This is a genomic window from Mycoplasmopsis agalactiae 14628 (assembly GCF_000266865.1).
Classification (GTDB): domain Bacteria; phylum Bacillota_I; class Bacilli_A; order Mycoplasmatales; family Metamycoplasmataceae; genus Mycoplasmopsis; species Mycoplasmopsis agalactiae_A.
On the sequence record NZ_AJPR01000004.1, the window covers coordinates 1 to 57,671 of the forward strand.

Annotated in this window: 57 protein-coding genes, 1 tRNA gene, 2 rRNA genes and 2 pseudogenes (1 of these 62 running past the window's edge); 13 read left to right on the forward strand and 49 right to left on the reverse strand. The window is 31.4% G+C overall.

The genetic code is table 4. The features are described from left to right. Window positions 1-2,765 (reverse strand): 23S ribosomal RNA (locus tag MAGB_RS00830); the annotation flags it as partial. 310 nt (window positions 2,766-3,075) lie between these two features. Next, window positions 3,076-4,589: ribosomal RNA gene (locus MAGB_RS00835) — 16S ribosomal RNA — on the reverse strand. Window positions 4,590-4,922: 333 nt separating this feature from the next. Between MAGB_RS00835 and MAGB_RS00840 the strand changes: the two genes are divergently transcribed. Beyond that, entirely contained in the window at window positions 4,923-5,915 is a 993-nt protein-coding gene (locus MAGB_RS00840; protein ID WP_004023940.1) for a histidine-type phosphatase, read from the forward strand. A gap of 26 nt (window positions 5,916-5,941) precedes the next feature. Here MAGB_RS00840 and MAGB_RS00845 read toward each other — a convergent pair whose 3' ends face one another. The 21 genes from MAGB_RS00845 to rpsJ form a co-directional block, all read right to left on the reverse strand. Then, on the reverse strand, window positions 5,942-6,994 hold the full coding sequence (locus MAGB_RS00845; RefSeq protein WP_004023941.1) for a Cof-type HAD-IIB family hydrolase: 1,053 nt from the start codon (window positions 6,992-6,994) through the stop codon (window positions 5,942-5,944). A gap of 128 nt (window positions 6,995-7,122) precedes the next feature. Continuing rightward, window positions 7,123-7,557 carry a 50S ribosomal protein L15 gene (gene rplO, locus MAGB_RS00850; RefSeq protein ID WP_004023942.1) on the reverse strand — a complete coding sequence of 145 codons (435 nt, stop codon included), beginning with the start codon at window positions 7,555-7,557 and terminating at the stop codon, window positions 7,123-7,125. A gap of 20 nt (window positions 7,558-7,577) precedes the next feature. Continuing rightward, window positions 7,578-8,273, reverse strand: a complete 696-nt coding sequence (rpsE, locus tag MAGB_RS00855; protein ID WP_004023943.1) for a 30S ribosomal protein S5 — start codon at window positions 8,271-8,273, stop codon at window positions 7,578-7,580. A gap of 2 nt (window positions 8,274-8,275) precedes the next feature. After that, window positions 8,276-8,626 carry a 50S ribosomal protein L18 gene (gene rplR / locus MAGB_RS00860; RefSeq protein WP_004023944.1) on the reverse strand — a complete coding sequence of 117 codons (351 nt, stop codon included), beginning with the start codon at window positions 8,624-8,626 and terminating at the stop codon, window positions 8,276-8,278. Window positions 8,627-8,650: 24 nt separating this feature from the next. Then, entirely contained in the window at window positions 8,651-9,190 is a 540-nt protein-coding gene (gene rplF, locus MAGB_RS00865; RefSeq protein WP_004023945.1) for a 50S ribosomal protein L6, read from the reverse strand. A gap of 9 nt (window positions 9,191-9,199) precedes the next feature. Further along, window positions 9,200-9,595 carry a 30S ribosomal protein S8 gene (gene rpsH / locus MAGB_RS00870; RefSeq protein ID WP_004023946.1) on the reverse strand — a complete coding sequence of 132 codons (396 nt, stop codon included), beginning with the start codon at window positions 9,593-9,595 and terminating at the stop codon, window positions 9,200-9,202. 1 nt (window position 9,596) lies between these two features. After that, complete coding sequence (locus MAGB_RS00875; protein ID WP_004023947.1) at window positions 9,597-9,782, reverse strand: type Z 30S ribosomal protein S14; 186 nt, start codon at window positions 9,780-9,782, stop codon at window positions 9,597-9,599. Window positions 9,783-9,784: 2 nt separating this feature from the next. Then, window positions 9,785-10,330: a 50S ribosomal protein L5 gene (rplE, locus tag MAGB_RS00880; RefSeq protein WP_004023948.1), complete on the reverse strand. Its 546-nt coding sequence runs from the start codon at window positions 10,328-10,330 to the stop codon at window positions 9,785-9,787. A 2-nt stretch (window positions 10,331-10,332) separates the two neighbouring features. After that, window positions 10,333-10,659 (reverse strand): 50S ribosomal protein L24, encoded by a 327-nt coding sequence (gene rplX, locus MAGB_RS00885; protein ID WP_004023949.1) that lies wholly within the window; start codon window positions 10,657-10,659, stop codon window positions 10,333-10,335. A gap of 12 nt (window positions 10,660-10,671) precedes the next feature. Next, entirely contained in the window at window positions 10,672-11,040 is a 369-nt protein-coding gene (gene rplN, locus MAGB_RS00890; RefSeq protein WP_004023950.1) for a 50S ribosomal protein L14, read from the reverse strand. A 3-nt stretch (window positions 11,041-11,043) separates the two neighbouring features. Next, window positions 11,044-11,310, reverse strand: a complete 267-nt coding sequence (gene rpsQ, locus MAGB_RS00895; protein ID WP_004023951.1) for a 30S ribosomal protein S17 — start codon at window positions 11,308-11,310, stop codon at window positions 11,044-11,046. After that, window positions 11,310-11,507, reverse strand: coding sequence for a 50S ribosomal protein L29 (rpmC, locus tag MAGB_RS00900; protein ID WP_004023952.1), 198 nt, complete (start codon window positions 11,505-11,507; stop codon window positions 11,310-11,312). Before rpmC ends, rpsQ begins: the two co-directional genes overlap by 1 nt. After that, entirely contained in the window at window positions 11,507-11,932 is a 426-nt protein-coding gene (gene rplP / locus MAGB_RS00905; protein ID WP_004023953.1) for a 50S ribosomal protein L16, read from the reverse strand. Before rplP ends, rpmC begins: the two co-directional genes overlap by 1 nt. Continuing rightward, entirely contained in the window at window positions 11,932-12,582 is a 651-nt protein-coding gene (gene rpsC / locus MAGB_RS00910) for a 30S ribosomal protein S3 (RefSeq protein ID WP_004023954.1), read from the reverse strand. The genes rplP and rpsC overlap by 1 nt, the downstream gene beginning before the upstream one ends. A 2-nt stretch (window positions 12,583-12,584) precedes the next feature. Continuing rightward, window positions 12,585-12,929, reverse strand: a complete 345-nt coding sequence (gene rplV, locus MAGB_RS00915; RefSeq protein WP_004023955.1) for a 50S ribosomal protein L22 — start codon at window positions 12,927-12,929, stop codon at window positions 12,585-12,587. A 2-nt stretch (window positions 12,930-12,931) separates the two neighbouring features. Further along, the gene (gene rpsS, locus MAGB_RS00920; protein WP_004023956.1) at window positions 12,932-13,210 is read right to left on the reverse strand and encodes a 30S ribosomal protein S19; all 279 of its coding nucleotides are present in this window, start codon (window positions 13,208-13,210) and stop codon (window positions 12,932-12,934) included. Beyond that, entirely contained in the window at window positions 13,210-14,055 is an 846-nt protein-coding gene (gene rplB, locus MAGB_RS00925) for a 50S ribosomal protein L2 (RefSeq protein ID WP_004023957.1), read from the reverse strand. Before rplB ends, rpsS begins: the two co-directional genes overlap by 1 nt. Before the next feature lie 71 nt (window positions 14,056-14,126). After that, entirely contained in the window at window positions 14,127-14,567 is a 441-nt protein-coding gene (rplW, locus tag MAGB_RS00930; protein WP_004023958.1) for a 50S ribosomal protein L23, read from the reverse strand. Continuing rightward, entirely contained in the window at window positions 14,567-15,496 is a 930-nt protein-coding gene (gene rplD, locus MAGB_RS04530; RefSeq protein WP_004023959.1) for a 50S ribosomal protein L4, read from the reverse strand. The genes rplW and rplD overlap by 1 nt, the downstream gene beginning before the upstream one ends. Before the next feature lie 20 nt (window positions 15,497-15,516). Further along, window positions 15,517-16,347 (reverse strand): 50S ribosomal protein L3, encoded by an 831-nt coding sequence (gene rplC, locus MAGB_RS00940; protein WP_004023960.1) that lies wholly within the window; start codon window positions 16,345-16,347, stop codon window positions 15,517-15,519. 55 nt (window positions 16,348-16,402) lie between these two features. Beyond that, window positions 16,403-16,708 carry a 30S ribosomal protein S10 gene (rpsJ, locus tag MAGB_RS00945; RefSeq protein ID WP_036433119.1) on the reverse strand — a complete coding sequence of 102 codons (306 nt, stop codon included), beginning with the start codon at window positions 16,706-16,708 and terminating at the stop codon, window positions 16,403-16,405. Window positions 16,709-17,322: 614 nt separating this feature from the next. On the opposite strand from rpsJ, the gene MAGB_RS00950 reads away from it, so the two are divergent. Continuing rightward, entirely contained in the window at window positions 17,323-17,598 is a 276-nt protein-coding gene (locus MAGB_RS00950) for an HU family DNA-binding protein (protein WP_004023962.1), read from the forward strand. 24 nt (window positions 17,599-17,622) lie between these two features. Here the strand turns inward: MAGB_RS00950 and recU are convergent, their stop codons facing one another. Then, window positions 17,623-18,114, reverse strand: a complete 492-nt coding sequence (gene recU / locus MAGB_RS00955) for a Holliday junction resolvase RecU (protein ID WP_004023963.1) — start codon at window positions 18,112-18,114, stop codon at window positions 17,623-17,625. 145 nt (window positions 18,115-18,259) lie between these two features. Here recU and recA point away from each other — a divergent pair, with 145 nt between their 5' ends. Together recA and MAGB_RS00965 are read left to right on the forward strand one after the other, a co-directional pair. Continuing rightward, on the forward strand, window positions 18,260-19,252 hold the full coding sequence (recA, locus tag MAGB_RS00960; protein WP_004023964.1) for a recombinase RecA: 993 nt from the start codon (window positions 18,260-18,262) through the stop codon (window positions 19,250-19,252). 88 nt (window positions 19,253-19,340) lie between these two features. Then, on the forward strand, window positions 19,341-20,150 hold the full coding sequence (locus tag MAGB_RS00965) for a TIGR00282 family metallophosphoesterase (protein WP_004023965.1): 810 nt from the start codon (window positions 19,341-19,343) through the stop codon (window positions 20,148-20,150). A gap of 65 nt (window positions 20,151-20,215) precedes the next feature. Here MAGB_RS00965 and MAGB_RS00970 read toward each other — a convergent pair whose 3' ends face one another. Continuing rightward, on the reverse strand, window positions 20,216-21,301 hold the full coding sequence (locus MAGB_RS00970) for a M42 family metallopeptidase (RefSeq protein WP_004023966.1): 1,086 nt from the start codon (window positions 21,299-21,301) through the stop codon (window positions 20,216-20,218). Between the two features lie 160 nt (window positions 21,302-21,461). Between MAGB_RS00970 and MAGB_RS00975 the strand changes: the two genes are divergently transcribed. Beyond that, complete coding sequence (locus tag MAGB_RS00975) at window positions 21,462-22,160, forward strand: pseudouridine synthase (protein WP_004023967.1); 699 nt, start codon at window positions 21,462-21,464, stop codon at window positions 22,158-22,160. A gap of 51 nt (window positions 22,161-22,211) precedes the next feature. Here the strand turns inward: MAGB_RS00975 and rpmA are convergent, their stop codons facing one another. The 12 genes from rpmA to MAGB_RS01040 all read right to left on the reverse strand — a co-directional run bounded on the left by rpmA (window position 22,212) and on the right by MAGB_RS01040 (window position 36,154). Further along, complete coding sequence (gene rpmA / locus MAGB_RS00980) at window positions 22,212-22,490, reverse strand: 50S ribosomal protein L27 (protein WP_004023968.1); 279 nt, start codon at window positions 22,488-22,490, stop codon at window positions 22,212-22,214. Between the two features lie 6 nt (window positions 22,491-22,496). Then, window positions 22,497-22,796, reverse strand: coding sequence for a 50S ribosomal protein L21 (gene rplU / locus MAGB_RS00985; protein ID WP_004023969.1), 300 nt, complete (start codon window positions 22,794-22,796; stop codon window positions 22,497-22,499). A 183-nt stretch (window positions 22,797-22,979) separates the two neighbouring features. Further along, window positions 22,980-23,246 carry a hypothetical protein gene (locus MAGB_RS00990; protein WP_004023970.1) on the reverse strand — a complete coding sequence of 89 codons (267 nt, stop codon included), beginning with the start codon at window positions 23,244-23,246 and terminating at the stop codon, window positions 22,980-22,982. Between the two features lie 95 nt (window positions 23,247-23,341). Further along, entirely contained in the window at window positions 23,342-23,764 is a 423-nt protein-coding gene (locus tag MAGB_RS00995) for an MscL family protein (RefSeq protein WP_004023971.1), read from the reverse strand. 169 nt (window positions 23,765-23,933) lie between these two features. Beyond that, entirely contained in the window at window positions 23,934-24,941 is a 1,008-nt protein-coding gene (gene grpE / locus MAGB_RS01000; RefSeq protein WP_235750720.1) for a nucleotide exchange factor GrpE, read from the reverse strand. Next, a complete protein-coding gene (gene hrcA / locus MAGB_RS01005) occupies window positions 24,931-25,938 on the reverse strand; it encodes a heat-inducible transcriptional repressor HrcA (RefSeq protein ID WP_004023973.1) in 1,008 nt (335 codons plus the stop codon). The genes grpE and hrcA overlap by 11 nt, the downstream gene beginning before the upstream one ends. A 166-nt stretch (window positions 25,939-26,104) precedes the next feature. Further along, complete coding sequence (gene rpmE, locus MAGB_RS01010; RefSeq protein WP_004023974.1) at window positions 26,105-26,320, reverse strand: 50S ribosomal protein L31; 216 nt, start codon at window positions 26,318-26,320, stop codon at window positions 26,105-26,107. 21 nt (window positions 26,321-26,341) lie between these two features. Next, window positions 26,342-26,938, reverse strand: a complete 597-nt coding sequence (gene rpsD / locus MAGB_RS01015) for a 30S ribosomal protein S4 (protein WP_004023975.1) — start codon at window positions 26,936-26,938, stop codon at window positions 26,342-26,344. A gap of 296 nt (window positions 26,939-27,234) precedes the next feature. Further along, the gene (locus MAGB_RS01020) at window positions 27,235-28,710 is read right to left on the reverse strand and encodes an MAG5620 family putative phospho-sugar mutase (protein ID WP_235750721.1); all 1,476 of its coding nucleotides are present in this window, start codon (window positions 28,708-28,710) and stop codon (window positions 27,235-27,237) included. 47 nt (window positions 28,711-28,757) lie between these two features. Further along, window positions 28,758-31,517, reverse strand: coding sequence for a DNA gyrase subunit A (gene gyrA / locus MAGB_RS01025; protein WP_004023977.1), 2,760 nt, complete (start codon window positions 31,515-31,517; stop codon window positions 28,758-28,760). 791 nt (window positions 31,518-32,308) lie between these two features. Then, window positions 32,309-33,472, reverse strand: coding sequence for a restriction endonuclease subunit S (locus tag MAGB_RS04305; RefSeq protein WP_004023978.1), 1,164 nt, complete (start codon window positions 33,470-33,472; stop codon window positions 32,309-32,311). Window positions 33,473-33,475: 3 nt separating this feature from the next. Further along, a complete protein-coding gene (locus MAGB_RS01040; protein WP_004023979.1) occupies window positions 33,476-36,154 on the reverse strand; it encodes a type I restriction-modification system subunit M in 2,679 nt (892 codons plus the stop codon). A gap of 318 nt (window positions 36,155-36,472) precedes the next feature. Between MAGB_RS01040 and MAGB_RS04625 the strand changes: the two are divergent. Both MAGB_RS04625 and MAGB_RS01050 read left to right on the forward strand, forming a co-directional pair. Then, window positions 36,473-36,607: pseudogene (locus tag MAGB_RS04625) on the forward strand (variable surface lipoprotein); the annotation flags it as partial. 667 nt (window positions 36,608-37,274) lie between these two features. Continuing rightward, window positions 37,275-37,750 (forward strand): annotated as a pseudogene (locus tag MAGB_RS01050) (variable surface lipoprotein); the annotation flags it as partial. A 205-nt stretch (window positions 37,751-37,955) separates the two neighbouring features. On the opposite strand, the gene MAGB_RS01055 reads toward MAGB_RS01050, so the two are convergent. From MAGB_RS01055 to MAGB_RS01065, 3 genes are read right to left on the reverse strand one after another with little or no spacing between them, the layout of a single operon-like run. Further along, the gene (locus MAGB_RS01055) at window positions 37,956-38,519 is read right to left on the reverse strand and encodes a 5-formyltetrahydrofolate cyclo-ligase (RefSeq protein WP_004023982.1); all 564 of its coding nucleotides are present in this window, start codon (window positions 38,517-38,519) and stop codon (window positions 37,956-37,958) included. Between the two features lies 1 nt (window position 38,520). Beyond that, entirely contained in the window at window positions 38,521-40,461 is a 1,941-nt protein-coding gene (locus MAGB_RS01060) for a S41 family peptidase (RefSeq protein ID WP_004023983.1), read from the reverse strand. Window positions 40,462-40,484: 23 nt separating this feature from the next. Continuing rightward, window positions 40,485-42,545: a S41 family peptidase gene (locus MAGB_RS01065; RefSeq protein WP_004023984.1), complete on the reverse strand. Its 2,061-nt coding sequence runs from the start codon at window positions 42,543-42,545 to the stop codon at window positions 40,485-40,487. Between the two features lie 293 nt (window positions 42,546-42,838). Here MAGB_RS01065 and gltX point away from each other — a divergent pair, with 293 nt between their 5' ends. Beyond that, a complete protein-coding gene (gltX, locus tag MAGB_RS01070; protein WP_004023985.1) occupies window positions 42,839-44,230 on the forward strand; it encodes a glutamate--tRNA ligase in 1,392 nt (463 codons plus the stop codon). Beyond that, complete coding sequence (locus tag MAGB_RS01075; protein WP_004023986.1) at window positions 44,221-44,628, forward strand: hypothetical protein; 408 nt, start codon at window positions 44,221-44,223, stop codon at window positions 44,626-44,628. Before gltX ends, MAGB_RS01075 begins: the two co-directional genes overlap by 10 nt. 55 nt (window positions 44,629-44,683) lie before the next feature. Here the strand turns inward: MAGB_RS01075 and MAGB_RS04535 are convergent, their stop codons facing one another. The 7 genes from MAGB_RS04535 to MAGB_RS01110 all read right to left on the reverse strand — a co-directional run bounded on the left by MAGB_RS04535 (window position 44,684) and on the right by MAGB_RS01110 (window position 50,901). Further along, entirely contained in the window at window positions 44,684-44,806 is a 123-nt protein-coding gene (locus MAGB_RS04535) for a hypothetical protein (RefSeq protein ID WP_013456350.1), read from the reverse strand. A 72-nt stretch (window positions 44,807-44,878) separates the two neighbouring features. Next, window positions 44,879-46,027 carry a methionine adenosyltransferase gene (gene metK / locus MAGB_RS01085; RefSeq protein ID WP_004023987.1) on the reverse strand — a complete coding sequence of 383 codons (1,149 nt, stop codon included), beginning with the start codon at window positions 46,025-46,027 and terminating at the stop codon, window positions 44,879-44,881. A gap of 209 nt (window positions 46,028-46,236) precedes the next feature. Beyond that, complete coding sequence (locus MAGB_RS01090) at window positions 46,237-47,202, reverse strand: YwaF family protein (protein ID WP_004023988.1); 966 nt, start codon at window positions 47,200-47,202, stop codon at window positions 46,237-46,239. Window positions 47,203-47,219: 17 nt separating this feature from the next. Continuing rightward, window positions 47,220-48,578, reverse strand: coding sequence for a signal recognition particle protein (ffh, locus tag MAGB_RS01095; RefSeq protein WP_004023989.1), 1,359 nt, complete (start codon window positions 48,576-48,578; stop codon window positions 47,220-47,222). Window positions 48,579-48,605: 27 nt separating this feature from the next. Further along, window positions 48,606-49,421 carry a GNAT family N-acetyltransferase gene (locus MAGB_RS01100; RefSeq protein ID WP_004023990.1) on the reverse strand — a complete coding sequence of 272 codons (816 nt, stop codon included), beginning with the start codon at window positions 49,419-49,421 and terminating at the stop codon, window positions 48,606-48,608. Window positions 49,422-49,492: 71 nt separating this feature from the next. Beyond that, window positions 49,493-49,732: a YdbC family protein gene (locus tag MAGB_RS01105; protein WP_004023991.1), complete on the reverse strand. Its 240-nt coding sequence runs from the start codon at window positions 49,730-49,732 to the stop codon at window positions 49,493-49,495. Window positions 49,733-49,899: 167 nt separating this feature from the next. Continuing rightward, on the reverse strand, window positions 49,900-50,901 hold the full coding sequence (locus MAGB_RS01110; RefSeq protein WP_004023992.1) for a nicotinate phosphoribosyltransferase: 1,002 nt from the start codon (window positions 50,899-50,901) through the stop codon (window positions 49,900-49,902). A gap of 220 nt (window positions 50,902-51,121) precedes the next feature. Between MAGB_RS01110 and MAGB_RS01115 the strand changes: the two genes are divergently transcribed. After that, the gene (locus tag MAGB_RS01115) at window positions 51,122-52,306 is read left to right on the forward strand and encodes a phosphoglycerate kinase (protein ID WP_004023993.1); all 1,185 of its coding nucleotides are present in this window, start codon (window positions 51,122-51,124) and stop codon (window positions 52,304-52,306) included. Between the two features lie 88 nt (window positions 52,307-52,394). Here MAGB_RS01115 and MAGB_RS01120 read toward each other — a convergent pair. After that, a tRNA-Gly gene (locus tag MAGB_RS01120) sits at window positions 52,395-52,468 on the reverse strand. Between the two features lie 216 nt (window positions 52,469-52,684). Between MAGB_RS01120 and MAGB_RS01125 the strand changes: the two genes are divergently transcribed. Together MAGB_RS01125 and MAGB_RS01130 are read left to right on the forward strand one after the other, a co-directional pair. Further along, entirely contained in the window at window positions 52,685-54,007 is a 1,323-nt protein-coding gene (locus tag MAGB_RS01125; protein ID WP_004023994.1) for a putative cysteine peptidase, read from the forward strand. Continuing rightward, window positions 54,007-54,903: a hypothetical protein gene (locus MAGB_RS01130; protein WP_004023995.1), complete on the forward strand. Its 897-nt coding sequence runs from the start codon at window positions 54,007-54,009 to the stop codon at window positions 54,901-54,903. Before MAGB_RS01125 ends, MAGB_RS01130 begins: the two co-directional genes overlap by 1 nt. A gap of 100 nt (window positions 54,904-55,003) precedes the next feature. Here MAGB_RS01130 and MAGB_RS01135 read toward each other — a convergent pair whose 3' ends face one another. Next, entirely contained in the window at window positions 55,004-56,365 is a 1,362-nt protein-coding gene (locus MAGB_RS01135; protein WP_004023996.1) for a M17 family metallopeptidase, read from the reverse strand. A 112-nt stretch (window positions 56,366-56,477) separates the two neighbouring features. Here MAGB_RS01135 and mnuA point away from each other — a divergent pair, with 112 nt between their 5' ends. Beyond that, window positions 56,478-57,671: the 5' portion of a membrane nuclease MnuA gene (gene mnuA / locus MAGB_RS01140; RefSeq protein ID WP_004023997.1), read on the forward strand. It continues 21 nt past the right edge of the window; 1,194 of the gene's 1,215 nt are visible here — the first part of the coding sequence; the start codon lies at window positions 56,478-56,480; the stop codon falls past the right edge of the window.

Here is a 57,671-nt window from a genome sequence, read left to right on the forward strand (position 1 = left end):
CTTCCCACTTAGATGCTTTCAGCGGTTATCCTTTCCGTACTTAGCTACCCAGCTATGCTCCTGGCGGAACAACTGGAACACCAGCGGTACGTCCACTCCGGTCCTCTCGTACTAAGAGCGGCTCTCATCAATATTCCAACGCCCACATCAGATAGGGACCAAACTGTCTCACGACGTTTTGAACCCAGCTCGCGTACCGCTTTAATGGGCGAACAGCCCAACCCTTGGAACCGACTCCAGCTCCAGGATGCGATGAGCCGACATCGAGGTGCCAAACCTTGCCGTCGATGTGATCTCTTGGGCAAGATTAGCCTGTTATCCCCAGGGTAACTTTTATCCGTTGAGCGACTGCCATTCCACAATGTACAGCCGGATCACTAAGTCCTGCTTTCGCACCTGCTCGACTTGTAAGTCTCGCAGTCAAGCACACTTCTGCCTTTGCGCTCTACATACGGTTTCTGACCGTACTGAGTGTACCTTTGAACGCCTCCGTTACTCTTTAGGAGGCGACCGCCCCAGTCAAACTACCCACCACGCACTGTCCTCCCACCTGATTATGATGGTAAGTTAGAAATTCAACATAACAAGGGTGGTATTTCAAGGTTGACTCCACTGCTACTAGCGTCTCAGCTTCAAAGTCTCCCACCTATCCTACACATGTTAGGCCAAATTCCAATACGAAGTTATAGTAAAGCTCCATGGGGTCTTTTCGTCTTGATGCGGGAACCCAGCGTTTTCACTGGGACCATAATTTCACCGAGTCTAGTGTTGAGACAGTTGAGAGATCATTATGCCTTTCGTGCAGGTCAGTATTTAGCCGACAAGGAATTTCGCTACCTTAGGACCGTTATAGTTACGGCCGCCGTTCACCCGGGCTTCATTTCAACGCTTCGCATAAGCTAACGCATCCACTTAACCTTCGGGCACTGGGCAGGCTTCACCCCCTATACATCACCTTGCGGTTTAGCAGAGAGTTGTGTTTTTGATAAACAGTTGCCCCTCATAATTTACTGTGGCCTATGTGTTACCATAGGCGCCCCTTCTTGCGAACTTACGGGGTCATTTTGCAGAGTTCCTTAACACTAGTTTTCTCGCTCGCCTTAGAATACTCATCTTGGGGACGTGTGTCCGTTCTTGGTACAGGTTTCAATAACATTAAGTTTAGAAGCTTTTCTAGGAAGCATGGAATTGGCAAATTCAGACAATTGTCCTATGCATCATAGCTCCCGGTTATAGATTGCGGATTTGCCTACAATCACCAGTAACTACTTACCCCTAAATCCAATAATAGGTATGCTTATCCTTCTCCGTCACTCCATCACAATTAAAGAAAGTACAGGAATATTAACCTGTTGTCCATCGACTACGCTTTTCAGCCTCGCCTTAGGCCCTGACTAACCCTGGGTGGACGAACCTTGCCCAGGAAACCTTCCCCAATAGGCGTCGTAGATTCTCACTACGAATCGTTACTCATACCGGCATTCTCACTTCTTAGCGCTCCACTAGTCTTTACAGTCTAGCTTCGTTGCCCTAAGAACGCTCCTCTAACGTACAAGAATGTACCCGTAGCTTCGGTATCGTGTTTTACTCCCGTTACATTGTCGGCGCAAGGTCTCTTGACTAGTGAGCTATTACGCACTCTTTAAAAGATGGCTGCTTCTAAGCCAACTTCCTAGTTGTTTATGAAACCTCACAACCTTTCTGACTTAACACGATTTTGGGACCTTAGCTGACGATCTGGGTTGTTTCCCTCGCGAGCCGGGACGTTAGCACCCCGGTTCCGACTGCATAGCAATTCATAATGGTATTCAGAGTTTGATTATAGTCAGTACCTCTAGGCGAGGCCATTCCATATTCAGTGCTTTACCACCATTATTTAACACTACACGCTAGCCCTAAAGCTATTTCGAGGAGAACCAGCTATCTCCAAGTTCGATTGGAATTTCTCCGCTATTCACAAGTCATCCGGGCACGTTTCAGTGTACTACGGTTCGACCCTCCACTTAGGGTTAGCTAAGTTTCAGTCTGCTCATGAATAGGTCACCTGGTTTCGGGTGTACTCAAGCATACTAATCGCCCTATTAAGACTCGATTTCTCTACGGCTCCGCTTTTATCCGCTTAACCTCGCATGCTAAAGTAACTCGCCGGTCCATACTGCAAGATGTACGCCATCACCCATTAACGGGCTCTGACTAATTGTAAGTAAGTGGTTTCAGAGTCTATTTCACTCCCCTCTCGGGGTTCTTTTCACCTTTCCCTCACGGTACTAGTTCGCTATCGGTGTCTGGTTAGTATTTAGCCTTACCGGGTGGTCCCGGCAAATTCAGACAGGGTTTCACGTGCCCCGCCCTACTCAGGATACAGTCAAGAGATTTAATAATTTCGCATACAGGGGTATCACCTTCTGTGCCACTTCTTCCCAAAAGCTTCTGCTATTATTAAATTTTGTAACTCTATGTAGTCTGTCCTATAACCCCATTTAAAATGGTTTGGGCTTTTTCTCGTTCGCTCGCCGCTACTGAAGAAATCATTATTTATTTTCTTTTCCTCTTGCTACTAAGATGTTTCAGTTCACAAGGTGTCTCGCATTATGTCCTATGTATTCAGACATAAGCAACTATGCATTACCATAGTTAGGTTTCCCCATTCGGAAATCCCCGTTTCATAGCACATTTCCAGCTCTACGAGGCTTATCGCAGGTAATCACGTCCTTCATCGACTTCCAGACCCAAGGCATCCACCACAAACTCTTCCTTATTTAAAAGTAGTATTTTCCTATTGTTGTTAGTTTTAGATGTGTATTTTAAGACATTTCAATGAATCATATTTATATATGACTTACTCGATGAATCAAAACAAATTAACCATTAATTTGATTTTTGATGTCGTTGTAAATATCGAAAAATATTTTACTATTCAGTTTTCAAAGAACATATGAGAGAAATGTTCTCTCAAAACTAGATATATAGCTTTTGACCTATTAATAAAAGCCATGACAATATTAAATAAAACAGGTCTATTGATTTTGGTTATAAGTCTTTTTTATAGTATTAAAAGACAAGTGTACTCCGTAGAAAGGAGGTAATCCATCCCCACGTTCTCGTAGGGATACCTTGTTACGACTTAACCCCAGTCACCAGTCCTGCCTTAGGCAGTTTCTTAATAAACCGACTTCGGGCATTACCAGCTCCCATGGTTTGACGGGCGGTGTGTACAAGACCCGAGAACGTATTCACCGTAGCGTAGCTGATCTACGATTACTAGCGATTCCGACTTCATGAAGTCGAGTTTCAGACTTCAATCCGAACTGAGAACGGTTTTTTGAGATTTGCTCCATGTCACCACTTCGCTTCTCTTTGTACCGTCCATTGTAGCACGTGTGTAGCCCCACTCGTAAGAGGCATGATGATTTGACGTCGTCCCCACCTTCCTCCCGATTACTCGGGCAGTCTCCTTAGAGTGCTCAACTAAATGGTAGTAACTAAGGATAAGGGTTGCGCTCGTTGCAGGACTTAACCGAACATCTCACGACACGAGCTGACGACAACCATGCACCATCTGTCATTCTGTTAACCTCCACTATGTCTCCATAGCTTTGCAGAAGATGTCAAGAGTGGGTAAGGTTCTACGCGTATCTTCAAATTAAACCACATGCTCCACCGCTTGTGCGGATCCCCGTCAATTCCTTTAAGTTTTATTCTTGCGAACGTACTACTCAGGCGGATCATTTAATGCGTTAGCTGCGTCGATGAGTTCCCCATCAACTAATGATCATCGTTTAGGGCGTGGACTACCAGGGTATCTAATCCTGTTTGCTCCCCACGCTTTCGTCTCTCAGTGTCAGTGTATGCCCAGTTAGCTGCCTTCGCCATATTGATGTTCTTCCTTATATCTACGCATTTCACCGCTTCACAAGGAATTCCGCTAACCTCTACATAACTCTAGTCTGCCAGTATCCAACGCGTTTTGGGGTTGAGCCCCAAAATTTAACGCCAGACTTAACAAACAACCTACAGACGCTTTACGCCCAATAATTTCGGATAACGCTTGCAACCTATGTATTACCGCGGCTGCTGGCACATAGTTAGCCGTTGCTTTCTAATCAGGTACCGTCAAGGTAGCGTCATTTCCTACGCTACTTTTTCTTCCCTAACCACAGCAGTTTACAACCCATAGGGCCTTCATCCTGCACGCTGTGTCGCTCCATCAGACTTTCGTCCATTGTGGAATATTCCCTACTGCTGCCTCCCGTAGGAGTCTGGGCCGTATCTCAGTCCCAGTGTGGCGGATCAATCTCTCAACCCCGCTAAACATCATCGCCTTGGTGGGCCGTTACCTCACCAACTAGCTAATGTTGCGCACTCCGATCTTCTAGCGAAGCAAACGCTTCCTTTTATATTACTTTCATGCAAAAATAATAAGTATTCGGTATTATCGGATGTTTCCATCCGCTATCCCAATCTAAAAGGTACGTTGAGTACGTGTTACTCACCCATTCGCCGCTATGATATTGCTATCATCGCTCGACATGCATGTATTAGGCACACAGCCAGCGTTCATCCTGAGCCAGGATCAAACTCTCGAAAAAATTGACTGTCATGTTTATATATATCTAGTTTTCAAAGAACATTTTTAACCTTCAAAAAGGTTGCCTATTTATTATACACTTAATTAAATTTTTTGAAATATTTTTTTATAAAATATTTTAAACATCATGTAAGTGTAGTTAATTAATAACGCGCTCAAAAACGCGTTAAAAATAATATACACTAATTGAAGCAAAAGCCAAATAAAAAAGCTAATAATTTTGCAACTTTTAAATAAATAAACTTAATTGGTGCTAAAGCAATTAATTTACTCTAAAATTTTTATATATTATTTAATTGATTGATAGATAAAAATGTCTACCGAAGAGGCTAAAATGAAAAAAATCATAGTTTCAAGACATGGCGTAAGATATCCTTTTGAATTTGAAAGTAAATTTAAAAGTATTTTTAATAAAGATATTGTTAAATGACAATTTGAAAATGAACTAAGTGCTCATTTAACTAATAAAGGTGCTTTATTAGAATTATTGTTTGCTAAGTTCTTAAAAAAATACTTAAATGTTGAATCCAGTATGAATATAAATATAATAGCTAATTCAACTCATAGAACATATGAAACAGCAAGACTTTTATCTTTAGGTCTTATGCCTGATAAAAATATTAAAATTGAGTGCTCTGATTCATCTTTTTCAAAAAGAAATTCTTGATTTGAGCTTAATTATCCATCTAAATCTTATATAGATAATAAGCTCGTTAATGATTTTGACCAAAAAGCAAGTAATCTAGGCATATATGATAAATTTAAAGAGCTTTTTAACTTAGACAATAATTGTTTATATGTGCAAAGTGAGAGCCAGATTAATTTTGTTGAAAATGAATGGCTTAAACCTACAGGGAAATTATTTTTCTCATCCAGCGCTTCTGATGTTATGCAGTCTATGTATTATCATGGTTTTAAAGAAAGTGAGATTTTTAAGTCAACTAACTTTTTAAAAGACTTAAAGCTTCTTTTGAAGGCTAAAGATTTTGTTATTGATTTAATTTGAAATAATCCTACTCTGGCTTTAGAAAGCCAAAAAAACATTTATAAGTTGCTTAAAAGTCAGTTTTATACAAATTATGACTTAAGCATTTTAGTTGGTCATGATACAAACTTAGCAACTATTTTAGGTGTTTTGGATATAAATGTGCCTGATCATGGACAGCTTGAAAAATATCCTATTGGTTCAAAATTAATTTTTACCGTGTATGATGATAAATCTTTTGATTTAGAGTTAGCTTATTTTGATTATAAGGATATAGTAAATTTTAGTGAAAATGCTATCCCTAAAGTTGTTTTGTTAGGAACTGATTTAAAATTAAAATAAAGTGGTCATATCCACTTTTTTTATTTTTAAACAAATAAATTATCAATTAGCCAACTAATTCAGCTTTCATTGTTATTTTTAGATGAAACATAATGTGCATTTTTTAAAACACTTAATCTTGCATTTGTGTGAGTGAGGCTAATTTTTGCAACATCGAATAAAGGCAAATCGTTATCAGAATCACCAAAAACAACTGCTTTTGATAAATTAATATTGTATTCCTTAGCAATTTTATCTAGAGCACTTGCTTTAGAACAAGCTATTCCAATGTCTAAAAAATTACTGTGAGTTTGCATTGTATGAAGTTTTTTAAACTTTTGACAAAATGAAATTAGCTCTTTTACTTTTCCAGCTTGCTCGCTTTCAAAAGTTACAAAAACTTTATAAATTTTTTTATTATCAAAGAAGCCATTTTTTGGATTGAGACTTCAGCTCTCTTTTTTCATTCCTGTAGCATCTTTATTTTGTTTATACGCTGAAGAATTTTCTACATTTATGCCAGCCATCCCGGAATCGTGAAAAATGTAGTATGCTAGTCCAAGTTCAGTGCATTTTTTCATGATTTCACTTGCTTCTTTTTTATCCATTTCTAAACTTGAAGTTAGTTTTAAACTTTTATTATCATAAATCATTGCACCATTAGCACAAATTAGTGGCATATTAAAATTTATTTTCTTAAAGTAGTTTTCAAAATTAAAATATGAGCCGCTAGTAGCTATAATAATTTTTTTGCCTATTTTTGCTAATTCATTCACTTTTTTAATATTTTCATTTTGCAGCATTTTTTTACTATCTAAAAGTGTGCCGCCCATGTCAAAAATAAAGCATTCAAAATCATTTAAAAGTAAGTTAAATTTTTCAAAATAAACACATGGGTCACTTAAATAGGCTATTTTGGTAAAAATTTGCTCATTATCTTCAAAATTTTTGATGCAAAATATTAATTCTTTTTCTGCGATAGCTTTTTTAATTTTTGAAACTAAAAACTCGCTTAAACTATTAATTGAAAGTTTAAATGTGTTTAAAAATTGCTTATACTGAGCTTTATTTAAAATAATATCGTGACTAAAATTGTTCATTTAAATGTCTTTCAGGTTTTTAACATTTTAATTTTATACAAGAAAAATAAAAAAATGTGTTTATGTTGCACAAAAATGCAAGAAACACATTTAATTTATAAGTTAATTGAATTATTAAATTGAATTAATTAAAGAATTGTAAATTTTCCGCCAGCTTGTTCAACTGCATCAATTGCGCTTTTTGAAGCTGCATGTAATGTTACATTAAGTTTTTTAGTTAACTTACCATTACCTAATAATTTAACAGGTAGTGATCTTTTAATTAAGTTAGCTTTGAATAATGACTCTAAGTCTACTGTTGCATTAGCTTTAAAGTTTTGTTCTAAATCTTTAAGGTTTACTACTTGATATTCAATGTGATTTACGTTTGTAAATCCTCTTTTACCAATACGACGGAATCATGGGGTTTGACCACCTTCAAATCCTAATCTATGACCATGACGTTTGTTTTGACCTGATTGACCTTTACCAGCTTGCTTACCTTTACCAGCAGCATGGCCTCTGCCAACACGATGTTTTTCAACACGTGCACCAGGAGTTGATTTTAATGTATGTAATTTCATTTTATTCTCCTATTACAAGATTAACCTAAAAGGTCTTTAACGTCTTTGTCTCTAATTTCAGCGATTTGTTCAGGTGTTCTTAATTGTTGTAAGGCTTTAAGAGTTGCTCTAACAATGTTAGCTTTTGAACGAGAACCATATGTTTTTGTGTAAATGTCAGTATAGCCTGCTAATTCAACAACTGCACGAACAGTTCCTGAAGCAACTATACCTTTACCTTTAGGAGCTGGCTTAAGCATAACTTTAGAAGCTAAGAATTTAGCATGAATTTCGTGAGGCACTGTGATTTTGTTTTGAATAGGAACGCTGATAAGGTGATTTCTAGCATCTTTAACAGCTTTTTTAATTGCATCAGGAACTTCATTTGCTTTCCCGTGACCAAAACCAACTTTACCTTTTTTATCACCAACTACTACAAAAGCTGAGAATGAGAATCTACGTCCACCTTTAACAACTTTTGTAACACGGCTAATGTTAACTACTTTTTCACTAAATTCATTGTTTGCTTCGCCAAAACGTGTACGGTTTTTAACTTTGTTTGCTCTGTCAGCGCTCTTTTTAGGCATATCTTTAGAATCATGTGCACTTCTTTTTTCTCAAATTTGTTTCTTAGCACCTGATTCAGTTCTCTTTGGTGCACTAACACTTTGGGTCTTAGCTGCAGCAGGCTTGTTTTCTACATTAGCCTTAACTGTTTTGTTTTCTAAATCTGCCATAATTAGAATTTAACTCCTTTTGATCTTACTGCATCAGCAAATGCTTTAACTCTTCCGTGGTAAATGTAACCTGAACGGTCGAAAACAATGCTTTCAATTTTTAAGCCTTTAATAATTTCGCCCATTTTCTCGCCAGCAGCAGTTGCAGCTTGAATATTTCCGTTATATTTGCCTTTTTCTAGTGTTGAAACACTAGCTAATGTAATTCCTTTAGTATCGTCAATTAGTTGTGCATAAAAGTTTTGAAGTGATTTAAATACGCATAATCTAGGTTTTTCTGCTGTACCACTAATGTGTTGACGTTCACGTCTGTGTTTAATTTGACGTGCTTGATTTCTTGATAATGTTGCCATTTTTTAAAATCCTTTCTTATCCAACTACTTAGAAGCAGTTTTTCCTTCTTTACGACGAATAACTTCATCTTTGTATGCAATACCTTTACCTGAGTATGGTATAGGTTTTCTTACGGCTCTAACTACAGCTGCAAATTGACCTACAATTTCCTTATCGATACCTGAAATTACTAATTCAACTGGTTTAGGCACTTCAACTTTTAATCCAGCAGGAATATCTAAGTTTACTAAGTGTGAATAACCAGCAGAAACTTCTAAAATATCACCTTTAAGTGTGAATTTAAAACCAACACCTTTGATAACTAATTCTTTTTTATAGCCTTTTGAAACACCAATTAACATATTTGAAATAAGTGCATTAGTGGTTCCATGTAATTGCTTTGTAGTCTTTTCTTCATTTGCTCTAATTGTGCTAATTGTGTTATTTTCAACTTTAAGCGCAATTAGTGGGCTGATGTTTCTTTGTAATTTGCCAAGTGGACCTTCAATTGTTAATAATGTACCATCTTGAGTAAGCGAAACATTTGCAGGAATGCTTAATATTCTATTTCCGACACGAGACATCAAAACCTCCTATCAAATGTAGGCAAGTACTTCACCACCTACATTTTCCTTACGAGCTTGTTTTTCAGTCATTACACCTTTAGAAGTTGAGATAATAGCTGTACCATAACCAGATAATACTGATGGTAAATTGTTTGCAGCAGCATATACTCTTAGCCCTGGTTTAGAAATACGTTTGAAGTCAATAATTGCTGATTGATTGCCTTTGTATTTTAAAGCTACTTCTAAAACTTTGTCTTTGCCTTCACCTTTTGTAACAAAACTTGAAATGTAACCTTCATTTAAAAGAATTTCTAGAATTTTTGCCTTTTTGTTTGAATAAGGAATTAGTACAGTTTTAAATTTTCTTTGATTTGCATTTTTGATTCTAACAATCATATCTGAAATAGGATCTGTTATAAACATATTATCAACTCGCTTTCTTCATGCCAGGTATTTTGCCTTGGTGAGCTAATTCACGGAAGCAAATACGGCAGATTTTGTATTTTCTTAAAACTGCATGTACACGACCACATAATTCACAACGTGTATAAGCACGTGTTGAGAATTTAGCGTGTTTCTTTTGTTTAGCTTTTAATGAACTTTTAGCCATAACTATTTTTCTCCCTTACTAAAAGGCATTCCAATTAATTCTAATAAACTTCTAGCTTCTTTGTCACTGTTAACTGATGTAATAATTTGCACATCAAGTCCTTTAATTCTTCTAATTTTGTCAAATTCAATTTCTGGGAAGATGATTTCTTCTTTTACTCCAAATGAGTAATTTCCTCTGCCGTCGAATGCTTTAGGATTAGCACCACGGAAGTCACGAATACGAGGCATAGCAACATTAATGAATTTTTCCAAAAAGTCTCACATTCTGTCTCTTCTTAATGTTACTTTACCACCCATTGCCATACCTTCACGAAGTTTTCATGAAGCGTTTGATTTTTTAGCACGAGTTTGGAATGGTTTTTGTCCTGAAATTTGAGTTAATTCGTTAAGTACTTCTTCAATTGCTTTTGAGTTTGTAACTTCTTTACCAGCTGTCATGTTTAGCACGATTTTTTCTAATCTTGGAACTTGCATAATTGATTTATAGCCATATTGCTTCATTAAAACAGGAACTACATCAGTTAAATATTTTTGCTTTAAGTTCATAACTAAATTTCCTTCTTAGTTTTACGTAAGATACGTACTTTTTTATTATCTTTGTCAAATTTGTATCCAATTTTAGAAAATTGTGCTGGAGATGTTTTAGTTGCTTTTTTAACTAATATTGAAAGATTTGAAACATGAATTGGAGCTTCCATTTTCTTAATTGAGCCATCATTGCCTTGACCAGGTTTTACGTGTTTTGTTACTATATTAATGTCTTTAACTATAGCTGTATTGTTGTTAATATCAACTCTAACAATACGGCCAGTTTTGCCCTTATGTGAACCAGCAATAACTATTACTTCATCATTTTTCTTAAACTTGATTTTCATAATAATCCTTTTTTATAGCACTTCTGGTGCAAGTGAGACAATTTTTAAGTAACCTTTATCACGTAATTCACGTGCCACAGGACCGAATACACGAGTTCCTCTAGGAGTCTTGTCATCTTTAATAATTACAACTGCATTGTCATCAAAACGAATATGTTGACCGTTTTCACGGTGAATACCATAAACTGATCTAACAATAACAGCTTTAACTACTTGACCTTCTTTAACAATACCTGTAGGAATAGCTTTTTTAACTGAGCAAATAATTACGTCGCCAATGTTTGCTGTTTTTTTACGTGAACCACCAAGAACTCTAATAACACCAACTTCTTTTGCTCCTGAGTTATCAGCAACATTTAATTTAGATAGTTCTAAAACCATAGATTATTTTTCTCCTTGCATAGCAGCTTGTTTAACTGCAACTAAACGGAAGTGTTTTGTCTTTGAAAGTGGTCTTGTTTCCATAATTGTCACGATGTCATTAACTTTGGCAATGTTATTTTCATCATGTACAGCAAATTTTTTGGCTACTCTATAACGTTTTGAATACAAAGCATGCGATCTGTGGCTTTCAACTTCAACAATGATAGTTTTATCACCACGAGCAGATGTAACCTTGCCTTGTAATGTTTTACGGGTATTTCTTTCCATTATTTAGCTCCCTTTTCTCTTGCATTTAACTCAGTCTTTATTCTAGCAATGTCTCTTCTAATTGCCTTAATTTTGTGGCTTTGGTCTAAGCTTCCAACTGACTTTTTGAAATTTAATGTTCATAATTCAGCTTCAAAGTCTTTAACTAGTTTTTGGAGTTCATCAAGCGATTTAACTTTAATATCTTTATAAAGCATTATTGATTATCTCCTTCACTTTTAGCAATGATTTTTCATGACACTGGTAATTTGTGACCACCTAGTCTAAGTGCATCACGTGCAATTTCTTCAGAAACACCTGAAACTTCAAACATAACAGTGTTTACCTTAACAGCTGTATATCATTTTTCAGGAGAACCTTTACCTGAACCCATACGTACACCGATAGGTTTAGATGTTTTTGAGAAGTGAGGGAAAATTCTAATAATAACATTACCTTCACGACCCATTCTACGTGTAATAGCAATACGAGCTGCTTCAATTTGACGAGCATCTACTCAAGCTGAAGTAACTGCTTGTAGGCCAAATTCGCCAAATTCTACTGTATTGCCTTTGTGAGCTTTTCTTTTATCATGACGTACCAAAAAAGGCTTACGATATTTAGTTCTTTTGGGTTGAAGCATTATTTATCTCCTTCCAAAAGTTCACCTTTAGAAATTCATACTTTCACACCGATAGCACCATAAATGGTTCTTGCAGTTGCTTTAGCAAAGTCAACATCTTGTCTTAAAGTGTGAAGTCTCATTTCACCACGGCTGTAGCCTTCTGCTCTAGCCATATCTACACCATTTAAACGTCCTGAAACTTGGGTTTTAATTCCTTTTGCACCAGCTCTAAGTGCATCATTAATAACTAACTTTTGAGCAACACGAAAACTCTCACGGTTTTCTAATTTTTGTGCTATAGCTTCAGCAGCTAGTCTAGCATTTAATTCAGGTTGTTTCAATAATGAAACTTGTAAATTAATATCAAGTGATTTGTTTTTTAAATATTTGTGTAAATCTTGGGTAATTTTTTCAATGTTTGCACCATTTTCGCCAAGTAATTTAGCTGGTTGGCTAGTTTGTAGTACAACAGTAACTTTTTGTGCTTTAGTTCTTTTAATTGAAGTGTTGCCAATTTGGTATTTTCTAACTAATTTATCGAAGAATTTGTAAATTTTAGCATCTTGAACTAATAAGTCTCCATAGTTTTGCTTTTCAGCAAATCAAACAGAGTTAATAGGCTTTGTAATTCCGTAACGGAAGCCATTTGGATTAACCTTTTGTCCCATGACTATACCCTTTCTTCCAATGTTATTGATAAATTAGATGTTCTTTTGAAAATAGAATAAGCTCTACCTTGTGAACGTGGTTGATATCTTTTAAGTGTTGGGCCTTCATTAACTAATACTTCTTTAACAAATAATTTAGATGCATCCATACCATGGTTGTTTGTTGCGTTAGCAATAGCTGAATTTAATAATTTAATAAATAATTGTGATGCTTTTTTGTTTGTGTTGTTAAGAATACCAAGTGCAACTTTAACGTCTTTGCCTCTGAATAAATCAGCAACTAAACGTGCTTTTCTTGGAGAAATTCTTTGAATTTTAACAACTGCTTTAGCACTTTGATTGTTCATAATTATTTCTTCTTACCTTTTTCAGCACCATGACCTGAGTATGTTCTAGTTGGAACAAATTCACCTAACTTGTGACCAACCATATCATCAGTTACATAAACATCGATATGTTGGTGGCCATTGTGAACTTGGAATGTTAAACCTATAAAACTTGGGAAGATAGTTGATCTTCTTGATCAAGTTTTAATTGGCTTCTTTGGCATTTTTCCTTCTAAAATAGCATCTACTTTTTTAAGTAAGTGTTCATCTGCAAAAGGGCCTTTTTTAAGACTACGAGCCATTATTTAGAGTCCTTTCTTCTTCTTAAAATCAATTTTGTTGAAGATTTCTTAGTTTTTCTTGTTTTAACACCAAGAGCTTTTTTACCTCAAGGAGTTAAAGGAGCCTTACGTCCAATAGGTTGCTTACCTTCACCACCACCATGTGGGTGATCGATTGGGTTCATAACAGAACCACGAACTGTTGGACGAACACCTAAATGTCTACTTCTACCAGCTTTACCTAAAAGAACTAATGAATGTTCACCGTTACCAACAGTACCGATTGTTGCACGGCAACGTGCCAAAATTCTACGCATTTCGCCTGATTTAAGACGTAATACTACATACTTACCATCATCGTCTTTACCTAAGATTTGTGCAGATGTTCCTGCACTTCTAGCGATAATTCCGCCACCGCCAGGCTGCATTTCAACGTTGTGAACAAATGTACCTTCAGGAATGTTTGAAAGTGGTAATGAGTTACCTACTAAAATATCAACATTGTTTCCTGAAACAACTTTTTGACCAACTTTAATGCCTTCAGGTGCCAAAATGTATCTTTTTTCACCATCAGCATATGCTAATAAACAAATATTCGCTGATCTGTTTGGATCATATTCGATTGATTTAACAGTTGCTGGAATATTGTCTTTGTTACGTTTAAAGTCAATAATACGATAGTATCTCTTTACACGGCCACCTTGGTGTCTAACTGTAATTTTACCTTGGTTGTTACGACCTGAGTTTTTCTTTAAAATCACTAATAATGATTTTTCAGGTGCGTGACCGCTTAGATTTTTTGAATAATCTAGAGATGACATATTACGGCGACCATTTGTAACTGGCTTGTAATGTTTAACTGCCATTTCTAATATTGCTCCTTGCTTAAAAATAGTTGAGGAATTCATCTTTTAAGCAAAATTAATCCTCAGTAAATTTATTTTTCTTCTTTTTCTTTGGTTGCAGATGATTTTTTAGCTTTTTTAGCTGCAATTTTTTCTGCTAATTTAGCTTCTTTTTCTGCATTCTTTTCTTTTTCAGCTTTAATAGCTTCAGCTTTTTCTTTTTCAACCTTAGCTTTATCTTGCTTTTCTTCTTCTTGTGGGTAGAATGAAATTGAATAGCCTTCGGCTAACTTAACAAAAGCTTTTTTAAATTTATTTGTAAATCCGTGGAAACGACCTAGATTTTTAGGTTGCTTGTCAACTTTAAGTGTGTTAACTGATAACACTTTAACTTTAAATATGAACTCAACAGCTTTTTTAATTTGAAACTTATTAGCTGCTCAATCAACTTCAAATGTATACACATTTTTACCTAAAGCTTCGTTTGACTTTTCAGTAAGAACTGGACTTTTAATAACACGAGTTATTTCCATTATTTAATTCTCCCTTCAAAGTTTTCATAGCCTTCAGTTGAAAGTACTAAAACATCAGCTCAAATTAAGTTTTCAACAGATACAGATGTTGGTTTTACACAAATTACATTTTGTAAGTTTGCGACTGATTTATAGGTAACTTCGTCATTTGTAGCAATCAAAATGTGTTTTTGATTCTTAATGCCTAGTTCGCTTAATTTGTTAATAGCAGCTTTTGTTGAAATTGATTCTAATCTGAAGTCATCAACAACAACAGCCTTTCTTTGTGCTAATAAGGTTAAGGCTGAAACAAAAGCGTTGAAACGAACTTTTTTGTTAACCTTAAGTTTGTAGTTTCTAACTGGTGTTGGGCCAAATGCTCTACCACCACCTACTCATATTGGTGATCTAGTTGAACCAGCACGTGCTCTACCTGTACCTTTTTGTCTTCAAGGTTTTTTACCACCACCACGCACTTCAGCACGGCTTTTTACATCATGAGTACCTTGACGTCTTGAAGCTCTGTCTGAAATAATAGTGTCAAAAATTGCTTGTGAGTAAATTTTGTCTGATGCAAATAATTTAGGGTTAAGTTTAGATGTGTCAAACTCTAATTTTGCGCTCTTTTCAAATTTTTCAGCACTAACAGCAGGTTTTTTAACTGTTTCTTTAACTTCTGAAGCTGCTTTAGCGCTTGTAGTCTTTTTAGTTGTAGCACTTGTTGACTTAGCTTTTTCAGCTGCTACAGTTTTAGTTGTGCTTTTTGCACTTGTAGTTGATTTTTTAGCTGCTGGTTTTTTAGCAGTTGTTGTAGATGTTGTTGTAGATGTTTTCTTTGTACTTGAAGTTTCTTTAGCAGCAGTTTCTTTTTTAGCTGTTGCGCTTGTAGTTGATTTTTTTGCTGCAGGCTTTTTAGCAGTTGAAGTAGATTTCTTGGTTGTTGTTTTCATTTCTTTTTCTAAATCAGCCATTATTTATCTCCTTCAGCAGCTTCTTTTTCTTTAGCAGCTTGTGCAGCTTGCTCTTCTTCAGCTTTTTGAATTAGTGGTTCTAATTCAGCTGAAGTCATACCAACTGTAACTTCAATATTGAATTTCTTAGCTTTTTCAATAAGCTCATTCATCTTAACAACTTCTTTAACGTCAACTAATTTAATTGCTTCCTTAGTTGGAAGTCCTTTAACAGCTTGCTTAATAATCACAAATGATTTCTTAGCACCTGGAATTGAACCTTTAACTAAAAGTATGTTGTTTACTGTATCAACTTTAACAATTTCCAAGTTTTGCACTGTTGTTTTTTCTGAACCTAAGTGACCTGGCATTGTCATGCCTTTAACAACACGGTTACCTGATATATCACCAAGAGAACCAGTTTGTCTAACAGGCTGACTTCCACCACCACCACCGTGTGATTTAGGTCCAATGTGTTGGTTTCATCTTTTAATTGTGCCGGCAAATCCTTTACCTTTAGAAATACCGGTAATGTCAACTAGTTCGCCAGCTGAAAAAATGCTTGCACTAACTTCTTGACCTAATTCATAGCCTTCCATGCCACGAATTTCTTTAATGTATTGCTTAGGTGTTGTTTTAGCTTGAACAAATTGACCAGCTAATGGTCTGTTTACTCTCTTAGCTTTTTTCTCAACAGTAGCTAATTGTGTTGCAACATAACCATTTTTTTCTACTGTTAGAACTTTTGAAACAACATTTGGTTTAACTTCAACAACAGTAACTGGTATTCTTTGACCAAGTTCTGTGTAGATTTGAGTCATTCCAACCTTACGTCCTAAGATTCCTTTCATATTCATCTCCTAATCTATTTTTGATGACCATAGCTTGCATTAAAACAAGTTGGATTTATTTTTGTGAAACTTGAATTTCAACACCTGAAGGTAATTCAAGTCTTTTAAGTTTGTCAATTGTTTGTTCACTAGGGTCAATGAAAACAATCAATCTTTGGAAAGTTCTACTTTCAAACTGTTCACGTGACTTTTTGTTAATGTGAACTGATCTTAAGATAGTAACCACTTCTCTTTTTGTAGGAAGTGGAACTGGACCACTAAATTTAGTATTGCTTTTGGTTGCTAATTCGATTATTTTTTTAGCACCAAAATCAGCTAATGAGTGATCAAAACTTTTCACTTTGATATTAACTTTACTCATGTTGCCTCCTTTGTTCATAAATGAACCTTACTCCACAAAAATTTCTTAGCTATCCATAGACAACAAAACGGCTTAACTAACAACCTTTTGCTTCTTAGTAAATGTTGCATTTACAATTATAGTCAAAAAGTAATTTTTTGTTAGTTTTTATTTAATAATTTTTTGAATTTAAATTTTTAAGCCTAAAATAGGCCAAAAATGCACTAAAATTGCTTGTTTTGCTCACTAAAATTAGCTATTTTTAACAGTCTTCTAAACTCTCATTAGCATCGGAAACACCAAAAGGAGTTGTAAGTTTTCTAAAAACTAATTATTATTTATTTTACACCTTAAAAATTAATTGTGCAGAAACATATAAATAAATATAAAATAAAATACTTAACCATTAATAATATAAATATATAAATTGTAAGAAAAATTAAAAATAATGCTTTTGTTTCAAAAATACTTTGATATATTAATGTGTTTATAATACAAATAAACCAGTGGAATTTTATTTTATCCTTTATTTATAGGGCAATAGGTATGAAAATATAAAATTTGGCTATAAATTTAGTAATATATAAATAGGATAAATAAATATCTTGCTGTGATTATTCAGAAGGGAAAATCAAATGACTAAAAAAGAATTTATCAAGGCAATTGCTAATAAAATGGAAGTTTCAGTAAAAAAGGCAGATCAATTTTTCGACGCTTTTGTGTTCGTGCTTAAAGAAGAATTAATTGCCGAAAGCAAAGTGCAACTTTCATCTTTAGGTATTTTTGAAACAAAAATTAGAAGGGGTCGCGATACTATAAATCCTTTTACAATGAGTGAGTTATCAGTGCCTGAAAAACGTGTTATTAAATTTACTCCTTCTAAATATCTAAGAGAGCTAGTTAACTTCTAATTTTAATAGCTATTTAAATTAATATTAAGAATAAATATAGGGCAAAAAGTCTATTATTCCCGGATAAGTAAGTGGAATTCTTTTGCCTATTTTTTTTATTCATTCATACCTATATTGGTTTTTGCTTTCAATTGTCATAAAGCTTTCATAAGAGAGCAAATAAAACTCATCATATAAGCCGAAAAACACTATCAAAAAGGCAAGCCCGCCATTTTTATGTATTTCTTTAAGATACTTTGTCTGATGCTCTTTTATATTACTTTTTGCTAAAAATGATTCATTTGTGCTTTTGGCTTCAAACGCCAAAAACCTGCCTTTATAGCAGCCTATGTAGTCAACAGTTGATTTTTTATAAACAAAAGCATTCGAGAGCAGTAATTTATTTTCAGAATTAGTTATGTTGCTAAATTTAATTGGCAAGCCTTTTTTCTCAATAAAAGCTATATGATTATAAGTATAGTAATCAATTGTTTGATTAATAATAGTTTCTAATAACATTCCTCTGTTTTTGTACATACTTTTATATTTAATTTTTGATAGTTTCTGTATAAAAGTGAACAAAAACGGGAAAAAAGTACTCTTTTTCCCATTTTTTTCCTATTTTGCTTTAGTAAGTCATTTTTGCAAATTGTTATTATGAAAGGAATTAATAAATTAATAAATGAAAAACGAAAATAATGAAAACAATAAGCAAATGGATTTAATTAAAAGTACATTAAATGAAATTACTCGAAAATTTGGGCAAGAAGCTATTATGATGTTTAATCAAGATACAATTGATGAACAAGTAGAAACCTTTTCATCTGGTAGCTATTTATTAAATAATGCATTAGGTATTGGTGGCTATCCTAAAGGCAGAATAGTCGAAATTTATGGGCCTGAGAGCAGTGGAAAAACTACTCTTTGCCTTCATGCAATTGCTGAAGTACAAAAGCAAGGTGGAATAGCAGCTTTTATTGATGCTGAGCATGCAATTGATCCGCTTTATGCACGCAACTTGGGCATTGACTTAAACACACTTATTTTAAGCCAGCCTGATAGTGGTGAGCAGGCCATGGAAATAGTTGATATTTTAGCTAAGTCAGGCGCTGTTGATTTAATTGTAGTTGATAGTGTAGCAGCGCTTGTGCCTATAGCTGAATTAGAAGGTGAAATGAGAGATATGCAAGTTGGCGTACAGGCTAGATTAATGTCTAAAGCTTTAAGAAAAATTACTGGCAACTTGCATAAAAATAAAACAACGGTTATTTTTGTTAACCAAATAAGAGAAAAAATTGGTGTGATGTTTGGCAACCCTGAAACAACAACTGGGGGAAGAGCACTTAAGTTTTATGCTTCAGTAAGGCTAGAAGTTAGAAAAACTACTTCAATTACTGAAGGAAAAGATATTACAGGTAATGAAATCAAAATTAAAGTAGTTAAAAATAAATTAAGTGCTCCATATAAGAGTTTTACTACCGAAATTTTATTTTCTAAAGGTATTGATTCTACAGGCGAATTAATCGAATTAGCCTGTGAAAAAGGTATATTTGACAAAAAGGGTGCTTGGTATGCATATCAAGGCAAGAACATAACTCAAGGCAAAAGAGCACTTAAGGAGTTTTTAGAAAACAACTTAGAATTTAAACAAGAAATAGAAAAATTAGTGCTATAAATAAACAATAAACAAAAGCATAATCATACTAAGTGTTAAAATAATGTAAGCATATTTAGTAAAAATCTTGCTATTGGAGAAGTGTTTAATGGAAAATAAAGAGCTTAAGATCTTATTTATTGGTGATATTTTTGGCACACCTGGCATTGAAATGGTTGAAAAACATTTATCAAAGTTAAAGTCAGATTATGATGCAGATGTTGTTATAGCCCAAGGCGAAAATGTTTCGGGCAGAAAAGGGCTAGAGCAAAAAGATTACTTAAGACTTAAAAAAGCCGGTGTAGATATCATAACTTTAGGCAATCATGTGTGAGCTAAAAGTGACATACTGAACATCATTAATAATCAAGACTTAGTTAGGCCAGCAAATATTGATGCAGGTTATCCTGGAAAAGGAACGCAATTATATACACTAAAAAATGGCATAACTTTGCGTGTTACTTCCTTAATGGGTATAACCTTTAATAAACTTCTTAAGCCTTGAACGCAAGAAGTGGCCAATAGCTTCTTCGATACTATCGATTCAATTAGACAATATCAGCAAAAGGCGGACTTTCACTTCATCGACTTTCATGCAGAGACAACAAGCGAAAAATATATCTTAGGTTTATATTTAGACGGCTTAGTAGATGCTGTGTGTGGTACACATACTCATGTACAAACAAATGATGCACATATATTGCCTAATGGTACTTGTTTTATTACAGATGCAGGTATGACTGGGCCTTATAATTCTGCTATTGGTGCAAATTTTGAAGAAGTTTACCGCCATATGCGTTTTGAAGAAAAAGTTCTTTTTACTACTTCAAATAATCCAAGTCAGTTTAATGGCGTATTTCTGCACTTGAATACTGATAAGAGCAAAAATAAAATTATTCCCATTACAATTCTTCCCTAGAAGTAATTAAAAAAGCGAGAAACTCTCGCTTTTAATTTGCCTGATAATCCTATAAAACAGGAATATTAGTTTGCTTTTAACTCTAAACTTTTTTTGCTATCAAAAGCTTTTACAAATTCTGTAATTAAATCTAGAGTTGCTTGAATATCAACTAAAGAACATACTCCAATAGGCGAATGTAAATATCTTTGTGGAATGCTTAAAGTTATAGTAGGAACCCCACCAATTCCATATTGTAAAACAGCACCATCAGTTCCGCCGCCTTCAGCTATGTATTTATAAACTGGAATATTTTTCTCTTTAGCAATTTCAGTTAGCATATTAACTAATTTTGGATCTGTAATAACAGCTGCATCTTGAATTAATAATGCTACACCTTTACCTAATGATGGCACGCCTTTGATGCATCCTGTTGTATCATGTGAAGCACCTGTGTCAATTGCAAATGCTACATCTGGATTAATAAGTGAAACACTAGTTTTAGCCCCTCTGCAGCCTACTTCTTCTTGAACAGAGCCAACAAGATACAAGTCATTAGCTAAATCAATATCCTTAATTCTGTTAGCAAGCATATCTAAAACAGTAACTCCTGCTCTGTTGTCCATTGCTTTACCACCTAAAAGGTCATTTTTTAATTCAATTGTTTCACCAGACATATAAATTCTGTCGCCAACTTCAATGCCAAAGTCAATTGCTTCTTGTTTACTGAAAAAACCACAATCAACATATAATTCTTTTTCTACTGGCGCCTTAGTTTTTTTATCAGCTTCTAAAATGTGGATTGATGTGTGTCCAAAAACACCAACTGCTTCTTTATTATCCCTGTTTGTAACAACTTTAGCTTTTGTGCCAATAACTGCTGTTGGTCAAATTCCGCCAACAGATGAAACTAATAAATTACCATTATCTTCAATGTTTCTAACTAAAAAGCCAACTTCATCCATATGTGCAGCTATCATAACTTTAGGTGCATTAGCAACTTTTGATTTTTTAGTAATTATTAATGAGCCAAATCCATCACGTGAAAAGTCAAAATTTTGGCTTTTTATGTTTGCTTTTAACTTTTCAACAACCGGCTCTTCATATCTAGACATAGCTTCAATAGACATATAATCTATTAATTTAGCTTTTAACTCATCATATTTTGACATCTTATTCCTTTATACTTTCTTTTAGTTTAAAAAGTTTGTTATTAAATTATAAATTTATAAATTTAAATACTTCGTAAATAATCTAATTAATTGAAATATAGTCTAAGTATTTTTGTTTTATTTAACTAAAATAAACAAAATTATTAGATAATTAAACAATATGACACAAATTAGAATTGAAAAATATATTGCAGATTTAACAAACTTAAGTAGAAATGAAGTAAAAAATAAGTTAAAGAAAAAAGCAATCAAGGTTAATGGAGTTATATTAACTAAATTAATAAAAATTGATTCTGAAAAAGATGTTGTTGAGCTTGATAACAGTGTCATAAAATTTGAAAAATTTCAGTACTTCATGTTCAATAAGCCAGCAAATTTTATTTGTGCTAATAGTGATTCTGAAGAAGCGACTATTTTTGATATTGTAGGCTTGCCTGCAGGAAAATTTTTCTCTTTTGGCAGATTAGACAAAGATACAGAAGGGCTTTTAATATTAAGCAATGATGGACAAATGTGTCATAGGGTGCTAAGTCCTAAAAATCATGTACCTAAAAAATATTATGTGAAAGTTGATAAAAAAATTGATAGCAAAATTTTGCTTAATCAAGAGCCAATAAAAATTAATGATGACTTTGTTGTTTCAAAATACATTCTAGAGCTTATTGATGATAAAAGCTGTTTTTTAACAATTTATGAAGGAAAATTTCACCAAATTAAAAGAATGTTTGGCTCTCTTGGCTTTTCCGTTTTATACCTAAAACGTGTGCAATTTGGCAAATTACAACTTGATAATAATTTAAAATTAGGTCAAGTTAGAAAACTTACTGAAGATGAAGTTAAAATGCTTGAATCTATATAAAAACAAAAAAAGCAGGCAAAATACCTGCTTTTTTGTGCTCAATTTAATTAATTATTCAGCACTTGTGCTGTTTTGAACTCTTGTTGGGTAAACTGAAGCATAAACTCTGTTTCTTCTACGCTCAAATTTTACGTAGCCTGTAATAAGTGCATAAATAGTGTCGTCATTACCACGTCCTGCATTTACACCTGGGAAAATTTTTGTTCCTCTTTGACGGAAAATAATTGAACCAGCTGTACAGAATTGTCCATCGCCTAATTTAATACCTAATCTTTGACCGCGACTATCACGGCCGTTTCTAGTAGAACCACCGGCTTTCGTGTGTGCCATAGCTAACTAACCTACAATTCCTGTTATTTTAACACGTGTATAAGGTTGACGATGTCCTAATTTACGTTTGTGTGTTGACTTTGCATTGTGACGATATACAACTATTTTTTTAGCTTTACCTTGTTTTTGGATTTCTCCAACAACTTTTGCACTTTCTACATAAGGTTTACCAATTTTATTATCAAGAAGCAATACTTTATCAAAAGTAACTTTTGATCCTTCTGCTCCTTCAATTTTTTCAATAAAAATTGTTTCGCCTTCTTTAACTAGAATTTGTTTACCACCTGTTTCGATTATTGCTATCATTTAGCATAACCTCCTGTTTGTGGCTCATCTTTAAGGTAATTATTTAAGAAAATAATATTTAAACCTGTTCAGAATGGTTACAAAAGTAACTCTTTTATTTTAATACAAAAATCTAGTTATGAGAGCATTTTTTGTGTTTTTTGAGCTTTTATGATTTCTAAGTTATTGATAAACATTGTAATCCTAGTAACTTACATAAACAGGATGATATACGGGTTGTACATTTTTAGAACTAGAAGCACTGACTTTTGTTTCGTTTGTGTCTCATTTTGAACTTCCTGTGCTAGTTACTTCTCCTTTTTTGGCTTTAGAAAGTTTTACTAATGACACAATTTTAGTAGCTATTGTCACAATTGCCGAAACTCCAGCTAATGCAGCAGTTATAGAAAAGCCGCCACGTATGTGCTTTTCTTGATTTTCATCAAGTTTAACAAATTTATTTTGTTCCATTTTCCTCCTTTCATTTATTTAATTTGGAAATATTTAGATAGAAAGCAAAAAAGAAAAAAATTGGGAAAAATCCCAACTTTTTCTAAACTTTTTTCCTACTTTAGTTGACTTCTTCTTAGTTCATCAATGTTTTCATTAAGTTTCTTAAGTTCTTGAAGTATCAATTCATCTGTTGTTGGAGCAGCAACAACTACAACAGGTGGATTCTTTTTAGCTTTTCTTGCTTCAACAGCATTCTTAATCAAGAAATATAGAATTAAGAAAAGGAAAATAATAAGAGCAACAATGATAAATGAAATTAATGCTGCTAAGAATTTTCCAATTAAAACAGGGCCGGCTTTTAATTCAGAAACTGCTTGTACATTGAATAATGAAGCTATTGCAGCCATTATCACATCATTTGCTAATGAGCTAATAACTGCATTAAATGAAGCACCAATTAAAACACCAATTGCTAATAGTAGCATATTGCCACGTTTAACTGATGTTCATGCGTCGTTTACAGATTTTTTGAACATAATATAATTATATTAAATTCAAGGCAAATTATTATCATAATTTTAGGCTCATTAACCAATAATACTATAAAACAGTCATATTAGTTAATAACCTGTTTTTAGACATAACACTTATCCTTCAATGATAACTAATCAAATAAAAATGAGAGCACAAGACGCCCTCATTTTACTAATTATTATTTTTAGCAATTGTCTCTGCTACTTTTTCTTTTAAGGTGTGTAATTTACCAGGAGTCTTGTGATATGCATCATCTCCCAATTTTTCAATTAAAACTTTTGCCTGCGGATCATCAGATCTAACACTTGTGTCTACTAAGGCAACATGTAAAATTCTATCATGCAACTTGTAAGCTGACGAATGAACGTTAATTATAGTGTTTGAAGGAAATTCATCATCAATAACTTGCTCATTAACTTTTTGGTATTTAGGGTCAAAAATCTCACCTTCAATTGGTTTAAGTTCAACAAAATTATATTTTTTAAATAATTCATCAAATTGTCAAGTTATCATTCTATAACCTTTAGCAAAAGCTTTTAATTTTGGATCATCAAGCAATTCAGCCTGCATTTCTGAACTTAAACTAGTTACTTTGTATAAGCTATAATAATTCACAAATTCTTCAAAAAACTTTTGCAATGCATATTGCTCAACCTCTTTTTTTAATTCATTAGGGATAACAACAGCTTTTGGGCCTTCTTTTTCCTTTTCTAATAAGATTTTTAATAATTCATTTTGCTTAATAAGCTTTTCATTTTCAACAAAAAGAGAAAGAATTCTTTCTTGTGCTTTTGCTAATGGATCAGCAGTTGTTTCTTCTTGGTTTTTGCTTTCTTTCTCAATAGCATCTAATGCTTTTTGATTAGTTAGCTCTTCATAATTTTTTAAAGTAACTTCAAATCAAAGTTTTTGATTTCTATATTCTTCATTAGGGTGGTTTTTAGGAATTTTTAATTGAAATTTGTAGCTTTGTTCAATGTCTTTACCTAAAAACTTGTCATCAAAGTTAGGTATAAAATTATTTTTGCCTAAAACTAATTTATGATCCTTTGCACAAAAAGGCTCTATAAGCTCTTTTTTTGGAGAATATGCATCAATATCTAATACTAAAATGTCGCCTTTGTCAAAGGTTTTTTTAATTTCACTAACTTTATTCACATCTTCTCCTTTATTCATCATATTCATTTATCAACTCTTCTAATATTTCTAAAGCAGAAATGCCTTTGGCATAGTTCATTCTGTTCGTACCAACTAATGAAATTTCTTTAATTTTATTGTTTTGTAACTTCTTGGCTATAAATGTACTATGATCACTACATATAGCTATTTTTATATTTCTATTTTGATCTGATATTTCAGAATCAATTATTTCTCAAATAGATTCATTTTCAATCTTGTGCAATATTTTTAGTAAATCTTGCCGTGAAATTTCATCAGCTAAAATAATGTTGTTTCTGCCATAAATGTTATTTTTATTAACGAATGCAAAGTGGAAAACTTGATTTATGTACTCTTCTAGTAATGTCTCATAATTTTTGATAGATTCAGATAGTATAGGTCAAAGTGCTTTAGCAGATGAAGCTAGATTAATTAATGATGAATTCACTAACCTTTGATTGAATACTTTAGTTGCAATGGCTAAGTCATTCATTGAGTACATATCTTTATTAATGTTTATGTTATTAGTAGTTGTTTTGTTATATGAATCAGTTATTAATACTATTCCTTCTCTGTCGGACAAAGGAACTAATTGCAAGTTTTTGAGCGTCGCATCTTCATTATTTTCAGTAGTAACTAAAGTTACCCCGATAGATTCAGTTATTATTTTAGCTGCTTCTTCAACAGTGTTTTCAATTGACACTCTTCTTCGTGCAAAGATGTCTTTTATCCTTTCTTTAAAGGCATTTGTGTCAAAATTTACTAAATACATTGCATAGTATTCATAGCCTTTAGCTGAAGGAACTCTTCCGCTTGAAGTATGAGTTTTTTCCAAAAATCCATACTTTTCCAAATCATTCATTAAGTATCTAACTTTAGCACTAGAAAAGTTTAATTTAAAATTTTCTAGTAATGCTTGCGAACTAACAGGAACTCCATCTTCGATAAACATCTCAACAGTATATTTTAAGACTGTTTTTAAGTCGGCAGTTAAACCAAAATCATCTTTTTTAAGCATAGTAAAATTATAATCTTTTTTAGCATATAAATAGCTAAAGTGCTAAAAAAGTTTCTTGGCGTAAAGTTCTGTTTTATAGGCTTGTTTGTCACGCGTGTCTAAAAGGGTACCTAATTAAATAATTAGAGTGCCAAAAAAAGAACCACGGGGGTTCTTTGTTGTGAATTTAATATTTTGCACTCTTTTTAGCAAGTCTTTGATTAAATTTGTCAATCATACCAGTTGCTTTAGTTTTTGCTCTATCGCCGGTATAAACAACGTGGCATCCTGAACAAACATCGATTGAAATTGACTTTTTAGTTGTTCCAAATGTGAATTTTTTTGAACATGTTGAGCAAGTTGCTTCAACAGTGTTGTATTGTGGATGTATATCTTTTTTCATAATATAATCTCCTAATCTTAACTATTTTGAATAGTGTTCGATAACAAAGTTTTCTTTAACATTTGGATTTAGTTCACTTCTATCAGGAAGTCTGTCAACTTTAGCTTCAAAGTTTTTAACTGTTAATCAAGCAGCAGCAGGTTTTGATTCTAAAGCAGCCTTAACTTGATTATTGTTTTGTGTCTTTGCTTTAAGTGTAATAACATCGCCTACAGATATGTGCATAGAAGGAATGTCAGCATTCTTGCCATTAAGTTGGAAATGTCCGTGTGCTACTAATTGACGAGCTTGTCTTCTTGTTGTAGCAAAACCCGCTCTATAAACAACATTATCAAAACGACTTTCTAAAAGTTGTAATAGGTTTGTACCAGCAACACCTTTCATTTTGATAGCACGAGCGTAAATTTTTTGTAATTGTTTTTCGCTAATGCCATAAATAAATCTTACTTTTTGTTTTTCATATAAATGCAATCCATAGTCAGATAGCTTAACACGTTTGTTACCATGTTGACCAGGTGCATAGGTACGTTTTTTACCTTTTGAAAATTCTTTTTCGTTTTCTAAAATTGAAATCCCGTAACGACGAGCTTTTTTGAAAACTGGTCCTAAATATCTCATCTTTCCTCTTTCTGCATAAAAACATCAAAAGGAGACAATTTCTTTACTCTTGATGATTTTTTAATGATTTCGGTTTACAGCTAACTTACTTTCAAATCAATTAGAAAATATCATATAGTGAATAAATAATTATCTGCTGTTAATTATGCAAAATATATTTTATTATAAATTAGCAAAAATATAAGCAATTTTTGCGATAAAATCAAGTAAATATAAAGTGATATCAATGGTTGCTAATAACACTGTTTTATAGGATTTTATGTCAAATTGCTTTTTAAAGTAATGTCTTTGTTAGCTTATGGCTTTAATAATTTAATCATTTTGCCCACTCATAGAGCCATTTTAAAATACTGAAATTTTCAAGAAACATTTTGTTTTGAATCTTCACTAAAAATATGGTATTCGAAAACTAGATTTTCTTTTTCAGAATCATAGTAAATTGATACTGAATTTTTGCTGTTATCCGAATAAAGATTTAAAAGCACATAATTATTCTCGCATCAAGATTTGAATATGACAATTTTGTTAAATATCTTGCTTTCTAAATACTTGTTTTCGATAATTGAAATTAAATTATTTACATTAGTAAAATCAATTTTTTTATATTTCTTAATAACGTTTATGCTACCAAGGTTTTCCTTGAGCGAATTATACTTAAACGATAGTAAATTGTTTCTGTTTCTGTAAATATTCAGCATTCAAACTAAACATATTAAAAAGTAATAGTTATTATGAATTTTTGAATATCTTGGATTGGCATTAATTTTTTCAAATGAATATGTAAATAAGCAGTTTTCGTCATTTAATAAATCTTCAACAGTGTCTGAATTGTAGTAAAAATATCTCATCTTGTATTGCTTGATTAAATCTATTATTTGACTACTTGCATTTGGCGGAATAACAACAAATAATTTTTTAATATTAACTTGGTTAGATCTTTTTAACTCTTCAACTAAAAAGTCTAAGTACAGCAAAACTATTTGGTCAAGAGAAATATTTTTAAGCTTATAATCAATTAAAAAATCAGCAGCTAAATTAGAGTAATTATCAATATGAATTATGCTTTGATAGCTTTTTAATTTTGGCAGCAAGTTTTTAAATAAATCAAAAAATTTTCTGCTTTTGTTGCTGTTCATCTTGCTTTTTTTAACTTTAAAACTGGTGTCGTAATTACTAAATAATTGCGAACATAACGATAGTGAATAATCATTGTTTACTAAAACTAAGCTTCTTGATTTATATCGCGGTCTTACGTTAAAAAATGCTTTAAGAATTTCTTCTTTTGACGTTTGTGTAGATATTAAATGATCAACATTTAATAACTCAGCCTCATAATTCAGATCATTGTCAATAGACTCTAATTTTTTGTTGCTACAAAAACTATCATACACTTTTTGCAAAATGTCCTTTTTTACATAAAACCTTGTTTTATAGTCATATACGACAATAGAAACACATTTTGAAGATTTTGAAATTATAAATTTCACTATGTAATCAATTTTGTGCTTGTTGCAAGCTATTTCATCAGTAGAAATATCTGTGCCAACATTAGAATCATATGAATAAACCTTAAAATTTTTAACAGGTATATTTTTGATGTATTTAACTATTTTATAGTGCTTAAGATCTCCTTGAAAAGACAATAAAATCTTTTGCTCACTATTATCATCAAGTATTGAACAAATGTGTTCAAAAACCAAAGAACATGTTTGCTCACTTATATGTTCTTTTGTAATTGACTTTAAAATTAATGAGTTTCCTGTTATGGACATTAGGACTTTATTATTTAAATCACCGATCATTAAGCATACCCTTAAAATTAATCAATATCAATTTCTATAGTCTCTTCATTGATGTCGCCTTTATCTAAAAGAATTTCTTTAGTTTGATTTTTTATATCATCAATGAATTTTTCATCCTCAATAGTTTCGTCTAAAGTTGAATCGCTTTCTAACTTAACAATTTCAACTGCCTGAATTTGTTCTTTTTTCTTCAAGTTAATTAACTTGACTCCTTTTGTTGCTCTACCAGTTTCATTTATGTCCTTGATAGGAATTCTAATTGTAAGACCGCTTGTTGTAATCATTAGAATCTCATCATGTGGATTAACAAAACGAGCAAAGACTAAGTTTCCAGCTTTTTCGCTGTTTATACCAATAACACCTTTTCCGCCTCTGTGTACTAATCTGAAAAGGCTGTGGTGGGTTATTTTACCAAAACCATTTTTGCCAATTGTTAAAATCAATTCGCCTTCAGAACTAGATGAAGCAGAAATACATGTTTCATCCTCAGCTAAGGTAATTCCTTTTACACCTGTAGCAATTCTGCTTAAAGCTCTAAATTCGTTGGAGTGAAACTTAACAATTCTTTGTTTGCTATTAGCTAATAAAATTAGTTCATCGTCATCAATAATTGAAGCACGAATAAGCTCATCATCCTCTTTGAGGTTGAATGCACGCTTACCATTTATATTAATAATTTGAAACTCTGAAAGACTAGTTTTCTTAATTATTCCTAATTTTGTTGCAGTAAATAAGTATTTATCATCACTATATTCATCAACAGCAAGCATTGAGATGACTTTTTCGCCTTCGTCGACCTTAAGTCTAGGAACTATGTTAATAAAAGAAGTTCCTTTAGATTGTCTATTTAATTCAGGTATTTCATGAGCACGGATTCTATAAACACGTCCATGGTTTGTAAAAATAAGTAAATCGGTGTGTGTTGTGGTGGTGATAATTGATGAAATATCATCATCATTGTATGTTTTCATTGTTGTTATGCCAACACCGCCACGTCTTTGGGTCTTGTACTCTTCTAAATCAATTCTCTTAACATAGCCTTTAGTGCTAGTTGTTATGACAATATCTCTTTTAGTTATTAAATCTTCATCATTAATTGATGCACTAATATTTTTATCAATTACTGTTCTACGCTCATCAGCATATTTGTTTTTTATTTCAGTTAATTCATCAATAATTAGCTCAATTAATAAATCTCTATTAGCTAAAATGTTGCTAATTCTTTCAATTTCAGTGGCTAAATTACGCATTTCTTCGATCATGCTATCAACAGCTAATCCGGTTAGTCTACCTAAACGCATATCAACTATAGCTTTTGTTTGCTTTTCGCTTAAATTAAACCTTGCTGATAAATTATTTTGTGCATCTTGATCTGTTTTAGAAGCTTTGATTATTTTAATTACTTCGTCAATGTTTTCAACAGCTATCTTAAGGCCTTCTAAGATATGCATTCTATCTTGGGCTTTATTTAAATCAAATTTTAGCCTTCTAGTAACAACATTTTCTTGGTGTTTTAAATAAACTTCTAAGGCATACTTAATATTTAATAATTTAGGCTCACCATCAACTAATGCAACAAAATTAACATTGTAATTTGACTGAAGCGGAGTTTGCCTATAAAGCTTATTTAATATGATTTCTGGAACTTCGCCCTTTTTAATATCAATAATTATTCTAATGCCATTTCTATTTGATTCATCACGTAAATCAGCTATACCTTCAATGGTTTTGTCTTTCATTAATTGAGCTATTTTCTCAATGATTAAAGTTTTCTTTATTTCATATGGTATTTCTGAAACAATAATTCTGCTTTTACCATTTTGTAAGTGTTCAATCTTGGCAATTGATCTTACTGAAATAGAGCCTTTACCTGTTTCATAGGCTTCTTTAATTCCTTTTGTGCCCATAATCATAGCACCAGTTGGAAAGTCAGGCCCTGGAAGGAATTCCATAATTTCACTTATGCTAATTTCTGGATTTTTAGCTAAAGCAATAGTTGCATCAATTGTTTCAGCTAAATTATGAGGAGGAATGCTTGTAGCCATACCAACAGCTATTCCTGAACCACCTGAAACTAATAAGTTTGGAAAACGTGAAGGAAGAACTGATGGCTCTTTTTCAGTTGCATCATAGTTATCGACGAAGTCGACAGTATCTTTCTTAATGCCTTCTAACATTAAAGAAGCAACTTTAGACATTCTAGCTTCTGTATAACGCATAGCTGCAGCTTGATCGCCGTCAATCGATCCAAAGTTACCGTGGCCGTCAATCAAAGGATATCTCATAGAAAAATCTTGAGCCATACGAACCATAGCTTCATAAACAGATGAGTCACCATGGGGGTGATATTTACCTAAAACATCACCAACAATTCTGGCACTTTTACGGTGCTGTGTACCACTGGTGATGCCTAATTCACTCATATCATAAAGTATTCTTCTATGAACAGGTTTTAGTCCATCTCTAGCATCAGGCAAGGCACGCGAAACAATAACGCTCATTGCATAATCTAAAAATGAGACTTTCATCTCTTTTGAGATCTGCATTGGAATTATTCCATCTTGCTCAGTTTCAACTAATTTTGGCTCAACTTTGTATTCTGGCTTATTTTGTGGAATATCTTCTTCATCTTCGTCATCATTTTTATTATCTTTTGGCTTTTTAAAGGCTATAAAAAGTTCATCAGAAGAATCATTTTCATCATCATAAGATTCTTCATTTAATTTGTCACTACCGTTGATTAATTTTTCTTTTTCATCATCATTTATTTTAGCCATACGTAAATCTCTCCTTTATATTAAAAGGCATAATATTATAAATATAATATTAATTTTACCAAAAATAGCATTTTTTTTGCATTATAAACTAAGCAAAATTTAGCAAGCTTTCAACATTAATTTGTGTTGTTGATGTAATGATTTTAATTTTTAAGCATTTTTAAATCATTTGATTATATTTTGCTAAATAGATATTATTTCATTTTTTACTGTTTAATACTATAAAACAACCTAATTAGTATAAATTTACAACAAGCAATTTTGACTTGAATTTTTGAGCTATTTTTTAAGAATGAATAAAGTATTTAACCATTTTATATATATCTTAGATGACAGTTTAGTTTGTCCTTTGCCTTTTCAACATACTATTGCATTTAGTATCAAAATCATAAGTTGAAAATTACATGCTTTTTATCCTTTCCTATTCTAATAAACAAGTGAATTTTAAATCATTTTATAAAGTGAACTTTTTCGGGAAAAAAGAGCTGTTTTTCCCGTCTTTTTCTTATGTTCTTGTTATTAGATGTTTTGCTGACAAACGTAAAATAAATTTCTATTGTAGTTAGGCTTAGAGCCATTTTTATACTGAAATATAAATTCTAAAGAAATTAATGTTAATGCTTCTTTAAGCAAAAATCTAATATTTTCACTAGAACAAAAAACACCAGCAGTTTACTGATGTCTTTTGTTAAAGATTAAAATACACATTGATCTTTTTTTCTTGCATATCAATACACAAGCATTTTCCTAGCATCTGTATTAGTTATCTATATTAAATTTCATAATTTCTTCTATACAAACATTTTCTCTAACAACGTATTTTTGATATTTTTTAGACTGTTAAGCTTACGCTGATGAAGGGCGATTAGGGAATCAAGGTGAGAAAATAGGGATGATATTTTGGATTGCTCTTCTACATTTGTTATAGGTAAAACAAAATTAAAAATTGTATTTGTATCTATATTTGGTATACCACTAGACTTTGATGATCTTTCACAATAACTTATGAAATTATTAGTCATATAACTATAAATGTAATATCTGGGAATTTTTATATTTTGAATAACATATGTGCGCTGATTAGCATTATATTTGCCATCTGCTAAGTGCAAATTACCAACTGTAGAACCGCTACCTGATATAGTAATTCCTTCGCCTTCAAACGCATAAGAATCTATTTTATAAATTTCATAACCACAAGTGTAGAAATTATAAGTACCATTTGGTTTGGCATCTTTTGTATCAAGTTTTCCGGAGAAAATATCAACTAAATTCCCCAACTTTTCCTGTTCTCAAGCGTTAGTAAATTCTTTGAATCTTATGCTTGGAAATTGAGATTTTTCGTCACAAAACATCCTGTCAAGCAGTCTATTTTTAAGATTTTTCAAGATAGAAAGCTTACGCTGATGAAGGGTGATTAGGGAGTCAAGGTTGGCTAAAAGCCGACCTATTTTATTTTGTTCTGGAAGCGTTGGAGAACTTAAATTTATATTTAAAAAAGCTGATTCATGAATTTTTAGTTGACCATATACAACGCCTTGTCTATATCTAAGAATTTTATCTATCAGTTCATTTCTACACAAAGCCTTTTCAATGAACTGTGAATTCGACAAGTTTGTTGTTCTAAAAACACTATAAACAGGGGAAATACATGCATTACCATACTTATTTGAACCTATGGATCCTCTATCTAAATTATTTGATGAATAAATAAAATCCCCATATTTTGTTACTTTATAAATTTTATTTTCGGCATCTTTTACTAAGCTACTCCTATCGTATCTTTTGCCCTTTGGAGTAATACCCTCATTAGCTATGAATGCCATCAGGGGAAAATCTATAGTTTGCTTGCTAAATTCCAATCGTTCTGTTAATAAATCGCCAACTTTTCACTGTTCTCAAGCGTTAGTAAATTCTTTGAATCTGATCTTAGGAACCAATAATTTTTCACTCATAATTTACTTACCACCTAAAATCTTAATAAGTTCATCAATGGCCTTCATATCGCTTTCTTCGCCTTTAAGATCTTTTAATAATTCAACTAACTCACGTTCATTCGCTACTATTTGATCATTTATATCTTCCAATGTATCACTGTACTTTTCTGCTAAAGATTCAATTTTTGAAATAAAGTCTTCAACAAGATTTATTCCTATTTGATTAATTTGCTCAATAATAGGAGTAGTTCATTTTTCAATTAAAAGTTCATAAAATTCATCACTAGAAAGACTTACATATTTGTTGTATGACTCTTCAACTAAAAAGTTTGATAATTCTTTCTTATCCTTATCAACTTTAGATATTTTGCTTCTAAGTAAACAAATACTAGTTAGCTTAAATTCTATGCTTTCTTGATCTAATGAATCTATGTCTTTTAACATTGATTTATAGGCTTTTTCGATACTGTCATGTTTAAACTTATTAGTTTCAAAATCATAAATTTCATCAGTTTTATCTTCTTCAGAAATGGACTTTTCTAACTCATCTAATTCATTCTTAAGACTGTCAGATTCGTCAGTTTTATCACGCAATAGTCAGTATTTGTCACTATAAAACTTTTCTTGGATTAGGCCAAGATCAAAAATATTTGATTTATATCCTTTGGCAGTACTTTTCTTACCTTTGCCTTCTATTTTTTCAATCTCGCCATTTAAAATTTCAGATAAAACATTACTTTTATCTTCATTCTCTTGATAATATTTGCTTATTAGCTCAATATCATCTTTAATTAAGTCAAAATTATTGACAAAAATTTGATAAATATCATAAGCATCAACTAATGGAATGCTGTCCATATTTTCAAAAATATAGTCAGTTAGGGCTGCTTCTAATTCAACAAGATTAATCTGCTCAATTTGCTCAACTGAAGTTACAAAATTTTTGAAAAACTTTAAAAATTGTGTTCCCTTTTTATCAAAGCTATTAATGTATTCAGATACATTTCATTCACTTTTGATAGTTGAATTAATTTCTTCTTTATGGATCATTAATTCATAATAATTATTTGCGTTTACTTTGAACAATTTGTCTTTTAAGCCTGTAAATAAGGCAAAGAATTTATCAAGCTTTGCTAATTCTTCTTCACTTATACCGCCATGCATTAGTGAATAAAGATCATGTTGTTCTTGCTTTTTAAAGTTGTCAATATATCTAGAAATATTAAGGTTGTAATCATTTGCAACAATTTCATCAAGTAAAACACGACGTGAAAAGTTTTCTATTTCAGCTCTGTTATTTACTACATCAGCAATTTTTTTAATGTGTGATTTAGAAAATTTATTGTTTTTGCCTTCTTTTACATAAAGATTTGATGCATCAACAAATAAAATATCTTTTTCACTTCTGTGCTTTTTAAGAATCATAATTATTGTTGGAATTCCGGTGCCATAAAACATATTGGCAGGAAGGCCAATAATTGTATCTATTTGCTGTTTTTGAATCAAAGTTTTACGGATTTGTCCTTCAGAATTTCCTCTAAATAAAACTCCATGCGGCAAGACTATGGCCATAATGCCATCAGGTTGCACGTGATAAAGATCATGAAGTAAAAAGGCATAATCTGCTTTTGTTTTAGGCGCTATTCCATATTCAATGTATCTAGGGTCTAAGGTATGTTTTTCTGCATTTCAGTTCTGAGAATAAGGCGGATTCGAAACAACAGCATCCACTGATAAATGCTGATATGAGCTATAGTCATTATTTTCAAACATTGGCCAATCTTGCTCCAATGTATCTCCATTACGAGCATGAATTTCAGTCGGACTAATGTTTTTCATAATTAGATTCATTCTAGTTAAGTTAAAAACTTCAGCTTTTAACTCCTGTGCATAATAACTTACTGGACTATTGCCATTGTTATATTTTTTAAACTCTTGGCCAATAGTTAAAAGCAATGAACCTGAGCCACTAGTAGGGTCATAAACTTTGATAAACTCTCTGTCTTTTAAATGATATGCAACTATTTTGGACATTAATTCTGACACTTCATGTGGAGTGTAAAACTCACCTGCTTTTTTGCCAGCTGATGAAGCAAAACGGGCAATAAGATATTCATAAATATAGCCTAAAACATCATAATCTTGGTTAGTTGAAGGAATATCATTAATAATATCTATCAGGCTAAAAATTACTCTAGTTTGTTCATTAGTATCAGGCCCTAGCTTGCTTAAGTCTCTTTCAAATTTTACAAATAAGTCTTTGAATAATGACTTATGTGCTTCATTAACACTATTGTTAAAATTATTAAAAGCTTGCTGAAATCTTTGAATATTGAAGTTGCTTTTGTCTTCCAATCATGTGATGAATAAATCAGAATAATCTATAAAATAGCCATTTTCGTCAATGCACTCTTTTTTTGCATCCTTAAAAATTTCATAGTCACCTTCAATATTATCATCAGTATAAAAAGCACTAAAATTAGACATATTGTCTAAATATTTACTATCAAGATATTTAAGTTGATCCTTAGATATTCAATTTTTAATTAAATAATCAGTTTGCTTTTCACATAAAAACTTATAAAGTATTAGCCCCAAAACGTAGTCTTTGTATTCATAAGCTTCTAATTTATCCCTTAATTGGTTTGCAGCAGCCCAGATTTTAGAGCCTAATTTTTCCTTAGTTATTTTATTGCTCATATGCTCCCCTTTTAAATATAAAAATGCAGAAATTAAAAAGTTAAAACTTATATTATTTTAATTATATTAATTAAGTCATAAAAGCCACAAAATATGACCTAAAAACTATGTTTTTAATAGCATTCTAAAAACTTAATTTGTTTTTATTAACTAACTCTAAAAAATAGTTAAGGATTCAATGTGAAAAATTTTTCAATAGTGCTTGCTTTTTTTCATTTTTATTTCTTTTTTAATAATTATGTTTATATAAAATGCTTATTGATTTAAGCAACATAAATTGCTTAAAATTTAATATTCAATTTATAAAGGACTAACAAAATGAAAAGAAAATTAATTTTAATAGGGGGGGAGGCTTGCTTTTTGCTAGTTCTTTCCCAATGATAGCCGCTTCATGCGACGGCAAAACAAAAAAAGCTGAAAAGGAAATTAAAGAGCCTGTTAAAAAAGAAGATTCTAAAGAGCTAGCCGAAAAACCTAAGACAGAAGTAGAAACCTCAGGAGCAGATGTCGATTCAACATCAAATAGTGATAAAACTGAAAATCCAAAAGTTTTAGAATCTTCAATGAGCGATTCAGCAAATTCTCCATCAAACACTTCAAGCAATTCTGAATCATTAAAAGACAAAATTATTAAAAGACATTTAGAATCTGCATCTGAAAGCACTTTAAAACTTTTTGATGGAACATACTCATCAGCAAATTCACAAGTTCTTTCACCTACTGAGAAAGAAAATAAAGCACAAAAAGAAAGAGAAAATAAAGCTAATGCTGCTAATTTAATTTCTGGTGGCAAAAGAACTAATCCATCTAGTGAAAAAGATAAAGAGTTAGTTAATGGCTGAACTAATAGTACAAGTAATAGAGGATATGCGCCTGGTGCAAGAATCCGTGTGCCTGTTAATTCTTCTACAAGCTAGTAAATCGTTTTTATTTCATTCTTATAAATCTTCTGTTTTATTTAACAGGAGTTTTTTTATTATCATTTTGAACTGTTTCTCATTTTAAGTAATAAGTTATATGAAAAATTTTCAGTTTTGCACTAAATTTAGACATTAATATTGATTTGATATTTTTCATCTTGTGTAATATTTTTCTTATTTTAATTTGTAAAGGACTAACAATGAAAAGAAAATTAATGTTAATAGGGGGGGGGGCTTAGTTTTTGCTAGTTCTTTCCCAATGATAGCTGCATCATGTGATGGCAAAACAAAAGAAGCTGAAAAAGAAATTAAAGAGCCAGCTAAAAAAGAAGATTCTAAAAAAGTAGTTGAACAACCGAAATTAGAAAATACTGAAAATGATAAAACCGATAAAGAAAACATGGCTAACTCTTTGCCTGCTGAAACAACAAACAATTTAGGATCAACTGCACCTGCTAATGAAACGGCAAAAAGAACAGACACAACAGAATCTGACTTAGAAGGTGTAAGAGCATCAACTTACATCTATGATATTTGAGCTAGAGATATTTACAAATATGAACCTAAAACAAAAGATGACAAGAGTTCAAAAAGTGACTTAGATGCAGTGAAAGCATCAAATTACATTTATGATGTTTGGTCAAGAGATATTTTTAAATATGAACCTACTAAAAAACCTGCTAAGTAGAGGTTTTAACAATGAATAAACGAAGGAAATGAAAGAGTGTTCATGTATAAATATAGAAATATTTATTAGCTCTCCAAATAAAAAGCTATCTGGCTTAATCTAGTATCTTTCAAATAATGGATAAACTAAGCTTTGTGCTTGGTTTTTTAATTCTATAAAACAGACATTTTAGTCAATCTATGTATCAGATAAGCTAATTAACCTGCTCATAAATATTTCTCTCGGTAATAACAAAATCAAGACTTTGATCAGTGTCGTCAATTTCAACTTTTTCAACTTTTTGTTCATCAAAACATATCCCTACTTTTAAATAGTTACCATTATTTTCACTAAAAAAGCGATCATAAAATCCTTTTCCCATGCCGATTCTGTTTAAAGAATTATCAAAAGCTACTAAAGGTGTGAAAATGCAATCAATTTCTTCAATGTTACATAAAATATCAGACTTAGATTCATTAATATTAAATAAATTTAATTGATAATCAGCCTTATTGTCAATTAAAGTCATAACCATTTTGTTGTTTTCTAATACTTTAGGAACATAAACCTTTATATTATTATGCAAACACCATTCTATTATTTTGCCTGTATCAGCTTCATATTTTGTTGACAAATAAATACAGATTTGTCTAAATCCGTTTTTATTTATAAAGTCAATAACATTAGCACTGATAGCCGAATTAGCCTTTGTTTTGTATTCAGGTGTAAGCAATTTGCGCTTAGTAATCATTAATTTTCTTAGTTCGTTTTTATTCATTTTACTTCTTAAATTTCTTAACTAAGAAATATGACATTGAAGATAAGGCAGCAACACCTGATGCTACTCCGACTGAAATACCAGCAATTACACCTGCTTTTTTGCCTCTTCCTTGTGGCTTTTCTACATTATTGGGAGTAAAACCACTATCAGGTATTATGATCATTATATTGTCATTATCAGAATTAAAATCAGGAGTATTATGCGGCTTTGGAGCAGGTAATGGCACTGGCTTTTTAGGTTCTAATGGTTTCCAAGGTATAGAATTTGGCTTATTTATAGGTTTATTCGGCTCAATATTATTTTCTTTATTTATTTCGTTAACAAACTTTTGCAAGTATTCTAAATCATATAAATTCTTGGCACCGGTTTCAATATTTTCTTTAAAAGGATAATCTGGATTTATGCCAAATTCATTTGTTTTAAAGTCCTTATCGGTAAAAACAGTGTTACTGCTAAGCTGAATAATATCGCCAGTTGGTAAAATGTAATAATCAATTGCTGAAGAGCCACCAAAAGTGTTATATCCTATAACTTTGCCTAAATTATTATCTCTTACTAACTGTGGGAAAATATTGCCTGCGCTAAATGAAAAAGGAGCCGTAAGCACAAAATAATTAAAATTATATTTTGTTTTCTTGGACTTTATTGTTTCAATTTTATTTTCTCCAGTTAAAGGATTATGAGTCCATACATTAAATGGTTTATCAGTTAAAAAGCCCATAATTTCATAGGCTGCGCCAATATAACTGCCACCATTATGAGTAATATTGAAAATAACATTTCTAACGCCTTTTTCTTTAGCTTCTTTTAATGATTTTTCAATGTATGTTGCGCTTTTTTCTTCAAATGCTCTAAATGAAATTACTGCTGTCTTGCCATCAGGGGTATAAAGATTTTGATACTCTATGTTATTTTTAAAATAAAGCTTTCCTAATTCTTCACCTAGCTTGAGTCTGTCAGTTACCCTTTTATTAACTTTAATAGGATGCTTTATTACTTCATTGTGTTTTAAATAATACCCATCTAAAATATAAGCTGAATGAGAATCGTCTAAATCATTAATAATTTTTCTAGTTGATAAATAATGAATGTCACTATTATCATGTGTGATTTCACTTTTATATGTCTCTATAAAACCTTTATATGATTCATTGAATTTCTCATTTTCGCCAAATTTAATTCCATAATAATGATCAAGTAAAAACGAAAAATATTTGAATTGAAACTCTTTTAAACCTTTAGGAATTGATTTTTCATTGTTCTTTGTTGATTGCTTGAGATAAAAAGACCCTGATCCAGATAAAGACTCAACAAATCTAAATAAATTTAGCGCCGCACCATTAAAATATGTTTGAATGTTTGATTCATTTAAAAGGATTTGATTTAATAAAATTTGTGGCAGGTATAAATCATTTTTGTCTTTAAGAATATCAATATCATATTTATTAAGATCGTATTCAAATTCTTCAGTTGAATTTTTGTTTTCAGACCCTAAAAATTCAATATCTAATTTCTCTTCTCCACGCTCATGCTTTTTTAATATAGATGTAAAAATTTTGTAGTTAGAAACAACTATTTTTTTCTTGTCGTAGTCAATTGAAACTGTAAACTTGCTTTTATCGTCTTTGCCTGTTTTATAGGTTAATACAACTTTGTTGCCATCAAAATTATAGTCAATATTTTCTCTTTTAATAACACTAGAAACAGCATCTAAAAACTCTTTTATTCCTATATACGCTACATCATTATGTAAATACATTTTGGCTTTTTTATCTTCAGGCTGGTGATTTAATTCTTTTGCTAAAGGAATTAAAGGAAATTCTTTTAATTGTGAGCTTATTGCTTCATTATTGTTATTATTAACAGCTGCTGAAATCCCTACAAAAGGAGTAGCAGTGCAAGATGCTAAAAATATATGTTTTAGTTTTCTAATTTTCATGATAATTGCTACTCCTTTTCTTTTTAATTGTTGCTCTTATTAACTACTTGTTCAATATATTCAAGATCAAACAGCTTTTCTAAATCATATTCGTCATTTTTCTTATCAAATTCAATATCAGGTTCAACGCCAAATTCATAACTATTAAAGCCCAAATTACATAAAGTATAGTTGCCACTTCTTCTAATAATTGTGCCAGTAGGTAAAACACTTATTCTAACTTCAGATGCTCCACCAGCTGACTTATACCCTATAATTTTAGCCAAATTGTTATTCTTGGCAACGGCTGCAAACATATTTCCAGCTGAGTAATTTATAGGAGAATTTAAAATAAAGTATTTGAAATTAAATTCAGGTTGTCAGACTTCAGACTTTATATTTGTTATAGTTTTATCTTTAGTCAAAGGATAAAACTTGTTGTATTTAAACTTTTGATTTGTTAAGTATCCTAAAATTTCTCAAGTAGCTTGCACTGAGCCACCACGATTTAGAGTTAAATCAAAAATAATGTTTTTGGCTCCTTTATCTTTTGCTTCTAGTAGCTGCTTTTTAAGTCCATCGGTTGTATAACGAGTTAAGATATCAATTTTTATTATTGCAGTTTGATTATCTTTTGTATACCTAACAGTTGCCTCATTTAAATTATGGCGCTCTTCAATACGTAACAACTCACTTTCATATTGCTTGAATCTTTTTCTTCTTTCCTTTAATTCATCACTATCACGCACTTCTATTTGTTTTTCTAAATTGCTTACATACTGATGACCTCAAAGCAATACTTTAGTATGAATATCATCTAGATCATAAATAATGTAATTGAGTGCCATAAAGTGTGTTATGTTGTCATCGCTTAAAATATCATTCTTATATTGCTTTAAAAAATCATTATATGAACTATTGCCTTGAGGCTTTATTGGATAAAAAGTATCTAATAAAAATAACAAGTAGTTATACTCAAAATCCCTATAATTAAGGGGAATTGGTTCATCCTTAGCATTTGAAAGTAACTTCATCTTACTGTCATTGTTATTATGATCATGAACCTGATTAAACTCAAAAATGTATACTTTATCACCGTTAAAATAAAGTTGATTTTCTGACTCGCCTAATATTAATTGATTAAGCATCACAAATGGCAAATATAGCTTGTCATTTTTACTAAGTATGTCAATTTTATACTTTTGTAAATCTATCTTAAATTCAGTGAACTTGTTGTTTGAATCCTCATAAAATTCTAGTTTAGCTTCAGGCTGATATGGCTTAACTGAATCAAAGAAATCGAACCCAGAAACAGTTATTTCTTGCTTAAGATAATCAAATTTAATATAACTTTCTTTAGTGATATTTTCTCTTTCATTATTTGACGAAATATATTGTTTTACAGACTTCAAGGTAAAACTATTATTTGTTTTCTCAACTTTAAGCGACCTTTTTAATTTATATAATTTTCCGTTATATAATGCATCTTTAATTCCTGAATCATTAATCGCAAGCACATCTTTAGCTAACTCAACAAATTGATCTAAATCAATATAATCAATATCATTATGTTTAGCAATCTTAACACTTTGATTTTTTAGGTTTAAAGCGACTAAAGATACTAATTTATAGTCTTTTTCAACAAAAACAGTGTTTTCGATTTTTTCATATTTTAAGAATATTTTAGTATCAGCAATAGGCTTGAAATCATGTGGCAACTCATTAGCAAACTTATTATCTAAATAATAACCAACTAACTTATGTTTTTCTTTAGTAAATTCCATTAAAGAAAAAAGCTTTAATACTTCACCTTTAGTGTGCTCAATTTCCTTAACAACTTTATTATTATCAACATAGCTAATTTTAACTTTTTGTGCTTCATTATTAGGAGTTGTATTAGTATCAGAATTATTGCTTTTATGTTGATTATCTTTATTACTAGAGCTTGAGCTATCTTGCGTTCCAGGTATATTTCCAGGAATCTTAGGATTATTAATTATTTTTGGAATATCTTTGTTACTATTAGACTGTCCATTAGTGCAACTAATTGCTAATGATGGTATCAAAATAGGTGTTAACATCAATAAAATAGGTTTTTTGGTCATTTATTATCCTTGGGAAAACTAATACTAAAAATGGCGAAAATATACCAACTAATACAATTATACAATCCCATCTAACTGATATTAATATACAAAAAATATGCCATACTCAAAAAGTATGGAAATATTTTTATATCTTAATCATTTTTTATTGTTTGATAATTTTAAAAACTGCAAATTAAAATGCTTATAATATTAAATATATTATTTAGGAATAATAAACTAATAGCGATTAGTTTTTTAAATCAACCTTATAAACTTATAAGTTTATTTTTTAACAAAATGGAGAATTATTTATGAATAAAGTTAGAACTAGATATGCTCCTAGTCCAACTGGATACTTACATATAGGCGGTGCTAGAACTGCTCTTTTTTGCTATCTATTTGCTAAACACTACAGTGGAACTTTTGTTTTTAGACTAGAAGATACTGATGTTAAAAGAAATGTAGCTGATGGAGAAAGAAGTCAGTTAGAAAACTTAAAATGGTTAGGAATAATTCCTGATGAAAGCCCACTAAATCCTAATGAAAAATATGGCAAATATAGACAAAGTGAAAAATTAGAAAGATACAGACAGATTGCCAATGAATTAGTGCAAAAAGGTTTTGCCTACAAAGCATATGACACTTCTGAAGAATTAGAAATGCAGCATTCTGAAGCTGAAAAAAAGGGAATTGCTTCCTTTAGATATGACAAAAACTGGCTTAAAATTAGCGAAGAGGAAAAACAAAAAAGAGATAAGGCCGGTGAATACTCAATAAGATTTAGCATGCCTAAAAATGTTGTTTATGAATGAAATGACATTGTCAGAGGCAAAATTAGCTTTGATTCTAATGATATTGGTGACTGAGTTATTCAAAAATCAGATGGCTATCCTACATATAATTTTGCTGTAGTAGTTGATGACTTTGATATGGAAATAACTCATGTTTTAAGAGGTGAAGAACATATTACTAACACTCCCAGACAGCTTTCAATTTACAAAGCGCTTGGCTGAACAGCTCCTGAATTTGGACACCTTACAGTTATAACTAATATGGAAGGTAAAAAACTTTCAAAAAGAGATACTTCATTAAAGCAATTTATTGAAGATTATAAAAATGATGGCTATGATTCGCATGCTATTTTTAACTTTTTATCTCTTTTAGGCTGAACAAGTGCTGATAATTCAGAAGTAATGAGTCATGAAGAAATTATTACTAAATTTGACCCTTCTAGATTAAGTAAGTCTCCTTCAAAATTTGACATTAAGAAAATGCAATGATTCTCAAAACAATATATTAAAAATATGGATAATGAATTAATTATTAATCAGCTAAATTTAAATAATGATGAATGAACCAATTTATTTGTTGATACCTTTAAACAAAGTGTATTTGCGCTTAAGCAGCTACTAGTTGAAAAAGAAAACTATGATAAGCCTTCAGAAACTGCTCCAAGTTTAACTCAAGCTGACCTTGAGGTTGTGCTTGCCTTTAAAAATGAGTTGCAAAATAAGGATTTTACAATCAGTCAAATTCAAGAAGCAATTGATCAAGTAGCCCTTAAAACAGGCAAAAAAGGCAAAAATTTGTTTATGCCTATTCGGCTAGCAACAACCTACATTGAACATGGTCCAGAATTAGCTAAATCAATTTATTTATTTGGCAAAGACATAATTTTAAAAAGACTTTCACAATGAAACTAATATTTACTTCATTAGTCAAGCAACCAAATGCTGAAGACATAAAGGTTGAAGCTGAAGTTGATGCTGAATATGAAATTTATAAAAGTCCTGATGAACTAGAAACAAAAGCATACACTTTTAAAGAACCTGATACAGGCATATCTACTAGAGTTGAATTTACTAACGCTAGCTTAAATATTTTTAGAGATGCTGTCACACTTGTTTTTAAACTCAATAAAAAAACATATGATTCATCAATTCATAATGAAAATAATCAATTAATTCCACTTATCTCAGTTCTTGACGAAATAGATTTTGAAAAAAACAAAGCGGCTTATAGACTGCTTATACAAGATGCAAATGATAATGAAATTTTATTATCTAACTGTTTTATAGAGCTAAAGGTAAAATTAAACTAAATCGTGAATTAAAAATCAAGCAGCTGTTTGCTTGATTTTTTACTTTTTGGAATGATTATTTAGCTTGTTCAGCAGCTGCTCTTTCAGCTCTTCTTTTGTCACGTGCTTGTTCTAATTGTAATTTGTGTAATCTTTTTTCAGCACGTAATTTATTCTTAACTCTAACAATTTTACGCATGCTTGTGACCCCTTTTAATATGGTGATTTTTCTATTTTACCATAATGTTTTAGTCTGCATAATATTTTGCATTTATTTTATGCCAAAATATGCTTTAATTTCATCAACTTTGTCTAAGTTTTCTCAAGGAAACATAATGTCTTTACGGCCGAAATGACCAAAGCAAGCTGTATTTTTGTAAATAGGCTTTCTTAGTCCTAATTCGTGAATTATGGCTCTTGGTCTTAAATCAAAAATAGCGTTTATAGCATCAATAATTGATTCATTAGGCACTTTGTTTGTTCCAAATGTGTCAACAAAAATTGAAACAGGTTCGGCAACACCTATAGCATATGACACTTGTATTTCAAGTTTATCAGCAACATTAGCAGCAACTAAATTTTTAGCTATTCAACGGCATGCATATGCAGCAGAACGATCAACTTTGGTAGCATCCTTGCCACTAAAAGCACCACCACCATGATGTGCGGTTCCGCCATATGTATCAACAATTATCTTTCTGCCAGTTAAGCCAGCATCACCTACAATCCCACCAATTACAAATCTGCCAGTTGGATTAATTAAAATTTTGCTTGGCCTATTCATATTATATTCATCCATAATTGGATAAATTATTTTTTCTTTAATGACTGTTTTAAAGGCATTTTCGTCAAAATTTTCATCATGCTGACATGAAAACAAAACAGTGTCTACTTGTGTTTTGCCATCTGACAAGTCTAAAGTTACTTGGCTTTTCATATCGCTTTTAGCATGCTTAAATTCACCTGATTTAATTAATTCACTAGCCTTTTGCACGATTCTGTGTGCTAAAGTTATAGCAAGGGGCATATATTCTGGAGTTTCATTTGTTGCGTAGCCAAACATAATGCCTTGATCTCCTGCACCAATTTCATCGTCATCTAAAAGCACACCTTGTGCAATATCATCACTTTGTTTTTTAATATTCAAAATAACTTCCGGTACATTGATTTGATAATCTTTATCAATGTTAAAAATTGTTTTAAGTGCAACATCTTCTATATCTACAGTGGCATTAGATGCTACTTCGCCAGTTATATAAATTTGATTGCCAGAAGCAACAGTCTCTATTGCTAATCTTGAGTAAGGATCTTGCTTGATAAATTCATCAATTACAGCATCGCTAATTTGGTCACAAATCTTATCAGGATGGCCTAAACCAACTGATTCACTAGTGAATAATATTTTTTTATTATTAATCATAAATAAAACTCCCGCCTATTTATTAATGCAAATAGGGCGGGAGAAAATTTATCATAAAGCATGTTAGATAATATATCTCTTGCTGTCCACCTTACAATAATATGCAGGTTGGCTTGCATCATAGCTAGCAAAGCTCCGCAACTCTATATGCTATTTATAGTAAAAATTATTTTATCTTAAAATGTAAGATTGATAAGCAAATTACGTAATTAATTTGCGCTGGTAGCAAATTCATCTTTTTTAGATTTTCTATCTCTTTTGAAAAATTGCTTCATTGACTCTTTATAATTTGCTCAAAACTCAGAACGAGTGGTGTAAGCTTTAATTTTGCCTTCTTCTTTGACAATATGTAATTTGTCAAAAAGTGCTCAAAATGCAACAAATAATACTGTTAATACAATGCCTAAGAAAATGAAAAGCAAGATGTGAGTTGGTCAAGCCACTACTTTACCAAGCTTTTCATATAAATCATTATTTTCGTTAAGACCTAAGTATCAATAATTTGATTTTCAGCTTGGATCTTTTGCATATGTATCAAGCACAAAATTTAAACCAAACATTACTAAACAAAGCACAACAAAGAATGCGGTTGTTTCAACTGTTGTTTTGAATGTGTATTCAAATTTTGAAATAGCAAATAGAATAAATGGAACAATAAATGAATAAACATGAAGTAGTAAATAATCTCAGAATCAGAAGCTATCAGCACCTGAATATTCGCCCATAGATGGCACAAATAGAGCAGAAATTGCACCAAAAACGCTTAAAAATCCAAAGTATTTAATTAAATCTGGCCTATTGATAATCATTGCCACAGACAAGAAAATAACCATAAGCCTACAAAAATGAAGTGGTAATACTTCAAATTTAAATTGGTAATCAGTATATATAACAATTCCTGTTCGTGCTAATATTCCTAATAATGACAGTATCCCAAAAAGCCTTCAAAATAGCACTTTTGGCATAAACATTATCTTTGTTGTTCTTGCATAATCTTCCTTGATTATGCGCCTAAATAAGCTTATTAATAATGAAGCAACAAATGTTGCTGCTACAAAAGATCAGTAAATAGATTGTGACAAAAGAGCACCATGGTTGTTTTTAAAAGCCAAAGTGCCTTCAATATAGTTTTCACTAAATAGTCTAGGAACTAGAAAATTATTAACTGCTTTCATTGTTTACCTATTATATATTAAAATCCACCAGAACCAAAACCTAATTTATTAAGCTCAGAGAAGTCTCCGCTCTTTACTCTTTTAGCCATCTCGGTCATGTTTTTTGACATCTGGTCAAAGTCATTGAGGAGCTTATTATACTCTTGAGCGCTTCTACCTGAACCTTCCATAATTCTTTTCTTTCTTGAAGCTTGTTTGAGCAATTTGGGATTTTTTCTTTCTTTAAGTGTCATTGAGCTAATTAATATTTCATAAATTGCTAATTTTCTTTCAGCTTCTTCAATTTTTTCAGGGTTAATTTTGTTAGCCAAACCAGGAATCATTTTTAAAATTTTGCTCATTTTTCCAAGTTTTTTAATCTGCATTAAATTGTTCATTAAATCATCAATTGTAAAATTTCCCCGCAACAATTTAGCCACCATATTATTAGCCATTGATGGGTCAATAACTTCTTCAGCTTTTTCAATTAAGCTCATAACATCGCCCATGCCTAAAATTCTATCAGCCATTCTATCAGGGTAGAATAAATCTAAATTACTAATTTTTTCACCAGTACCGATAAATCTTATTGGCAATGATAAAACTTTAGAAAGACTAAGTGCAGCACCACCACGTGCATCTGAATCCAACTTAGTTATAACTGAGCCAGTTAACTTTAGTCTATCATTAAAAGTACTTGCAACATTAATAATATCTTGACCACTAAGAGCATCCGCTACAAAAAAGATTTCTTGTGGTTCACTAATGTTTTTTAACTCTCATAATTCATTCATTAAAGCTTCATCAATACTCAAACGACCAGCAGTATCAATGATGATGAGATCATTTTTGTTTTCTTTTGCAAAAGCTAAGGCTTCTTTAACTATTTCTTGTGCAGAAAAATTAGTACCTTTTTCAAAATAATCAACCCGTATACCTTTAGCTAGTGTCACTAATTGTTGTACAGCAGCAGGACGGTAAATATCAGCAGCAACTAAAAGAGGTTTTTCAACTTGGTTCTTTTTCTTTAGAAAATAAGCAATTTTGGCACAAGCAGTGGTTTTACCACTACCTTGTAGCCCTGTCATCATAATAATATATGGCTTTTTTGTAATTTCAACCGGTCTAACTTCCTTGCCTAAAATATCAACTAGCTCATTGTGCACAATTTTAATCATTGTTTGTTCAGCATTAAGTGTTCCAACTAAATTAGCACTAAGTGCTTTTTCTTTTACATTAGCCACAAAATCTTTAACTACCTTTAAGTTAACATCAGCTTCCAACAAGGCCATTTTGATGTCTCTAGTTACACCTAAAATATCTTCTTCACTAACAACAGTTTTGCTAGCCATTTTTTTAATAGACTTTTGTATTCTATTTTCTAAAAAATTAAGCATGTCTACCTCTTTTTCTTTAATTGCTACTTATTTGACAACTGAAATTGTATATAAATTACCGCAAGGTATAAAACCTATTCTATGATAAATTCTTCCTGCAGCAGGATTATGATAAAAAAGCATTGCAGTCTTTTTTTCATTGTTGATAATATGATTTGTTAAAGCAGCCACTGCTTTAGTAGCATACCCTTTGTTTCTATATTCATTTAAACAATAAACTCCGCCTATTAAAACCGAATCATCTGTTTTAATGGCAACAAGTGCATTAGCAACTACCTTATTATCTTCTTTAATAATAAATGGGCTTAAAATGCCTTTTTTATAGGAGTTTTGGTAACTCTCCAACTCTTTTTGATAACTTGAAACTAGTGACTTAAATTCATCAATTTGCATTCTTGATTCAACAATTGGTGCTAAATCATCATACATAGCCATTTTCACTTCAGATAAATCTAGATCATTAATACTTTTATCACAGTAAGCTAATTCCTGATGATTTACTTCATAGATTTTGCTATTCTTTTCAAAATATGAAGCATAATGGCTAAAAATTTTGTCGCTAATATTAATTGTTCTAATGTTGTGTTCTTTAACAATTATCTCTAATTGTTCAGTTGTTATTAAATTAAAAGGATCGTAAATTAAAAGTGTTTCATAGTAAATTAAAATAACACAATTAACCTTATCATTTTCATCTTTATGAACAAACACAGGCATAAATTTAGCATCAAGGCCAAATGTTTTGATGTCACCAATAAAAAAGAAATTAAGTAACTTATCATTATTTAAGAAGCTAAATATATCATCTAAATCTTTAGCTATTGCTTTTTGTAATTTAAGCATACCTCTCCTTTTTTATTAGAAAAACAAAATATTCCTTATGAAGGAAAAATTAAATATAAAGAATCATAAATTTATTTATCAGCTAATTCAGTAACAAGTAAATCTCTTAGGTTTTTCAACTCTTCTAAAGTTAATGTGATTCCCTTACTTGAACGTGAGTGATCATTATTTCAGTCTCTAATATCGTATTTAGCTTCTCCACCATTTCATGAAATAAGATTTAACTCTTTTTTATAGCCACCAACAGTAGTTGAAATCTCACCAACATAACGCACAATTTCATTAGAAATCTGAGGTTTTTTATAAGCCATATAATCTCCTATATATGAGTATTAGTTTCTAATATTTTTTATCTTAATATTAATATTATACTTAATAATATGCCTCTTATGCTTTTAATAATTTACAACTGTTTTGTTTGGCACAAAATAAAAAGACAGCCGCTTTTCCAAAAATGGCTGTTTTATAGTACTATAAGCTAATTATAGTCAATCAATTTGCTATTAGGGCGGTACATTCTGCCTTCTTTAGCTTCATTCTTTCCGTTTAGTAAAACTGCATCAGCTGAGAAAAAGCACTCAAATTTAAACATTGCTTGACCAACTCCATATGAATCAACAGGTGCATTTGCTTCTTCAAATTTTCTAATTTTTTCTGCACTAAAGCCTGATGAAACAATGATTTTAACATCCTTAGCCCCCGCTTTATCTAAAGCTTGTCTTAGTCTTTTAATCATCTCAATGTTGACGCCATAATATTCTTTATTATCAGGCTCGTTATCAAACATTTTATCTTTCATATTCTTTGAAGTGTCAACTCTTACACCATAAAGATGTTTGCCTAATTCTTTAAATGATTCTAATGACTGCTCAATTACATTATTGTGGTAATCAACTAGTGAAATAATTTGATCTTCAGGTCAAGTCTTTGCATATGCTGCCATTGCTTTAGCAGTATTGCCCGCAAAGTTTTGGATCAAAATGTGTGGCACTGAACCAAAAGATGAGTGCGAAGGATTAACATTTTGAGCATCAGTTGACATTGCACTTACGCCAGCTACTGAAACAGCTTTGCCAGCAATTACCTGCATCATATAATGATCCGCTCTGTCGCCCATAAATATAATTTCCTTGCCATTAGCAGCCTTAACACATTCATATGCATTAGTTGCTATTGATGTGCTTCTTGTTAAAATTCCATCAATAATGCCTTCGTAAATGCCAAAATCTTGATAGTGTCCTGTTAATTCTAGTGCTGTCTCAAACTTATTAATTATTGATCCGTCTTTAAGATATCTAATCTTATACTTAGATGTATCTGTGTGCTTTTCTAAAAACTCTAATGCCTCTTCCATCCCAGCAAGCAGTGCATTATCTCTTCTTTGAAAAAACTGCAATGTTATTATGTTATCTGGGTTTTCTGTTTTTAATATTTCATTTGTTTTATGGAAGTATTTAGAAATATATTTATTTATGTCCATAGCTATTGTTAATCCTTAATCTTAATATTTAGTATTGAATATAATTATATATTATCTGTTGATTAAACTATAAGTTGATTATAACTATGAAACAGACTTATAAGCTCTCTAGTGCATTTTGTTTCTTAAATTAATTTCATATTAGTGTTCATAGTAAGACTAAAGCGCAAAATAAAATTTATAATAATATTAATGATCATTCATTATTAAAAGGACAAATATGAAAAAAAGTATTGATGATATCAAGTTTATGGGTAAAAAAGTCTTAATGAGGGCAGACTTTAATGTGCCAATTAAGAATGGAGTTATTACTTCAAATAAAAGAATAGTTGCAGCAATACCTACAATTAAAAAAATAATTAATGAAGGTGGTAAATTAATTTTAATGTCACACTTAGGCAGAATTAAAAGTGCTGAAGATATGGCAAAAAATGATTTATTTCCTGTTTCAGTTGAGCTAGCAAAATTGTTGAATAAGCCTGTTTTATTTGTGGATTCGACAAGAGGCATTGAATTAGAAAATGCTATTAACAGCTTGCATAATGGCGATGTTATTTTGATGCAAAATACTCGTTATGAAGACATTAACGAGAAAGCTGAAAGCAAAAATAATCCTGAATTAGGTAAATATTGAGCCTCATTAGGAGATATTTTTGTTAATGATGCTTTTGGTACAGCTCACAGAGCGCATGCATCTAATGTCGGCATTTCCAGCCACATTAAGCACTCAGTTGTTGGCTACTTAATGCAAAAAGAAATTGAATCACTTACAAAAGCAATTGAAGCCCCTTCACATCCATATGTGGCAATTATTGGTGGTGCTAAAGTTAGTGACAAAATTAAAGTTTTAGAACACTTAATTCCACTTGTTGATAAGATGATAATTGGTGGCGGTATGGCTTATACCTTTAAAAAAGCACTTGGCTACACTATTGGTACATCAATTTGTGAGGATGACTTCTTGCCTTTTGCCAAAGACTTTTTGGAAAAAAATAGCACAAAAGTTGTTCTTCCAGTTGATAATGCATGTGCTAAAGAATATGCAGACGTTGAGCCTGTTTACTGTGAGCTAAATATTCCTGAAGATCAAATGGGATTAGACATTGGTCCTAAATCAATAGCACTATTTAAAGAAGCCTTAGCAGGAGCTAAAACCGTTGTTTGAAATGGCCCAATGGGTGTGGCTGAATTTAATAATTTTAGTGCTGGAACACTAGAAATAGCTAAGGCTATATCAGAATTAGATTCATGCTATTCAGTAGTTGGTGGCGGCGACAGTGTTGCTGCGGTTCAAAAATTAGGTATGGAAGATAAATTCTCTCATGTTTCAACAGGTGGTGGTGCTTCATTAGAATTTTTACAAGGCTTAGAATTACCTGGTATTAGCGCAATTGAAGATAAATAATAAAAGCGTAAAAAAAATGAGCTTGTTAGAGGCTCATTTTTTAAAACAAAATGTTGTTTTACAGTACTTTACGGTATTTAGAAATATATGGAGCAAATGAGGGGAATTGAACCCCCGTATCCAGCATGGCAAGCTGGTGTTCTACCATTGAACTACATTTGCATAAGCAATATTATTTTATACTAAAAATATGTTTTACAAAATATTTTTTGTTGATTATTTGTTAAACAAAAAAACATAAATTGATATCATCAAAAACCAAAATATGAAACAGTTCCATAAATATTTCAAAATTTGCAAAAAATTATTGTTTATCTTTGCGTCCTAAATTTTGGCATGAATAATTTAATATAATTAAATTATGGAGAGGGGGAAATTATGTATAATTTTAACTATTCTGAAACACAATATATTGATAAAATTAACGATTTGTTTATTTCTGTGGATGAACAAAACAAAATTACTCAATATTCAAATTTAGATATTTCGAAATTAATAAAATATTTTGAATTAGAAATTTTCAAATATGATAAGACAACTGATTTTAAGGTTGCAAAAATTAAATTTTTCACTGACACTATGGGCAATCCAATGGTGTATGTTGAGTATAATCCATTAGGGTGCGCTGTATTTTCTTTGAAAAATTTTGATTCATTAATAATAAACATAGAATCTAAAGAACGCAAAATATCAAAACTGGATAAAATTAAGAAATATTCATTAAATTTATATACTGGTGATTTCTTCGAAATCGAAAAAGACTTCAAGTTTCATAATGATAATCCTCTTTATAAAAACTTAAGCAAAAATCCTACTAATGTTTTTAAAACATTGAACAATCATAGTTTATTAAATACTAAAAAATCATTATCATCAGGGAAAATTACAAATGATTCGAATGGTTTTCCTTCCTTAGGAACATATATTCCTGATTTTGTCAATAAAGATCATAACGATAATAAAAAAATAATACATGCTGACAAAGAGGTGTCACACTCATGATGATTTAAAACCCTATTCAATGGATTTGGCTACACTACTCCTCGTGATTATGGATATGATGACTGATTAGATCGTGGTCTTTGTCATTATATTGCTTCATCAATACTTTTGCAATACAGCCAACTATTTTTGTCACAAGATACATTATCTGATGAACAGAAAACTAAGTATATGACAAAGCCAACTACTTCTGATAAAGAAAAAGATGAATTGGGATATCCAACAGCTCCTGAATTTAGCAAAGAACTTGTACATGATTTATGAGAAAAATACAATAGTAATTGGTTTGCAACATCAGGTGGTGTTCTTGCAGGTGCTATTGAAAGATTACTAAATGATAATAATAGAAAATCTCCTATATATGTTCACTACAGAGAAGCTGGAGCAATTAGGCCATGAGCATGGATAGATTCTGACCAGCCATGTCTAGTTATGGGTTCAATTCCTGTCGATAGCAAGGGTACTAGAAGTATACATGCAGTTGTTGTTTATGGGTATTTTGATAACGGAAGAAAAACTCTAGTTCACTTTGGATGACCTAATGAGTCGCAAGTTATTATGGATAGCTCGTTATATTGAAGTTTATCATTAATAGCTTTATCGCCTATTAACAAAAAACCTTCATTGGCTGATAAGAGCTATTTTATGCAAAATGGTCAAAATATTGATGTCGAGGATTTTGAAAGGGGGAGTAGATAATGCATAATTTAAACTTGTCCATGCAATCAAGTTTATGAACCTTGTTTCAGTTAAAATCTAGTAAGAAACGAAATGTTGCGATTGCTTTTACGCTTTTACCACTAATTACCATATTTGCTTTTTTTATAGTCGATTTAGTTCTTCAATCAATTGATTACATACAGTATTTTGACACTAATTCAGGCGGTATTAAAATTGATTTTATTCAAAGTATGTTTGCTTATTCAGCAATTAAGATTGTGCTCATAATTTTATTTTGTGTTATTCACTTATTATTCATACTACCAACAATAAGCAAGCTAATAGTAGATGCAAATGATTTTGAAAATTCAAAAAAATATTGCTTAGCTAAGCATATAAAAGAATCATGTGTAGAAAACAAAAAAATTTCTTCATTATTAATTGCTCAATTTTGAGTTGATTGGTTCTGATACTTAACATACATAATTATTATGTTTGTGAATTTTGCAAGTCTACAAGTTATACGTTATACTTCAGATTTTAATAATAATTATCCAGATGCAATTTTGTACGGAATTAATTTGGTTTTCTCTATTAGTTTAATTATTAAATTCTTGATAATTGATAATCTAATTCCACTTATATACAATAAAAAATCTCAATACACCGTTATCAATGGCAATTTAGCTAACTACTTGTGGCTATGCATAACATGAATTTCTAGCTTTTTATTCCTTATTATAACTACTACTGCAGGAACAAATTTAAAATTAATGCATTGGGTTTTTATTTATTCAGCGCCAGCAATCATTAGTCCATTATTATTAATAATTTTATATTTTGCAAAAGCTACCTACATAATGATGGTAAATAAAAATAATAGAAACATATTTACTTATTTATCAGCATGATTAATCCTTTTTAGATATGAATAAATTAGATTGTTTCACTAAGTAAAAAAATGAATGTCTGAACATTCATTTTTTAATTATCCTATAAAACAGGATCATTGGTAAAATCTTTATTTTATACTAGTTATTTTTGAATAACAAATTCAACTAATGTGTCAACTAAAACTCCGAGTGGTTTGCCTTTTGAATCAGCTGTTCCTGCTACATCACAATGTATAAAAGGAACATTATTTGTAAACTGTTTTAGAAACATTGCTGCTGTGTTTGAATCAGATAATTCATCGTTATTATAGTTATTTAAGTCTGCCACTATGCTTGCTTTATTAGGCTCATGAAAATCATCATGCAATGGCATTCTTCAAACTTTTTCTTTAGCTATTTTAGCTGCTTTTTCAAATATACTTCAGTTATTGTCATCAGTTGATCATATTCCAGAATAACTTTTGCCTAAAGCGCTTAAAATTGCTCCTGTTAGAGTAGCAACATCAACTAAGCAAGTTGCTTTAAGCACTTTTGCCCCATAAAATATTCCATCAGCTAAAACTAATCTTCCTTCGGCATCAGTGTCAGTAACTTCTACAGATAGCCCAGACATTGACTTATAAACATTTTCAGGTAACGATGCGTCCCCATTTGTTCTGTTATCAGTTATACACATAACTGCAGCAACATTTTTCTTAACATTAAGCTCAGCTAAAGATTTTAAGGCATAAGCTACAATTACAGAACCAGACATATCATACTTCATACCTTCCATATGATATCCTTTAGTATTTACGCCTCCAGTATCAAATGTTATACCTTTTCCAACAAGTACAATTTTTTCATCAGAATCAGGATTACCATTATATTCAAGCACAACAACTCTAGCTTCATGAGTTGAACCTTTATTAACTGATAAAAGCAAATTCATACCTAATTCTTGAATCTTGCTTTTATCTAAAACTGTAACTTTTACATTCTTTGTATTAGCAAAATCATCTACTATAAAATTCGCCAATGAGACTGAATTACAGTAATTTTCGGGCATAACTTGTAAGTTTCTGCACTTGTTTCTGTTATTTGCAATAACTTCAAATTTGTGCGCTAACTCTGCATATGTTTCGTCATTAAATAAAAATGTGAAATTGCTTTTAGCTGCTACTGATTTCTTAAGATTAAATAATGAAGCTTCATAAAATATAATTCTTGAATAAAATGCCTTGATAACATCTTCAACGCTGAACATTTTTTTAGCAAAAGAGTTAATATCAATTTGATATTCTCTTTTTCTGCCAATAATATTTTTATCTATTACTTCAACCAAGTCATCATAGCTTTCTAACTTACTTGTTAAATAAATATATGCAACATTTTCATTATGAAATTCAGTAATTGCACCATAACGCTTGCTTAAAAAATTATATTTATCACACTTATCCAATTCTTCATATTGTGCTATTAATAACATCTTTTCGTCTCTATTTGTTAAATAATACTTTGACATTTTGTGACCTTTCATGTGAAACAATAATTCTATTATAAGAAATTTAGACCAATTTCCATATAATTTGCACTTAATCTAATAGTTAAATTATGGAGGATATAATTAAATTGCTATGAAAAAAGTAAAGTGAATTTATACATCAGCAGGGATACTAACTGCTGCAGGATCTTTAAGCACTACAGTGTCTTGTTTTATACCTTTTGGCGATAGTGATAGTTCAAAAATAACTATTTCAAATTCGGCCAATGCCCCTATAAATAAGGCACAAAATGATAATATATCAGGCGGACTTAATGTTGCTAAATCTGGCGCATACAAAGATATAAATATTGGTTTTTGAAATGTTTTAAATTATTCACCATCATCTCTTAGTTCAGCATACTTTAAAACTCAAGCTTTAGCTTCAGTAATTGCCCAACAACACTATGATTTAGTTGGATTAGTCGAATTAAAGGGGAGCAATAATAACCATTTAGATGAGTTAATAAAGCTTTTAAATGAACAAAGCAAAAAGATCTCATCACTTGACAGATGAGCTTACAGAGTTTCAGACAAATATCTTTCTAATCCTAGCTATAAAAAGCATGATGAAAGTGAATTTGCAGGATTTTTGTATAAAACAAATAAATTGGAACCAATTCAATTTAATGATGGTTCTATTGGAAAAATATACAAAAAAGACAACCCAGAGTTTAATGAAACTCCTTTTGGTGGTGGAGTAAAACACTATTCAAGACCGCCATTTGGAATGAAATTTAGAATCCTAAACAACAAATTAAAAAACAATGACTTTACTTACATAATAGATCACTTTGACAGTCCTGGAGTTAAAAAATCAACAGCTGAGGTTGCTTCTAGAGGCGCTGGCTCATCAGAATTAAATGAAGCTCATAACCTTCAATACGTATTTGACTATTTTAATGGAATAGATGGCGAAAATGAAGACTTATTTTTTGCTGGTGATACCAACATAAAAGCAAGTAATCATAATGAGGCTTTTAGTTGAATTGCTAAAAACCCAATTTACAAAAATGTTTTTGAACCCACAAGCGCAAACAATACTTCACTTAGCGCATCACTGAACAAATATGCTAATTCATATGACAAAATAATTCATCGTTCAAATCTTAAATATAACAATCCAAAAATATTTAAGTTATACGACTTTGTTAATAATGTATTTCTTTACAAAAATATAAATTCACTGAATGACTGAATGAATTTTGTTAAATCATCATCAAGAAAAACTTATGGATCAGACTATGGCTATATCAGAAGTGGAATTTCAGACCACTCTCCAGTAGGA